General features: G+C 48.8%; 34 protein-coding genes, 1 tRNA gene, 1 rRNA gene and 1 other RNA gene. 20 read left to right on the forward strand and 17 right to left on the reverse strand.

What is annotated here, in order from left to right; translation table 11 throughout:
• The 10 genes from HYT76_10185 to rnr form a co-directional block, all read right to left on the reverse strand.
• Positions 1-797: ribosomal RNA gene (locus HYT76_10185) — 16S ribosomal RNA — on the reverse strand; the annotation flags it as partial.
• A 271-nt stretch (positions 798-1,068) separates the two neighbouring features.
• The gene (locus HYT76_10190; GenBank protein MBI2083916.1) at positions 1,069-2,268 is read right to left on the reverse strand and encodes a tyrosine--tRNA ligase; all 1,200 of its coding nucleotides are present in this window, start codon (positions 2,266-2,268) and stop codon (positions 1,069-1,071) included.
• Between the two features lie 87 nt (positions 2,269-2,355).
• Positions 2,356-4,698, reverse strand: coding sequence for a hypothetical protein (locus tag HYT76_10195; GenBank protein MBI2083917.1), 2,343 nt, complete (start codon positions 4,696-4,698; stop codon positions 2,356-2,358).
• A gap of 79 nt (positions 4,699-4,777) precedes the next feature.
• Positions 4,778-5,386 carry a nucleotidyltransferase gene (locus HYT76_10200; GenBank protein ID MBI2083918.1) on the reverse strand — a complete coding sequence of 203 codons (609 nt, stop codon included), beginning with the start codon at positions 5,384-5,386 and terminating at the stop codon, positions 4,778-4,780.
• Positions 5,379-5,609: a hypothetical protein gene (locus tag HYT76_10205; protein ID MBI2083919.1), complete on the reverse strand. Its 231-nt coding sequence runs from the start codon at positions 5,607-5,609 to the stop codon at positions 5,379-5,381. The genes HYT76_10200 and HYT76_10205 overlap by 8 nt, the downstream gene beginning before the upstream one ends.
• A gap of 43 nt (positions 5,610-5,652) precedes the next feature.
• On the reverse strand, positions 5,653-6,441 hold the full coding sequence (locus tag HYT76_10210; GenBank protein MBI2083920.1) for a TIGR00282 family metallophosphoesterase: 789 nt from the start codon (positions 6,439-6,441) through the stop codon (positions 5,653-5,655).
• Positions 6,442-6,443: 2 nt separating this feature from the next.
• Entirely contained in the window at positions 6,444-8,006 is a 1,563-nt protein-coding gene (rny, locus tag HYT76_10215) for a ribonuclease Y (protein MBI2083921.1), read from the reverse strand.
• Complete coding sequence (locus tag HYT76_10220) at positions 8,003-8,554, reverse strand: 5-formyltetrahydrofolate cyclo-ligase (GenBank protein MBI2083922.1); 552 nt, start codon at positions 8,552-8,554, stop codon at positions 8,003-8,005. Before HYT76_10220 ends, rny begins: the two co-directional genes overlap by 4 nt.
• A 229-nt stretch (positions 8,555-8,783) precedes the next feature.
• Positions 8,784-8,973, reverse strand: a non-coding RNA gene (gene ssrS / locus HYT76_10225) — 6S RNA.
• Between the two features lie 105 nt (positions 8,974-9,078).
• Positions 9,079-10,641, reverse strand: a complete 1,563-nt coding sequence (gene rnr / locus HYT76_10230) for a ribonuclease R (GenBank protein ID MBI2083923.1) — start codon at positions 10,639-10,641, stop codon at positions 9,079-9,081.
• Between the two features lie 75 nt (positions 10,642-10,716).
• Here rnr and HYT76_10235 point away from each other — a divergent pair, with 75 nt between their 5' ends.
• Positions 10,717-10,929, forward strand: a complete 213-nt coding sequence (locus HYT76_10235) for a hypothetical protein (GenBank protein MBI2083924.1) — start codon at positions 10,717-10,719, stop codon at positions 10,927-10,929.
• A 19-nt stretch (positions 10,930-10,948) separates the two neighbouring features.
• On the opposite strand, the gene HYT76_10240 is transcribed toward HYT76_10235, so the two are convergent.
• Positions 10,949-11,032, reverse strand: a tRNA-Leu gene (locus HYT76_10240).
• A gap of 17 nt (positions 11,033-11,049) precedes the next feature.
• Here HYT76_10240 and HYT76_10245 point away from each other — a divergent pair.
• From HYT76_10245 to HYT76_10255, 3 genes are read left to right on the forward strand one after another with little or no spacing between them, the layout of a single operon-like run.
• Positions 11,050-11,604 (forward strand): thioredoxin family protein, encoded by a 555-nt coding sequence (locus HYT76_10245; GenBank protein ID MBI2083925.1) that lies wholly within the window; start codon positions 11,050-11,052, stop codon positions 11,602-11,604.
• A gap of 60 nt (positions 11,605-11,664) precedes the next feature.
• Positions 11,665-11,883, forward strand: a complete 219-nt coding sequence (locus HYT76_10250; GenBank protein MBI2083926.1) for an AbrB/MazE/SpoVT family DNA-binding domain-containing protein — start codon at positions 11,665-11,667, stop codon at positions 11,881-11,883.
• Positions 11,880-12,248, forward strand: coding sequence for a type II toxin-antitoxin system VapC family toxin (locus HYT76_10255; GenBank protein ID MBI2083927.1), 369 nt, complete (start codon positions 11,880-11,882; stop codon positions 12,246-12,248). The genes HYT76_10250 and HYT76_10255 overlap by 4 nt, the downstream gene beginning before the upstream one ends.
• Positions 12,249-12,284: 36 nt before the next feature.
• On the opposite strand, the gene HYT76_10260 is transcribed toward HYT76_10255, so the two are convergent.
• On the reverse strand, positions 12,285-15,542 hold the full coding sequence (locus tag HYT76_10260; GenBank protein MBI2083928.1) for a S8/S53 family peptidase: 3,258 nt from the start codon (positions 15,540-15,542) through the stop codon (positions 12,285-12,287).
• Positions 15,543-15,649: 107 nt separating this feature from the next.
• Between HYT76_10260 and HYT76_10265 the strand changes: the two genes are divergently transcribed.
• Entirely contained in the window at positions 15,650-16,699 is a 1,050-nt protein-coding gene (locus HYT76_10265; GenBank protein MBI2083929.1) for a permease, read from the forward strand.
• Here the strand turns inward: HYT76_10265 and HYT76_10270 are convergent.
• Both HYT76_10270 and HYT76_10275 read right to left on the reverse strand, forming a co-directional pair.
• On the reverse strand, positions 16,696-18,303 hold the full coding sequence (locus HYT76_10270; GenBank protein ID MBI2083930.1) for a UPF0489 family protein: 1,608 nt from the start codon (positions 18,301-18,303) through the stop codon (positions 16,696-16,698). The genes HYT76_10265 and HYT76_10270 overlap by 4 nt on opposite strands.
• A 99-nt stretch (positions 18,304-18,402) precedes the next feature.
• The gene (locus tag HYT76_10275) at positions 18,403-19,482 is read right to left on the reverse strand and encodes a hypothetical protein (protein MBI2083931.1); all 1,080 of its coding nucleotides are present in this window, start codon (positions 19,480-19,482) and stop codon (positions 18,403-18,405) included.
• A 172-nt stretch (positions 19,483-19,654) separates the two neighbouring features.
• On the opposite strand from HYT76_10275, the gene HYT76_10280 reads away from it, so the two are divergent.
• The 4 genes from HYT76_10280 to HYT76_10295 all read left to right on the forward strand — a co-directional run bounded on the left by HYT76_10280 (position 19,655) and on the right by HYT76_10295 (position 27,045).
• Positions 19,655-24,652 (forward strand): sigma 54-interacting transcriptional regulator, encoded by a 4,998-nt coding sequence (locus HYT76_10280; GenBank protein MBI2083932.1) that lies wholly within the window; start codon positions 19,655-19,657, stop codon positions 24,650-24,652.
• Between the two features lie 370 nt (positions 24,653-25,022).
• Positions 25,023-26,264, forward strand: a complete 1,242-nt coding sequence (locus tag HYT76_10285) for a hypothetical protein (protein MBI2083933.1) — start codon at positions 25,023-25,025, stop codon at positions 26,262-26,264.
• Positions 26,265-26,548: 284 nt separating this feature from the next.
• Complete coding sequence (locus tag HYT76_10290) at positions 26,549-26,773, forward strand: hypothetical protein (GenBank protein ID MBI2083934.1); 225 nt, start codon at positions 26,549-26,551, stop codon at positions 26,771-26,773.
• A complete protein-coding gene (locus HYT76_10295) occupies positions 26,773-27,045 on the forward strand; it encodes a type II toxin-antitoxin system RelE/ParE family toxin (GenBank protein ID MBI2083935.1) in 273 nt (90 codons plus the stop codon). The genes HYT76_10290 and HYT76_10295 overlap by 1 nt, the downstream gene beginning before the upstream one ends.
• Positions 27,046-27,104: 59 nt before the next feature.
• Here the strand turns inward: HYT76_10295 and HYT76_10300 are convergent, their stop codons facing one another.
• On the reverse strand, positions 27,105-27,287 hold the full coding sequence (locus tag HYT76_10300; GenBank protein MBI2083936.1) for a hypothetical protein: 183 nt from the start codon (positions 27,285-27,287) through the stop codon (positions 27,105-27,107).
• On the opposite strand from HYT76_10300, the gene HYT76_10305 reads away from it, so the two are divergent.
• A complete protein-coding gene (locus HYT76_10305) occupies positions 27,287-28,513 on the forward strand; it encodes a patatin-like phospholipase family protein (protein ID MBI2083937.1) in 1,227 nt (408 codons plus the stop codon). The two genes, HYT76_10300 and HYT76_10305, sit on opposite strands and share 1 nt — an antisense overlap.
• Positions 28,514-28,535: 22 nt before the next feature.
• On the opposite strand, the gene HYT76_10310 is transcribed toward HYT76_10305, so the two are convergent.
• Positions 28,536-30,443 (reverse strand): SBBP repeat-containing protein, encoded by a 1,908-nt coding sequence (locus HYT76_10310; GenBank protein ID MBI2083938.1) that lies wholly within the window; start codon positions 30,441-30,443, stop codon positions 28,536-28,538.
• 225 nt (positions 30,444-30,668) lie between these two features.
• On the opposite strand from HYT76_10310, the gene HYT76_10315 reads away from it, so the two are divergent.
• The 3 genes from HYT76_10315 to HYT76_10325 all read left to right on the forward strand — a co-directional run bounded on the left by HYT76_10315 (position 30,669) and on the right by HYT76_10325 (position 35,460).
• A complete protein-coding gene (locus HYT76_10315; protein MBI2083939.1) occupies positions 30,669-32,360 on the forward strand; it encodes a CTP synthase in 1,692 nt (563 codons plus the stop codon).
• Between the two features lie 131 nt (positions 32,361-32,491).
• Entirely contained in the window at positions 32,492-34,030 is a 1,539-nt protein-coding gene (locus HYT76_10320) for a hypothetical protein (protein MBI2083940.1), read from the forward strand.
• A complete protein-coding gene (locus HYT76_10325; GenBank protein ID MBI2083941.1) occupies positions 34,027-35,460 on the forward strand; it encodes a hypothetical protein in 1,434 nt (477 codons plus the stop codon). Before HYT76_10320 ends, HYT76_10325 begins: the two co-directional genes overlap by 4 nt.
• A gap of 18 nt (positions 35,461-35,478) precedes the next feature.
• Here HYT76_10325 and HYT76_10330 read toward each other — a convergent pair whose 3' ends face one another.
• Positions 35,479-35,910, reverse strand: a complete 432-nt coding sequence (locus HYT76_10330) for a hypothetical protein (protein MBI2083942.1) — start codon at positions 35,908-35,910, stop codon at positions 35,479-35,481.
• A gap of 214 nt (positions 35,911-36,124) precedes the next feature.
• On the opposite strand from HYT76_10330, the gene rpoN reads away from it, so the two are divergent.
• From rpoN to HYT76_10365, 7 genes are read left to right on the forward strand one after another with little or no spacing between them, the layout of a single operon-like run.
• Positions 36,125-37,597, forward strand: a complete 1,473-nt coding sequence (rpoN, locus tag HYT76_10335) for an RNA polymerase factor sigma-54 (GenBank protein ID MBI2083943.1) — start codon at positions 36,125-36,127, stop codon at positions 37,595-37,597.
• Positions 37,598-37,615: 18 nt separating this feature from the next.
• Positions 37,616-37,909: a ribosome-associated translation inhibitor RaiA gene (gene raiA, locus HYT76_10340; protein ID MBI2083944.1), complete on the forward strand. Its 294-nt coding sequence runs from the start codon at positions 37,616-37,618 to the stop codon at positions 37,907-37,909.
• Between the two features lie 43 nt (positions 37,910-37,952).
• Entirely contained in the window at positions 37,953-38,414 is a 462-nt protein-coding gene (locus tag HYT76_10345; protein MBI2083945.1) for a PTS sugar transporter subunit IIA, read from the forward strand.
• Positions 38,415-38,427: 13 nt separating this feature from the next.
• Entirely contained in the window at positions 38,428-39,402 is a 975-nt protein-coding gene (hprK, locus tag HYT76_10350; protein ID MBI2083946.1) for an HPr(Ser) kinase/phosphatase, read from the forward strand.
• Complete coding sequence (gene rapZ, locus HYT76_10355) at positions 39,399-40,295, forward strand: RNase adapter RapZ (GenBank protein MBI2083947.1); 897 nt, start codon at positions 39,399-39,401, stop codon at positions 40,293-40,295. The genes hprK and rapZ overlap by 4 nt, the downstream gene beginning before the upstream one ends.
• Positions 40,296-40,706 (forward strand): PTS sugar transporter subunit IIA, encoded by a 411-nt coding sequence (locus HYT76_10360; protein ID MBI2083948.1) that lies wholly within the window; start codon positions 40,296-40,298, stop codon positions 40,704-40,706.
• Positions 40,648-40,974, forward strand: a complete 327-nt coding sequence (locus HYT76_10365) for an HPr family phosphocarrier protein (GenBank protein ID MBI2083949.1) — start codon at positions 40,648-40,650, stop codon at positions 40,972-40,974. Before HYT76_10360 ends, HYT76_10365 begins: the two co-directional genes overlap by 59 nt.
• The last annotated feature ends 226 nt before the right edge of the window (positions 40,975-41,200 follow it).

Consider the following 41,200-nt stretch of genomic DNA (forward strand, 5'->3'; position numbering starts at 1 on the left):
CTTCGCGTTGCGTCGAATTGAACCACATGCTCCACCGCTTGTGCGGGCCCCCGTCAATTCCTTTGAGTTTTAGTCTTGCGACCGTACTCCCCAGGCGGGATGCTTAATGCGTTAGCGACGGCACTCAGGGGGTCAACTCCCCGAACACCTAGCATCCATCGTTTACGGCGTGGACTACCAGGGTATCTAATCCTGTTTGCTCCCCACGCTCTCGCGTATGAGTGTCAGTACCGTTCTAGAGAGCCGCTTTCGCCACCGGTGTTCTTCCCAATATCTACGAATTTCACCTCTACACTGAGAATTCCGCTCTCTCCTCCCGGACTCAAAGTCTTCCAGTTTCCTGCGCAATTCCTCGGTTAAGCCGAGGGCTTTCACACAAGACTTAAAAAACCACCTGCACGCGCTTTACGCCCAGTAACTCCGAACAACGCTCGCACCCTCCGTTTTACCGCGGCTGCTGGCACGGAGTTAGCCGGTGCTTCCTCCGAGACCAGCTACCCGTCAAAGCCTTGGTAGGCCATTACCCTACCAACTAGCTGATGGGCCGCGGGCCCCTCCTGAAGTGATAGCTTACATGTAGAGGCCATCTTTAACCTCTAAATCCAACGATCTTGTGGTCTCATCTGGTATTAGCCCGCCTTTCGGCAGGTTGTCCCGGTCTTCAGGGCAGGTTTCCCACGTGTTACTCACCCGTGCGCCACTTTACACAGCGTATTGCTACGCCTATCTCGTGCGACTTGCATGTGTTAGGCACGCCGCCAGCGTTCGTTCTGAGCCAGAATCAAACTCTCCAGTTAAATTTTTAACTGTTGCCCCTCACCGCCTCCTGGCAACGCGTTCCTTTTTGAGGTTCGCTTCAGGATTTGATTGAGAGGCTGGAGTTTGCAAAAAAATTTCTGGGTCCCAATTGGTCTATCTATCTAGTTTTCAAAGAGCGAAGAAAAAGGCGTCATCGTGTAGCAAGAAAAATGCTGAAATGTCAAATAGTTCTCTCTTTATAGCCACATTATTTGCTTTTCAAGAGACCCCCCGAGCAAGCTAGCGATATTACGGCGTTTTTTTTTTAAGTCAAGGAGTGTTCTTGAGAATGATCTTATTAAACCAGCGTGCGCCAGCCTGAACCAGATATTCACCGGGAAGTTCAAGGCGATAATGGATGTCGGTCACCTTTTGATTATTAACGCGAACCGCTCCCTGACCGATGAGTTGCCGGATATGGCTCTTGCTCTTGAAACCACCACACTGAGACAAAATGTTTACGAGTGAGTCGCCTGTTTCTATTTTAGTTTGTGAGATGTTCGAGGGGAGTTCTTTTTTTGAAAATATTTTCTCAAATTCCTGAGCAGCGTTTTCGGCGACACTTGAATTATGAAAACGAGCGACAATTTCCACGGCCAAATTCTTCTTGGCCTCCTTGGGATGAAATGTTCCGGCCCGCACCTCCTCTCTTAATTTTTGAATCTCTGAAAGTGGCTTCTGAGAAAGCAACTCGTAGTAATTCCACATCAGATTATCGGAAACGGACATGATCTTCCCAAACATTTCCTCCGGCGACTCCGCAATCCCGATCGCATTTCCATAAGACTTACTCATTTTCTGTACACCATCCGTACCGACCAGGAGCGGAAGTGTCATCACGACTTGGGGTTCTTGTTTGGCGTCTCTTTGGAGGTCTCGTCCCACGAGAAGATTAAACTTTTGGTCCGTTCCACCCAATTCAACATCAGCCTTCACTTCAACAGAATCTTGCCCTTGCAATAAGGGATAAAGAAATTCATGCAAACTAATCGGCAGGTCACTTTTGTATCTCTTCTCAAAATCATCCCGTTCAAGCATTCTGGAAACTGTTTTTTTGGCGGCAAGACGGATGAGGTCGGTCGCAACCATTTTTCCCAACCATTCAGAGTTGTAAACAGCCTTCGTCTTCGCTTGATCCAAAATTTTGAAAACCTGATCTTCGTAAGTTTTTACATTGTGGCGGATTTGTTCGGTGCTAAGTGGCGGACGCGTTTCATTCCTCCCCGATGGATCACCGATCATCGCGGTATAATCGCCGATGATAAAAATAACTTCGTGGCCCAGATCCTGAAACTGTTTCATCTTCTGCAAGAGAACGGTATGTCCCAAATGAAGATCAGGCGAGGTTGGATCAAAGCCCGCCTTGACCCGAAGCGGTTTGCCTTTTTTTAATTTGGCCAAAAGCTCTTCTTCGGAAATGATCTCGACGATACCGCGTTTCAGGATACTTAACTCCTCTTGTGGAGTCATGCCCGGCATTTAACCCACCACATATATTTCGCAACCTATTTTGCCAAGACTCCCATCGAGTCATGGGGTCAATGATTGGAAATTTCACTATAAAGAAGGGGTTTCAGGCGTGTCCGGATCTCCTCCTGCCCCGCCGCCAGGGACAGTTGGTGTGCTACAACGGCACAATGGAGGTTCCCGAAATCCGCAAACCAGTTCCTGAGGGGGTGGACAAGGGGTGGCATGTATCCCTTCAATATCATCGGGACAGGCGCGTCCCCCTCTGCTGCAGTAAAGTTGCATCGGTGACTCAGCGCCGGATGCCGATTCTCTATAAATGGCACAGTTACAAGCCGGATGGGGAGTGCCATTCAGGCAAAAGTCGGGGGGGTCTTCCCGATTTCCGCGGCAAAATTCCTCGGCCTGTTGAAATTGATCCTTTGGAATCCCCCCGTTCCAATTCATACATTGTATCAAGGGGCTGGACTTATACAAAACGTCTCCCACGGCCCCACCCCCCTCATCGTTCGGATAAATTTGGGGCCCTACCGGGTTTGGTGGGGAAGGCGGAGGATGAAGTCTGGATAAAACCGGACCGCTAGTACAGCCGACCAGATCGGCAAAGCGCTGGGCCGCGGCGCTACAGTTTTCACCACTGCCGGCACCGGGGCCATCGGGTGCAGTATCATTATGGAGACTAGCTGCCCGATCACAGTCCAGGCCGTGTTCATGACAATTGCGTAAATAAGTTTCTGGCCTACAATCTGCATCTCCACTCAATCCCGAAATACGGCATTGTTCTGCGTAAATATCTGCATGAGTTCCCATTGTTTCTTTGCGGCCAAGGATCTCGTCAGCCCGATGATCAACTTCGTGTACAACGTACCCAGTAAAAAATTGTGCGTCATTTGAAGTGGTATTTGGACTCGATAGATTATCAACATTGACATAAATATCATCTCTGCCATCTTTGGAGGTCCCGCGAACATTGCAAGCACCAACGCCAGGACATGGTGATTCTCTCGCGCTGACAAGATTGATTCTCGCCTCTCTCGCGGCTCGGTTTTGAGCAGCCCTGACTCTACCGGCACAAGTCAGATCACCTGGCCGGCAAATGTCACTTATTCTCTGATTGACATGATCTTCTCTTAGCGACTCGCAGGCACGGCTGTTAATATCATTTCCATGAGCTCGTCTACACTCTCGGCGATCCCCGGTGCAATGCGCCCAGCCACTGCTATCCACCGGTCTGCACGGAAGAGGATCATCTCTAATTACTTCAGTGGATGAGCCATCGGTCAACGAACATTCCGGATCGGTAATGCCGGGGATCTGGGAATCGATCAATCGTTGGTCCCGCGCCTGCTGGACGCATATCTCAACCGTATTGACAAGGGCCCTCGCCGGTTGTTGGCTCGCCATCTGGCGTGCCGCACTCATGAAGCAGGACCGTGCACTGGGAATTGAAGCGGAGAGGCTGTTCATCAGACCTTTCCCTAATCTTCCGCTACACCCCATCTGCCTCGCCGTCTGTTCATCCACTTGGGCCAACTGACCCGAGAGTGTGTCTGTATTGAGTCTCTGCTCCGGGTTCGCTGACGAGTCCTGCTGATTTTGTTGAGGAGGCTCCGTTTGTGCCGTTCCCGCCACGGGGGGTTGTCGCTGGTTGAAACAGATCTCTTCCATATCGGGATTGCAAAGAAAGGCTGAAGTTCCCCCCATGGACTGGGCAAGATCGCAGACGGAACTCGGGGTATCGCCAAACCTCATCCGCTCCGGATAGATCAGGGAAAGGGTGGCCAGGTAAATAGATCGGACTGTGGTCCGCCGGCCACTTAGCAGAATGGTATTTTCATCATGCCTTTCAAGGGTGTTTCTCCAGACATTATAGATCCAAAAACCGTTGTCGCCCGGCCAGCTCGCTGCTGCCTTGAGTACGGCTGCCTTATGTTTTTTGGCCCTTTCCTGCAGGATCGATTCGAAGCTCAACAGGTCGGCGACGTGAAGGGCCGGATTGAGCAGGGACTGAACGCACTCATTTTGTTTCTGTTTGATACAATAGTCCAGTTGCCGGGATAGAGCGGCATCAAGAAATCGAATGGTATTTTTATCAACGTATCGGGACCACTCGACGAATTGATAAAATTTTTCAAAGGTCTTCACCGTGTTCCCTTCACGGAAATATCGGAAGTAGTCATGAAGGATCTTGTCTTCCGTCAATGAAAAGTCAGGAACTCCTCTTTGCTTGGCAAATTTGGGCATGATCGAAAAAATCTCCGATCCGAAGATCGACTGAAGTTCCACGACGTTTTTTTGGAAATTGCTCTCCCAAGTAGTTGCCAAGGGGGGCTTCTTTTTTGAGCGAGCCAACTTAAAGTGATTTTTGGAGAAAACCCCTTGGGGGAGGAGGAGCAGGAATGTAATCGCCAGAGCTAAAAGAATCCGAGGCACTACGCTGAATGATATAGCTTGAGGGTGAGCAAAACAAGTGGAATATTCGTGAGTGGCTAAGAAATTCTCTCATAAATTCTCAATATCTTTTTCGCCTTCCCCTTTTGGACCTTGCCTTGAGCAGCTTTTCCAAATCCTTGTAAATCTCCGGCATCTCCAAAACCCTGGCAAATTCCCTCACCCAGTATTGGACTCTTTTTAAATCCATGTCGGGATTAAGGGGTAGAATTCCCTCGATATCCGCAATGTCTCGCGGCCGATGGGCGACCGCTTTCATGATCACGAGATCCTCGGGCGAAGGAGTCGGAATTTTAAGATCGTCAATGCTCACATCTGTCTTCCGTTCCAAGGCTTCTTCCTGAAATGGAAGATCCGCAAAAGATATGTCAATCTTGATCCGACTCTCTTTATGTTCCAGAAGCAAAACGCGCCGCCGTCTTGCAAACTCAAAGGCACCCGAGAGGCGAGGTAAAAAATCAGAATTGAGGATTTTTTTGAAGAATTCTTCCTGCTGGTCACCCTTCAAGAGAACAAGGCCGTCGATGTCCTGCGTCGCCCTGGGCTTTCCGACGAGCGATACGGCTATTCCCCCAATGATCATATGGGGAAATCGAGCATTTCGAAAAAACGAGAGAAGATCGCGCAATGTCTCCCAAAAGGGTTTTAACCACTCTTCAGTTTTAACCAACCGTTCTCTCCCGAAGTTTCAGCCACCGATCTCTCACCAAAGAGGTCTCATCTGCCCGACCCTCTCGAGAAACAAGCCTTAGGGCAAAACCCATCATCCGGACACATTGAATCAATTTTTCCCGTAATGGAGTTCTTCTCATCTCATCAATCTCAAACTGATTGACCTCTTCAAATCGCGCTAAAAAGGCCTTTGCTTCCTTCGGAGTCATTTTTCTTTTCATGAACCTACATTACCACACTAACTTGGGAAAAGCTACGGTCACCTTATAGGGAAACTCTTTCCTGAATCCTCAATATCTTTTTCGCCTTGCCGGTTCGTTCATCAACGTCAATCAGGACGGCGGAAAGTCGCGCATCGCCCGTTCCGACAACAAATTTCTCCGGAAGACGGGTCGTAAATTTTCGAATCGCCACATCCTTATCAAGACCGATCACTGAGCGATAAGGACCGGACATCCCGACATCTGTGATGTAAGCGGTTCCATTTGGCAGAATCTCCTCATCAGCGGTCGGGACATGTGTATGCGTCCCTACAACAGCAGCAACACGCCCATCCAGATACCATCCCATTGCCCGCTTCTCGCTGGTCGCCTCAGCGTGCATATCCACAACAAAGATCTCGGCCCTCCCCTTCCATTTCTCTAACTCTCGATCCACCGCCTCAAACGGCGAACCGATCGCATTCCCCATCAAGACCTGTCCTTCCAAACTGATCACAACGACTCGAATCCCTGCATAAACCTCAAAGATCAAAGAGCCCTCGCCGGGTGCTTTCGTTGGATAATTCGCAGGCCGCATCAGTATCTTGGAATTAGCAATGTAAGAAACAATTTCCCTCTGATCCCAGATATGATTTCCGGCGGTGCAGGCATTGACTCCCCATTGCTGAAACTCTTCGATCATTTTTGGAGTGACCCCCTTGCCGTGGGCCGCATTTTCGACATTAGCGACAACAAAATCGATTCCATGTTGCTGACGCAATAGAGGAAGCTTTTCCTTCACTGCCTGTCTTCCCGGTTCTCCGAAAACATCACCAATAAAGAGGATTTTCATATTTATTTTGCGTAAGTAACGGCTCGTGTTTCCCGAATCACAGTCACCTTGATCTGGCCGGGATAAGTCAGTTCCTTTTCAATCTGTTTCGCAATGTCACGACAAATAAGATTCGCCATGTCATCATTCACCTTTCCAGGTTGGACCATGACGCGTAGCTCACGTCCTGCCTGAATCGCATACGCCTTCTCGATATTGTCAAATGACGTTGCAATCCGTTCCAGATCTTCAAGTCGTTTTACATACGCCTCTGCTTGTTCCATGCGGGCCCCTGGCCTGGCGCCTGAAAGGGCATCCGCCGCCTCCACCAAATGATCCAGAACAGACTCCTGAGGAATATCCTCATGGTGGGCCCAGATCCCATGAACCACCTCGGCAGGTTCGCCATATTTTTTCGCAACTTCACCTCCGATGACCGCATGAGAGCCCTCAATTTCGTGGGTGAGTGCCTTGCCAATGTCATGGAGAAGGCCTGCCCGGCGTGCAATCTTCTGGTTGAGTCCAAGCTCTGCCCCCATCATCCCACAGAGAAAACCAACCTCAATAGAATGTCTCAAGACATTTTGGGCATAACTGTAACGGAACTTGAGACTCCCCAAAAGTTTCACGATTTCAGGATGAACCCCATGGATATCCAGTTCAAACAACGCCGCCTGGCCCGCTTCCCGAATTCCCTTTTCAACTTCCTGTGTTACCTTTGTTAACGTCTCTTCAATCCTCGCGGGATGGATGCGCCCATCCTGCAGGAGACGTTCAAGGGCAACCCTCGCAATCTCTCGTCGAACCGGATTGTGTGAAGAAAGGACAACCGCTCCCGGTGTCTCATCAATAATCAAATCAACTCCGGTCAGCGCTTCCAGTGTCCGAATATTCCTCCCCTCTCGACCGATAATTCTCCCCTTCATATCATCGCTCGGCAATTTTACAGTGCTGACGGTAGACTCTTGAACCCACTCCCCTGCCAAACGTTCGACCGCCAAACTGATTATTTTTTTTGCTTTTTGTTCCGAAGAGTCCTTGATTTCGTCTTCTATCTGCTTCGCTTTTTTTGCCGCATCATGACGAACCTCAGACAAAAATTCATCCATAAGCATTTTTTTTGCCTGTTCCGAGCTAATGCCTGAAACTTTTTCGAGGGTCTTTCGGGTTTGATCCACCAAGGTCCCATATTCCTGCTCCTTCTGTTCTAGGACTTTTTTTCTCTCCCCCAAGCTCTGTTCCAGCCTCCGACTCTCCTGTTCTGTCCTATCCAGATCCGAGTGGCGCCGCTCCAGCCTTATTTCCAGACCTCTCAAATCTCTCTCCTGAATCTGGAGCTCCTGCATCTTGAGTTTATAATTCTCCTCAGTCTCCAACCTTCCTTTTAAAATCAGCTCCTTGGCAGAAGACTCGGCCTCTTTCTGAATACTTTTTGCCTTGACCTCTGCCTCTGCAATCAGATTGCGAATTCTCCCCGTCTGAGATCCGTCATCAAGAACTCCGGACCTTCTCCGACTCTTCAGGAAAAGAACCGTCCCAATAATAGAAACAAGAACCACAGCACCCAAAACAATAGCACTATTCATAGACTCCTCCTCATGATTCGCTTCTCACTCACGACAAAATCACAGGGGACATCATGTCCCCTCGATTCGAGATGGGGAATAATCTGGTGATCGTAAGCAAGACCGATTTTTAACCCCATGTATTTTTTTAAGGCACGATCATAGTAGCCCTTCCCAAAACCAACCCGAAAACCATCATGATCAAAGGCAATCCCAGGCACCAAGACACAATCAATCCCCTGAAGAGCGGAAGTTCCCACTTCTGGTTGGAAAACTCCCAAAGAACTCATCTCAAAGGAAGTCGTTTCAGAAAAGGGAACAAAAAACAGTTTGTTTCCGGAAACGCGTGGAAAAAAGATCTTTTTGCCTTGCCGTCTTGCCTCGAGGAAAATATCCCAAGGCCAAACCTCACCTTTTAAAGGGAAATAAAGCGCGAGAGACCGTGCCTTTTGAAAATAGGGCAAAGCACGAGAGCAAATCTTCTGGCTCCATTTTGAATAAAAAACATTTCCAAACGAAGCCCTCTTCTTTAGATTTTTATGACGGATTTCAGTTTTTGAATAAAACAATCACTCACAGCAAGAAAGCAAGGGTGGAGATGGATCTCTCATGAGTTCTTGGAAAAAGCTCTTGTTGATAACAGAAAAAATCTTCATCTTCCTTGACTTAAAAGTAAACCCAACCCCTTAAAAATTAAAATTCCTTTCTTTCCTCACTGCCTCCATAGATCCTGTCTTTAGTAGTATAAGACAGGATTTAAATCTTGCCCTGCGTTGCTTTAGTGAAGCAGGGCAACATTTATCCCCTATCTTGGCCGTGGAGATTGAGACTTAGAAAAACCCTAGTTCATCTAGGGGGGAACCGTATTACTGCTTTAGACTTCCCATTCTAGAAGCAATGGGCCTGCACACCACAGCAAGGGACAGTCCCCAAAAAGATCGTACGGGTTTTTAAGACATCAACCTCTTCACGCGCCAGAGAGGGGAATGTCAAAGATCCAAGTTTCTGTTGAAAGAATAAAACTCACCACTTGGGGTGTCAAGACGTTTACATGGAAAAATCGCACACCAAAGGGTTTGGACCAAAATGGCCCCTACTTTGCTAGGCTAAAATCAATCCACCTCTTCTCCAGATTTACCCGCTCAAGAATCACTGTAATCGGCTCACCCAAGCGAAAGCGCCTCTTTTTCCTAAGCCCCACGATCTCATGCCCTGTCGATCTCAAGACATAATAGTCATCCTTCAAGCTCCTCAAAGGAACAAGCCCTTGAACATAATAAGGAGAAATCTCGACAAAAAATCCAAACTTCGTCATGCCACTAATGATCGCGGGGAACTTCTCCCCCTCCTTGTCCTTCATAAAAAACGCGGCGGCCAGATCACGACTCGCCCATTCCGCCTTCATCGCAACCCTCTCCCTCTCCGAGCAATGCCGCGCCTCTTCTTCGAGTCGATTCGCTTGCGCCCCGCCTTGGAAACGGCGGGGACGCTCGCTAAAGTTAGGGGGAGATCCTGCTCTCCCCCTAACAACCCCCATCAACTGGCACAAGGCTCGATGCACCATCAGGTCAGGGTAACGGCGAATCGGAGAGGTAAAATGTGTGTAGCATTCAGAGGCCAACCCGAAATGACCGACATTTTTTGTATTATAAATAGCCCGCTCAAGCGTCTTCACCAACATCCCATTGATAATCTTCTCTTCTTTTCCCCCTCTCACAAAATCCAGAATACGCGAAAAATCCCTCGGCTCAAAAGACCTCTTCTTACGAAAAGGGATGCCCAAGTTATGTAAAAGAAGCACGAAGTCCTTTATTTTTTCCGGCGTCGGTGAGGGATGAATTCGATAGACTGCAGGCGCCTTTCTGTCGCGAAGAAAACTCGCGACGGATTCGTTCGCAGCGATCATGAATTCTTCGATCAAGCGGTGGGCCAGGTTTCTTTCGGCCTTAACAATCTTATCAATCCCCCCCTCTTCCAGATCCAGGACAATCTCCGGTTCAGGGAGATCGAAATCCAGGCTTCCTCTGGCAAACCGTCGTTGTCGCATCCGCTCTGCCAGATCCGCCATGAGCTCCAGATCCGCAATGAGAGGCTCATGCCTTTTTCGAAGAGCTGGATCCCGGTCAAGCAAGACTTTTCGCACCTCCGTATAGGTCAGACGGGCAAAACTTCGAATAACACTCCGATAAAAACGGGAGGCAATCTTCTTCCCTTTTGGATCAAATTCCATCTCTGCCGTGACAGTAAGTCGATCTCTTCGAGGCACGAGACTGCAAAGATCATTCGAGAGCCTTTCGGGAAACATCGGCAATACCCGATCAGGGAAATAAACGCTTGTCGCGCGTCGATACGCCTCATGATCCAACGCGGAACCAACCGATACATAGTAACTCACATCCGCAATGGAAACTTTCAGGATAAAATGACCATTTGGCTTTTGTTGGACAGAAACAGCATCATCGAAATCACGCGCCGTCTCCCCGTCGATTGTCACCACCTTCTCTTTTCTCAAATCAACCCGACCGGAAATCACGTGGCCCAAAGAATCCTCCGAGAGAAGCTCTGCCTCTGATAAGACCTTCGGAGGGTAGTGGGTCGAAAGTTCAAATTCTTGAATAATCTGATCGACACCTTGAGCAAAAGATATTGATTTCACCTCTTTTTTCATGCCATACCTTGATAGGTAAAACAACAAAGATGATCCAGAAAAGAAAATTAAGGAGGTACCTTCATGCCAGGGCGCGATGACGATATGATGGATGATTATTGTCCCCATTGTGGAGCCTACACCGGAGGGGACTCCGTCTGTCCCAACTGCGGAAAAGATATTTTTGACGACTCAGGTCTTGAAGAAATCGATGAGGACGAGGGGGAACCGGAACAGCCTGGCGATACTGAAGATGATGAGGATAAAGGAGGGGGAGGAGGCCGTTACAAACATTAATAGTCCGGGACAGGACTTGTGCCCGGGACAGGACTTGAACCTGCACGACCTTGCGGCCACTAGCTCCTGAAGCTAGCGCGTCTGCCAATTCCGCCACCCGGGCAAGAGAGGAGAAACGAGATGGTTCTCATCACACAAAACGCCCCAAAGCTCAAGTTCGGAGATAAGGCGCCGGATTTTTCACTTCCGGGCGTCGATGGAAAAACCTGCTCCCTCGCTTCATTTAAAGACAAAAAAATCCTCGTCGTCATATTCTCCTGCAATCACTGCCCTTATGTGCAGGCCTATGAAGACCGCATGATCGCCGTGCAGAAAGATTACGCAGAGAAAGGGGTTCAATTCGTCGCGATCTGTGCAAACGATGCAAACGAATATCCTGAAGACAATCTGGAAAATATGAAGATTCGGGCCCGGGAGAAACATTACAATTTTCCCTACCTTCGAGACGAATCACAAAAGGTCGCCAAGGCGTATGACGCTGCCTGCACTCCGGAGTTTTTCGCCTTTGATGCCGAGCGACGTCTCCGATTCCATGGACGCGTGGATGACAATCACGAAAATCCGAAAAAGGTGACCAGACAGTACCTTCGAGATGCATTGGACGATCTCGTCGCAGGAAAACCGGTCCGCAATCCAGAATCCCACCCGATCGGCTGTTCGATTAAATGGGTTTAATCACCTCTCTCGTGCTACGCCTTGACTATCGATCGATAGTGTGTCATACATTATCTCATTATGACGTACACCTCGGTTTCTCCCAAATACCAGGTTGTGATCCCCAAGGAGGTTCGGGAGAGGGTCTCGCTCCGGCCGGGGCAGAAGATGATCGTTTATGAGCGTGGTGGCATTATCCATCTGGTGCCACGCGTTCCCATCCGGAAGCTTCGTGGTACACTCAAGGGAACAGGGATCACACTGGAAGGATTGAGAGACAAGTCGGATCGTCCCTTATGATCTTGATAGATTCTTCTGCCTGGATCGCCTATTTTCTGGAATCACCCTCCGCCTCTGCCATCGATCAGTATCTTAAAAAAGAGGAACAGTTTGTTCTTCCAACGATCGTCCTTTACGAGGTCTACCGGCATCTCACAGCCAAACTCGGATCTGAAAAGGCCCTTTTCTATGTTGACCAAATGCAGCATGGGGATGTCCGCCCTCTTGATGCGGAATTGGCCCTCAATGCGGCCGAACTCAGCCATCAATACAAGCTGGGAACCGCCGATGCGATTGTTTACGCAACAGCCCTCTCTCAACAGGCCAAAATCATCACCCTCGATAACGATTTTAGGAACTTACCAGGATGCACAGTGATCCAGTAAGCCCGATCGGGTGTTCGATTAAGTGGGTGTAACGAATCATTTCTGAAGCCCCATCGAGAGCGAATAGTTGCATGGGGTTTTACCATCAACCTCAACAAGGTAACGTCCCTGATTTAGGCTGACACTCCCCAGTCGACTGACCTTCTGATCTGAAGTGGCCGAATCAAAATTCTCTCCCTCTCTCATGAGTCGCTTCCCGCTATCGAGGAGTCGGACGGTCATCTGACAGGCGGGGCTTGAGGAGATCTGAACCATAAAATCAGTCACCTGCTGTCCGATATCGAAGAGATAATATTCAGGATCGGGATCATCCGGACAGGCGGTTGATCGACAGAGACCGCTCTTCGGGAAAAAACCCTGGCGAGGCTTTGTCAAATCAATCTTTCCCAAGTCGATATCGGTTAAAAAACCGAGGAGAGTTGCCTCATCCACGAGATGTTCCAAGGAAGGGAGCAAATCTCTCGAAACTCTTATCTGAAACGACCAAGGGACATACTTTAGATTTAGGTTGTAATAGTTTCTGCGTTCAAATTGGTCATCACTTGACCGAATCCTGATTCCTATGACACCTGAAGAAACGATCGAATGCGGACATTCGATTCGAAGCCCCCGACCAGCACTCACTGATCCTATTAAAGAACTGGCAGGGATCGGCGACCAAGTGGTTCCATCAAAAAGTTCGACATGGATACTGTCAGGATAATGATGTGAGAGGGGGCTGCCGATAAGAGAGATCGCAAAGTAACCTGCGCGATATTCATACTGAACAGTACCACCCATTGTATCCGAAGACTCAAACTCCCTGATTTCTTCGGGTGACAGACACCTCTCGGCAGGAAGCTGCAACTGAAAATAATCGTTATCCGATCCTCTATCAAAATTAAACCCCGTCAGATCAACTCCAAAGGGTGAGCTCAGTTCCACCTCCTGTACCTCTCCAAGCTCGCTTGATGATCCGCCCCCTCCTAAGGCAATTCTCCTCAACCAGGTAGCGGTCTCCTGGGTCTCATTTCGCAACTCACCGGAAGGGCTTTGATCGTCATAGCGATCGGGAGGCAGGACGACATCGCGCTGTTGGAGCGTCAATCGGTAATTGCCAAAGGTGTCGGCATCCCCATAAATCTTCAGATAATTCGCCAACCCGTTTGGCGGGAGAGGATTGATCATGATCGGAGTCAGGTGATCGACCGTCGTCTCAGCATGCTGGAGGAAATAGGGGCCGTTTAACTCCACGACTCTATCCCCAACTGTTCCAGCAACATTGCGAGCACTGAGTCTGATCTCCAATGAGCTGTAGTTAACATTTGAGGAGAATCGATACCAATCCTCATCCCCACCAGGAACTATCGACCCGGCCACCTCAAAAGGGTGAAAAATAGTTGGCCCATCGGTCCCAGATTCAACACCTCCATTCATAGAAATCCCCACGGCATCATCTCTGGTGTTGTTTTCATCCGGTGGAAGCGTAATCCCTTCACGCCTGATCACCTCTTGAATCGCCCTGTAGGGATTTATGTACCCGGGGGGCATGATTCCAGCTGAGGCTGGGTTGGCGTCGGGAGCTCGCATCGTTTCATCTGGGCTGGGTGAGGCGGTGATTTGAAGAATCTCGAGCGCCTCAAGCGGCGTCAGTGTCGGCTTGAGTGCCTTCATCATGGCAATAACCCCGGCGACATAGGGGGATGCCAGTGAGGTACCTGAGTTCATACCGGGCGTTACAGCGGAGCTGGCGAATTCTTCAACCGTTATAGCACAGGGAGCATTTGTGAGGCATTCCCTGGAGAAAAGTCCGAAAAAAGGAGGAGGTGCATAGAGTGCGACATTTGCACTGTAATTAGAACCCCCATCAGGATTCGTATCTGGATCAGGACCATCGGGAATGATCCAGCGGGATTCTCTGCCGGAACCGACACAGATCACACCGGGAAATTCACAGGGGTAGAGACTATTAGTAGTCAAGTTCCAGTTCTGATTTCCAGCCGCTGCAACAATTATCACCTGGCTATCATCGATCGCCTCCCTGACCGCATCACGAAAATAGGAACACTGTGTTATATCTCGACAATCCGAGACGTCGTAGCCAAAACCCCAATAACCGAACGACATATTAATGATATCGGCCCCCCAATAGACCGCCTGACTCACCATTGCGGCTGACTGGTATAAGGATACAAGGCGTTCGCCCTCTCCATAAGCAGCATGGTTCTTGAAAAGCATCGGGTAAATAACCTGGCCGCCGGTCCCTGCTATCCCACTCTGATTGTTTAAAAGGGCTGAGGCAGTACTCTGGACCACCAGACCGTGCCAACAGGTAGGCGTTCCGCTACAAAAAATTGAGGTCGAGGTCGTGGATTGATTGAGATTTATCGGTTCATCCATCACATTAAAATCCCACTCATAGTCAGGAGCGTCGTACCCTCCCCAAGAATTGGCCTCCGGAACATAGGTCGATTCGGCACCGTCGAGCTGCAATGGAGTTGGGAGAAGATCGACTGACGCTTTGAACCCATCATCAATGAAAGCGACCCAGACCGCATCCTCAAAAAACAATCCTCTCGATGAGATCGCCTGTGCGGCAGGCGGATTCAATAGATCAATATACTGCCAAGCTTTTTGGAGACGTACCCCTTCTTCAACAACAGGAACTTTTATGAAAAAATCATCGTAACCCTCACTATCATCCATCCACTCCTCTTCAGAGAAACTGATTATATCCGGTTCGCTCATGAACTCCCCGAGCAGATTCGGTTCCACCCGATCCCCTTTTTGCTGACGCTCAAGCATCGTATTGATAAGTCTCGCCCCCTCCTCATTGAACCGGTAATTCCCCCTTTTGGCCTTAGGTTGAACTCCGATCTTTTGCGCCAGTCGTGAGGGGCTGGCGGTGATCGTGAGATCAACCTGGATCAGGTAGTAACCGGTCTCAGTTTTGACCTTTCGGATCTTCTTTTTGGAAACCCCAGGCGGTGGTGGGGCAAGCCTTCCTGTATGGAGGATCTTTCCTTTCGTCTCCTGAAGAAATTTCCTCAAGTCTCGCCGGCTCTTCGGCTTGAAAATCACCTGGTTCGAGAGAAACTTTGAGATACCGCCTTCGGGAGTCACCATGACACCAACTCCTGATTTTAGTTGCGCGAGGCTCGGGTAGGCCTGTTGAAGATCTTGATTCTTCTGAATTGAAATGCAAACTCCTCTGTGGCATGTCGGTGGCGAGGTCGGTCCGCCCCACGACCACTCAAGGCCTGAGAGGACCAAGAGTGGAACCAGGAATAGCCAATGAAATCGGGATATCACCATTACCAACAGAGCACGCAAGTCCGGTGCCAATCGTGCACGAAATAAAATTCAATGATATTCGCTAATTGACGATTTATGTTCCTTATCATAATGATAATTTTATCAAGATGAGAAAAAAAACTTCCCACGAACCCTGCTGTCACGAACCGGCCAAAAAACTCTGGTATAAAAACAAACTCCTGATCGTCTCGTCACTTGCCTCCCTCCTTTATATAGCGGGATTCTTCTTCCCTCTCCTCAAACCGTTCCAGGAATCCTTCCTCCATTATATGCGGATGATCTGGTGGGCGCTCCTGCTCGGATTTTTGCTGGCCGGTGTCATTGAACACTATGTCCCTTCCGAATATATCTCTAAAATTCTCGCCCGTCGTTCAAAAAGGACCATCTTTTATTCCACTTTCTTGGGGCTCATCATGAGCGCCTGTAGTCATGGAATCTTGGCGATCGGAATGGAGCTCCATAAAAAAGGGGCATCGGGACCCGCCGTGATCAGTTTCTTGCTCGGAAGTCCCTGGGCCAATCTTCCAGTCACCCTCTTGCTCGTCAGTCTCTTTAAGATCAAGGGGTTCCTGATTATCGCTGCCGCACTTTTCGTGGCGATCTCGACCGGTCTGATCTTTCAAGGACTTGATCGATTGGGTTGGATTGAGAGGAATAAAAATACGCTGGAGGTCAACACGAAATTTTCGATTCTGGCAGATATAAAAAAGCGATGGGCTGATCGTGTATCTCCCCCCCTCTCCGATATAACCGCCATTCTCCACGGTGCCTGGTCACTCGCCGACATGATCCTCTGGTGGATCTTGTTGGGAATCGTTATTGCCGGACTGATCGGGGCCTTTGTCCCCTCTCATTTTTTCCAGACCTACCTTGGACCAAATCTGACCGGCCTTCTGCTGACTCTCGCGGCAGCAACAGTGATTGAAATTTGCTCCGAAGGAAGCGCCCCGCTCGCGTTTGAAATTTACCGACAGACAGGGTCGTTGGGAAATACGTTTGCCTTTCTGATGGGTGGTTTTGTCACCGACTACACCGAGGTCGGTCTCGTCTGGACAAACCTCGGCTGGAGAACAGCGGTCTGGATGGTGTTTGTCACGCTACCTCAGGTTGTCCTGATAGGACTTCTTCTCAATCGGTTTTTCAGTGGTTCCAATTAACGAGTCGGAACTTCCAAGATCGGATCCAACACACCCAGGACGAGGTTATAAGCCCATTCCATCTCATCCTTGGTTGCATCTCCCTGTGCCTGCATCCATTGCAAATGACGAACAACCGCGCTCAGATTGGTTAAACCATATTCATCGCACCGTTGTATAAATTCCCGATAATCCAGACGCTCCACGGTCTTGATGAAGTCATGAAGCCCCATCGGGGAAGGGACCGCACGATTAAATATTCCACGATCTTGTGCAAGAAAAATATCTGAGGGTGTCGAATCATGCCTTGTCTCATCAAAAAAACGGAGATCGATCTGCACGGTCTCATGATTAAAAGAGGCGACTAAGGCCTTTTTCTGACCTGGTTCGAGACGAGGATCCTTCTGCCGGTTGCCTTCGACGAACTTCCTGAGTGACCGAGCCAAGTAATAAATATTTCCGGAGTAACTCGGTTTTCCCTCAATAAATTCCGGTTGGGTAACAATTCTCTGCCTTAAAAGTTCTTCGACGAGGACAACCGTCGTATCATCAACCTGATCCGTATATGTGTATTCCGGCGAGGCGGCGATCGTCACCACCCCCGGGCGAATATTTTTCTCCCTGAGCGTTTTCACAAAACCTCGCGCCACCTCACGGGCCTGATCCAGCGTTAAATGAGGATCCAGATCTCCTACAGTATCGTGACCTGTGTTATTGATCCAATCCTGATCCATATCGACGAAAACGCTTCTTTTTTCCCGGGAAAAATCAGGCAAATCTTCCTTGTAGACCTTATGAACAATGATCTTCCGAACCTCCCCAGCACACTCCCCCTTTCTTGGAGGTAGAGGAGAAAAATAGACCGAATCTGGGGGACCTTTCTTCTTCCCATAATAGACCGTCAGATCTTTTTCCGGCCCCAGCATCGCGATCCAACGCCCGAGTTCTCTTAATCTTCGATCTTCCAGGACAGACCTGTCTTTGATCGATTCGAGCATCTTGAACTCTCGAACAAGATTGTCTGAGTCTTTGAGCCAAAGATGGTTTCCCATCTTGGATCCCCGCGGCGCCCAGTCGGGCAAGACCCAGTAGATCTCGCTAAACAATCCCTCATAGACCGCCGGTGCAATAAAGGTTGGGATTTCTAATTCATCTGCATAGCGGTCAAAAATTTCAAGTCTCTGCTCGGGCGTTCCTGCTTGAGCAATCTCCTCTGATGTCGGTGGAAGAAGATTATTCTCAGACACCTGCATGTCATCGTGGGTATCAAAATGAATCAAGATGCCACCTTTTTTCACATCCCCTTCTTGAAACGCCTTGTGCCAATAGTAGTAGGCTCGATTGTGATCCCCAAATATTGCGATATCGGCTCTCTGCACTGGAAACGATCGCCTGGGGGCAAAGGCTGGGGAAAGATCCCGACGAAAGAGGGTCACGTTTGAAAGTCCCGCCGCACTTTCACGTGCCACTCGAGTCGAGCGGTCATGCGAGTTTGAGAGGCATTCCCTTTCAAATCCATCTTGCGGCAAGGTTTCACATTCTGGCGGAAGCGAAGGCCGATCAACCGGGACAGTGATCGGTTCGGAAGCGGGAGCGGGATCGGCTTTATCAACAAATAGACCCATCGTCCTCTTTATTATCGGATCGCTAGCCTCCTCGAGTTTTGTGGTATTGTCTTTTTTAAAAAACTAACAATTTTAATTAGTTAGATATGGGAAAACCCTCTAAAACGTTGGGCTTTCAGGAAAATCGTCCGGCAGTGCCAGATCATCTTGAACAGGCAGATCGGCAAATTCGAGCCCCTCAACATCGATCCCAAGATCAAGACAGAATGACCTGGCCACCTCATTAGCGGTAGAGATTTGGGCACAGGCATTTGAAAAATTATCCGCGGTTAATCCCTCAACGGCTGTCTGTAAAATTGTCCCGGACCAAAAATCCTGATCCTCCTTCCAGGAGCCGATATAATGAAATTCCGGGTACTGTGTGCCCGAACCTGAAAATTTACTGCTCATCCGAATCGTCTTTTTGGCAGTCTCATCGGGACCTGATTGCGCCAAGCTAATATGTCCCTCAAAGTTTGACGGGAGATCCTCTCCAGAACCTGTCGTCGAACCGATTCCATAGAGATCCGAGACCTTGTCCTCAGCATCGGAGTGGTCATAGATCGCCATCATCAGTAGATCCTGCCCCACAACCTGATCCTTGTCTCCACTCTGTGAAATGCGAAACCGCCCTCTTCCAGCATTTTCCTCGGTCGGGAAATCCTCGAAGAGACCGGCCATAAACCGTTCGTCATTCCACCAGAGTCTGAAACAGATCGGCGTCTTCGCGGTATGCCCGGAGCAGCCTTCCTTCTCTCCATCCCCATCCAGATCATAATCAGCAAAATCGATCTTGATTGTTGCGGTCACCTTCCCTCCACCAAACTCCTCCGGACGTTCTATCTCGTTCGTTGAGGAGAAGTTCACTGTGGTACTCGATACGGGGATCTCCAGACCGCTCAGAAGTGATAAATTATGTTTCAAGATATCATTAATCAGCGAAGCCATATGAGGACCTTCGGCAATCGGTTGAGAAAACCTTCCACCCGATCCGACCAATGCCAATGAAGGGCTGGCAGATGAGCTGACTTTATCCACATTGATACCGACATCCTGAGGAAAGGTCAGCGCCGCCGGCAATTCGGCCGGTGGGGCTGGCGGGGTCGCCGGGTTGGAATCGAGGCAGCCATAAAAAAAGATCAATAGAGTGCAGAGGCACTTGCGGCACCATTGACCTAATATGTTCCTGAGATGTTCCATCTTCTTCTCCGAATTGTATTACATTCAATCCTCATGCCAAGTATCTCTTTTTAAATAATAATAGCAAGTCATTGTAATTGTTATATAATTATTTATTAAAAATAATCATGCCTAAGTAGCTGTAAAAAATATTAACAGACAAGTGATATTTAATGAGTTAGAATTAAACACTGTGGAAAAGTTACTCCGGTCCACGGCAGGAGTTTATCACCTGATCAGAAAGATTGGCGAGGGGGAATTTGGCGCGGTCTGGCTCGCGACGGAGGCCGATTCAAAACGTGATATCGCCCTGAAGTTCCTGAAATTAGAGGGGCTCCGTCATGACCTGATTGAGAGATTCAAACAAGAGTTCAGTATCCTGGCGGCGCTTCGCCACCCACATCTCGCGAAGGTCTTTGACTTCGGTTTCTCTGAAGAGGATCAACAATATTTTTTCACCTCAGAGTACTTCCCGGGGCAGGATCTTTTTCTCGCCACGCCAGAGCCGACAACTCCCATGACAGAAGAGATTCTCGTTCAAATCCTTTCCGCGCTGGATTACATCCATTCTCAAGGGGTCATCCACTTCGATATCAAGACTCAAAATGTCCTGGCCACTTTTCAGAAAGGTCATCCGCTGATCAAGCTGGTCGACTTTGGCCTCGCCAGTCGCCTGAACCATGAATCTCGCAGTCAGGCCGGCACACTCGCCTACATGGCTCCGGAGATCCTTTCCCGATCCTCGAAGATCGATCATCGGGCCGATCTCTACTCCCTCGGCATCCTCCTGCTTCGAGTCCTGAACCGAGACTGGCCTTTCGACATCCATGACAGTCATAAAATTATGCAATGGCATCTCAAAGGGGATCTTTCGCAAATTCACTGGAAGGACCCCCTTCCCCCAAAACACCTTCAGGAGTTGATTCTTAAATTGATTGCAAAAAACCCCTCAGACCGATTCTCCAATGCCAGAGTCGTTTTGAATTTTCTGAATCTCGCTACAGGCAAAAAATATCTCTCCACTGAAAAAACATTAAGCCGTTCGATTCCCAAAGAGGGCCCTCTGATAGAACGAGAAGAGATCATGGGAGAAATCCAGTCCCATTTCAGAAGCTGTTTTTTTTCGGCGACGGCAAAACCGCTTTCTTCCGTAATCCTGATCTCTGGAGAACAGGGGATCGGCAAAAGCCGAATACTGGAAGAAACAAAACTTTTTATTCAACCCCATGAAATCCCTACTTACGAACTTACCTGCGACTGGAACATCCCAACCTGGCCTCGACTCGCCCAACTCCTGAATCTTTCCGAAGAAGAAATACCGGCTGTTGAGGAACCGCTTTCGATCGCCGGAGAGGAATCGACAGAGGGATGGCTTCCTTTGAGACATGCCCATCATCTGATGGAGAGGGCCAGAACCGCCCCTTTCTGTCTCCTGCTGGACGATCTCCACAAGGCCGAACCTGAGATGAAAGAAACGCTTTCGATCGTCATGACAAAATCGAAGCTTGAACGAAAAGAAGGCCGTGGCTCCCCTTTTCTGATTCTGGCAACGAGCCAGGATTCAGGGGGAATCCGCCTCCCTCGTTTGAGTGAACAAGGAATCTCCCAATACTGCTCTCATCTCTTGGGCCAGCAGGAAAAAATCCGAGAGGTCGCCCATCTTTTGAAACAGTACAGTGGAGGTCTCCCGCTCCTCGTGGTGGAAGGACTCCAATTTCTGGCTCCTGACTTCTTCGAAGGGAAAAAATTGGATGAAATACTCCCTCCCCCTCAGTTCTCACTCCTCTACCGTGATCGGTTGGAAATGCTTTCCGGACAAGAGCGAGAGGCGATTCAAATCGCCGCCCTCCTCTTCCGCCCTTCTTCTGAAAAAGAGTTTTCCGAAATTCTTCATCTTTCCGAAAAAGAGACCGGCCCGATTTTCGAAAAAATGGTCCGATCGGGGCTGATCCGGAAGGAGATGGGCCCATCAAAAATCAGTTACGAGCTCTCCTCTCAGGCACTCGCGTTGGAGATGATCAAAACGATCGAACCTGAAAAAAAGAAGGGACTTCACCAAAAAATCGCCTTGGGACTCGAAAAACAGTCAGAAAAAAGTATCGAGGAACTCGCCTATCATTTCGCTTCCGGTGGAGAAAAAGAAAAGGCCCAAAGGCTTTATGAAGAAGCAGCAAGAGAGCTAAAAGAAAAAGGCCTCATTTCCCAAGCAGTGGAATGTCTCAAACGTGCCTCCTCACTCTGTGAGGAAGAATCCTCTCGAGCCGACACCCTGAGATTCCAGTTAGTCCGGCTTCTCGCCCTTTCCGGCTCATTTCGCGAAGCTCAGGAGAAGGCAAAAAAACTCCCGAAGAATAGTTCTGTGGAACAGGAAGAAATTAAGGGATGGCTTGCCTTTAAACTGCGCCGCTTCTCCGAGGCACAGGCCTCCTATGAGAGCGCCTTGAATCTGCTCCCCCCCTCCCCTTCCTTAAAAAAAGTCCTCCTTTATAATGCCTTGGCCAATGTGGATCTCCAGACAGGAGACGTTGATGGGGCGATAAGGCTTTTCAAAAATTCACTAAAACTCGAAAAAGACCTCCCTCACGAAGAACAATCACAGATCCATAACAATAATTTGGGATTGGCCCTTTCGCTTCATGGGCAGACAGACGAGGCGATCCGCTTCGCCGAAGATCGTCTCCTGCGGGTTCAAGGGCGATCGACACCTGAAGCGATCCATCTCTTAAATAATCTTGGTTTTGTCTTGCTCGGCTCTTCTCGCTATGGGGAGGCGATTGAAAAACTTCGGAGGGCACTTGAACTTTCTGAAAAAACAGGGGCGCATCATCTTCTTTTTACCATCTTGGGAAATCTCACAACCGCCTATCTGAAAGAGAACCGTTATCCGGAGAGTCTCTCTATACTGCAAAAGATGGTCTCCTATCAGGAGAGGCTGGGGACAACACGGGACATCGCGTTTAACTGGCTGAGACAAGGAAGCGTCTACCTGACGCTTGGGATGAAAGAGATCTCTGCGGAATGTTTCTCCAAGGGAAAGGAATTGGCCGACGAGAACCAGGACCAGTCGCTTCAAGGATGGATCCTCTTGATGCAAGGATATTGGGAAAGGGAGTTTGGGAGCTCATCATCGGCCGAAAAAGTTTTGAATGAAGCGCGATCCCTGGCTCAAAAATCCGAACTCCCCGATCTCCTGCTCTGGATAGAATATGCGTTGGCTGACCTTGATTACGAAAACGGGGAAATCACCTCCTGCGAGAAAAGGATCAAAACAATTGAGCAGAAAAAACCGCCTTCTCACGATGAAGAATTTCTTGCCCGCATTGAGCTTCTGAAGGCCAAACTCGATCCTTCCCTCTGTGAACCCCTTGAACGTTTCTGCCAGCAACATGGTTTCCGGGAAATTTTGTGGGAACTCTATCACACCTGGGGACTGCACAAAAAAAAGGAAGGTTCTCTGGAACAAGCAGCCAGTTTGATGAAAAAGGGGATCGATATCATTGAGTCTATTGTTCAGCTTCTCCCCGAAGAGTACCGTGATCGCTATCGTCAACAACAATCCAGAAAAAAACTGGAGCAAGATTGGAAGGAGGTTTCCGCTATGGCCCAAGAACAGTTTCTTTCGCGTCTCCTCGAGGTGAACAAAAAGATGGTCTCCGAACATGATCCGCAGAGACTCCTGGAATTTATCATGGACACGGCGATCGAGCTCTCCGGCGCTGAGGAGGGGTTTCTGCTGCTCCCGGACGGTCAGGGAGGATTTGAACCAAAGATCGCAAGGAACATTCAGAAAGAGAATCTTGAGGCGATTCAATTCTCCCAATCAGTTGCCAAAGAGGTCCTTCGAACAGGGCAGGCTCTTTTTTCTCTGAATGCCTTTGAAGACCTGAAGGCCTTCAAAAGTGTGATCAGTCTGGAACTCAAAACAGTCGCCTGTGTTCCTCTGAAGGCCCAGAACAAGGTAATCGGCGTCATCTACCTCGATACAGAGAAAGAGTTGCCCCCTCTCAAGAGAGAAGTCCTTCCTGTCCTGGAGGCCTTCGCCGATCAGGCGGCGATCGCCCTGAAAAACGCCTGGCTCTTTCAGGAGAGGGAAACTTACAGCCAAAAACTTGCCGAAGATCTTTCCGACACGAAACGAGTCGTTGAGGAGCAGTCCCAACAGATCCATGAACTCGCAAGCATGGTCTCTCAAAAACCACGCCGGACACTTTTTCCGTATGAGAGGATCATTGGCAAATCGAAGAAGATCGAAGAGGTCTTGAAGACCCTGGATAAGGTCACGAACACGCAGGTCCCTATCTTCATCTTCGGAGAAACAGGGAGCGGCAAGGAACTCCTCGCCCGTGCCCTGCATGAGAATAGTGTCCGAAAAGCAAAATCGTTCGTCGCGATTAATTGCTCCGCCTTCCCTGAGACAATTCTCGAGAGTGAACTTTTTGGCTACTACAAGGGAGCCTTTACGGGCGCCGATCAGGATCGAAAAGGACTTTTTGAAGAGGCGAATGAAGGAACCCTCTTCCTCGATGAAATCGGGGAGATGAGCCTTGCGATGCAGGCCAAACTGCTGCGGGTCATTCAGGAAAAGGAGATCATGAGGGTCGGAGGACGAACACCGATCAAGATCAATGTCCGGATCGTCTCCGCCTCCAACAAAGACCTCAAGAAGATGGTTCGTGAGGGGAAATTCCGGGAAGACCTCTATTTTCGAATAGCCGGAATGACACTCACACTCCCTCCCCTTCGGGAAAGAAAAGAGGACATCCCACTTCTGGTAAAACATTTCGTTGAGAAGATAAAAAAGGAAAATCGATTGCCAAAGAATCTCAAGTTCTCGCGAGAGGCAATGAATACGCTGATCCTCTATCCATGGCCCGGGAATATTCGGGAGCTTGAGCAATGCCTCACAAACGCCTGTCTGCTAGCTGAAGGAAGCGAGATCAAGGCGGAGCATATCATTCTCCAGAAAGACCTCTATGAAAAGAGCGGGGAAGACAATCTCGCTCGATCCTCTCAGGATGTTTTTCTTCTTAATCCTGAGAAAAAGTGGGAGGACTACGAAAGGGAAATCCTCTTAAAGACTCTCGATCTCTGTGGAGGGAACAAGAGCGAGGCGGCGAGACGACTCGGCCTCTCACGACTGACGCTTCATAAAAAGATCAAGGCATATGAGATCCCGGACTCGTCAAAATAACCGAAAAACCAGAATCATTTTTCCGAAATGGAAAAGACGATTCCGATTTCGCTACTCCAAAACCAAAACAATTCACCTTCATGATCCTGTATTGTAATCGACTGGGGACTGGTACCCCTTTTGATGGGGGGGTTAAAGATCACACATTCAATGTTTGAAAAATAAGGACTAGTATCAGGCTTGAGTTTTATTTCAGCGAATGAGGTTTCTACAGAGGGAGAAGTGAAGGCAATCATAAAATGTCTGTTTTTATTCTGGGTCGCACTCCTACTTTCAAGCACCTCCAAGGCTTGGGCGGTCGATCTTGGTTTTTCACTTGCCCTGGTCGACCCGCCTGACTCCACCCTGTTGGGGACGGAGATTCACTGAGGTGGGTGAAGGAGAGGATCTAGAGACACTTAACCGATGTACCTTTAGACATCCATCGCGTGAATATGCGAACGAAGAATGGTTAGAATTATTAATACCAACTACATTCCCCTTGCCGGAGGAGTCGGAGCCTGTTGCCATAAATTTTTCTGATTGGCTGATCCCAGAGGCATTTGCCCAGGAAGTTGAACGACTCTATTGGAGTTTGGAAGAACGGGAACTTGTCGCAATCCTCATGAGACGGGCAGCGGAAAATATCGAAAATGCTATTGAGAGAAATGACGTAGAAGAGGTAGGTAATGTCGGTTCTGAATTCCGCCTCTATGTAGAATTTGCCCGTCAGGTTGCCTTATGGTTTTCCCATGTCCTTGCACCGAATACCTTTGTTGACTGCCCCCAAGGGCATGAAAGGTTTTGTAACGAAACCATCCCTTTTTGGATTTGGTGGGGGGATGGAGGAATGGGCGGATTAAATTTTGGGGTTAACGCAATTGAAGTCAGCCAAAGGTTTTCGCCTTTAAGTGACACAACTATTTCAATAGTGGCTCATGAGGCAACCCACTCGGTCACTCGATGGCTCTTCCCAAGTTCAACTTTTTCCTCTGAGGAACGAGTCCTTCGTGCCTATATGGATGAGTCAACCGCGTTCATCGTAGAAGCCATAATAATGCACTTCCTTGATTCGGTTGCTTGCCGCAATTCCTGTATGAACGACAGCGCCCCTGCTTTCTGCGACACAATCTGCTCACGAACCTCCGGTCTGTCGTTCTGTCCTCCTCCTGAGACTGAAGGATCAGGCGGAGGCTCCGGCGGAGGAGACTCCGGAGGGACAGGTGATAGCGGCGGGGGATCGGGTGGTTCTTCCGAGGGAGATACATTAACAGATTGTCGTCGGGGTGTTCTGGATCTGGTGAGTGACGGGCTTTGGCCGTTTCTAGGAGAAGTTTGCGTGGACGGATCGGGAAACTATGTAGCTGGAGGGCCGAGAGATGACGATTGGGTCGGATGTCGGGCCGATGGGACTGTCGGAACTGGATGGGGAGTAGCGCCGAACCCGTACGGGGCTCTAATCACCGGTGGGAATGCTTTCTTGTGGGGGATCAGTTATGGTTCTAATGATGGGTATTATTGTTCGTACAACTGTTCGCTGGGAACAGATCTTGGTGGATTTCTGGCCTGTTGGTGTGCTCCAGACCTGGAGGCTGTACTTGGTGGAAGGTGTCGTTATGGTGGCTTTTTATAGAAAGGGATCTCAAAAAGCGGCCTTGGTCTTCGCCTCTACTTTTTTGCATGGTCGAACATCGATGGCTTCACGTGGGTGACGTCAGCCGCCCACGCTTGCACAACGATAACGGATGGTTGGGGCACCTGGTGCTATTACGAGCAGGTCAACTATTGCATCATCGACCGGTCCTAAACCTTCCTCGCGATCAAACCCCTACTTTTTCAATTTCTCCCGTTTTTCCTCTTTGATGATCACCAATTTTTTTCTTGTTTTTTCATTTTTTAAACTTATAATTTCACACTATGAGTCAATTATCCCCTTTATCGACACTGATTGATGCCCAAGTCAAAAAAGCGGCCACCGAGTTTTGCAAGCGTCGGGGGTTGAAGCTCCGTTCGCTGGTGGAGCAGGCATTGGTAGAACAGTTGGAGGACGAAATGGATCTGGAGGCCTATCATCAGCGTCGGTCTGAAGAGACTATTCCGCTCGAAAAAATTCTTGCTGGTCGCAAAAGCCGGAAATCCTGATGGCTTCGTATCGGATCGAATTTGTCAAAAGTGCTCGCCAGGAGTTTGATCGCCTTCCGGCAAAGGTACATGGGAAGATCGTGGAGGCGTTAAGGTTTCTGTCGGAGAACCCCTATTCCGAGCTCCTTCGCATCAAAAAAATGAAAGGAGTTCCATCTCTCTATCGCATCCGTATTGGTGATTATCGGGTTGTTTATGAAGTAAGAAACGAGTCGCTGGTTGTCTTAGTAATCAAGATTGGTCATCGCCGAGAGGTTTATCGAAATTTATAAACCTGAGGCCACGAGACTGCGTTATCGACCGGTCGTAGTCATTTGGGGTTATTTTCTTCTCAGGAAATAATTTCATAATTCTCCTCGATCACCTTGCGAAATTCATCGCTGATCGAGTTCCGTTCCAGCAGATCAACCCGGATCGGCAGGTCCGATTTCTCAACGGTACAGATGCAAAAACGAACTCTTCGCCTTTTTCCTCCTTTGCTGTATACTTTCTGATGTGGGTTCGTCAGTGCCAATGAAAAGAAAAACAGCGATGGTCCTCTCGGGAGGCGGTGCACGTGGCGCCTATGAGGCGGGGATCATCCACTACATCAGGACGGCGCTCCCCTCTTCCGTTCGCAACCGTCATTTCGACATCCATTGTGGTTCCTCCGTCGGGGCGATCAACTCCTGTTTCATGGCAGCGACCGCGGATGACCTCGCCTACCAGGGAAAGATGTCGCGCGAAATCTGGGAAAACCTACGAGCCGACCAGATCTTTCGGCGCGATACGATAGCCCTCTTTGATTTTCTGACCAAGGGGGGCAAGGGAATCTTGCTCAACATGATCCGCGGCAGCTGGCTCAAAAAGGGAACGACCCATTTCGAGGGGTTTCTCAACACCTCCCCCTTCCTCCCGTTTCTTGAAAAGGCGATTCCCTGGGAAAAGATTACCAAAAATATTGACAGTGGTCTGATCCAGGCCCTCTCGGTTTCAGCGACGAATGTCTTCACCGGACGTTTCGAACTGTTTATCCAAAAAAATCCGGAGGTGGAATATACCGGAGAGTACATTACTCATTTTACGAAGATTCAGCCGATCCATGCGAAGGCCTCAGCCGCAATCCCGATTATTTTTCCGACTGTGTTGATTGACGGGATCGCCTATACCGATGGGGGGCTCCGGCTTAACACACCGATGTCCCCTGCCATCCAGCTCGGAGCCGACGCTATTTTTATGATCGGTCTTCATCATCGAGGTACAGGAGAAAAAATCCCTTCCCATGGAATCCATGGTCATCAGCCCTCACTGGGGCAGGTCTTGAGCCGCGTCATGAACTCCATCTTCCTCGATCGAACCCAGTACGACATGGAACAGCTCGAACGGATCAATCGGATCATCGACTGGGGAGAGGAGCTGTATGGGAAAAATTTCATGACCGATCTCAATGCCATGCTTCAGAAAAAAAATATCCGTGGTGACATCGCAAACCGGGGGCTCAAGAGACTCAAGGTGTTTCGGATCCGGCCGAGCGAGGATATCGGAGAACTCTTCAGTCACATCTTTCAGCGCCATCGGGACAAACATTTTACCCTCTTTGAGAAATTCATGCTGCGCTTTCTGGATGTCGATCCGACCGGAGGGATCGACTTTCTCTCGTACATTGGATTCATCCCAGAATACCTAAAAAAACTCCTTGAGTTGGGGTTTGAAGATGCCAAGTCAAATCGCCAGGCAATCATCGAATTTCTGGAAAGTTAAGCTAAAAATTTGTTCGAGTCTGTCAAGGTAAGAGACATGGGGTCTCTCCATCGGACGCAGGCCCTGTACCATCAGGAAGATATTTTTCGATAACAATATCCATATAAAACCCCTCCAGAGGGTCAACAGGAGGATTATGGAGGGATCCGATAAAGTAGACAGCCCCCGTAGGATCAACCGTGACAGCACTAAATCTCTCCACAAAGCCATAAGATCCAGAAACTTGGTTGATACAATGCTCCCAATCGGCAGAATAATCTGTGTTGAACCGTGCCGCCCATCTCCGATCAATATCATCTTCTGAACCAATGCCCCCCATGTACCTCTGATCTCCAGCAATCTGAATCTCCCCTTCTGCATTGACGGCAATCCCATTGATCTCACGCGCTTGGTCGTTAGTCCGTGTCAGGAGACCGATGCGTTCACCATCACTACTGTATTTCGCAACAACAGGCCAACTCCAAGGTGGCCCGATAAGTCCGTGGGTTGCGACATGAATATTTCCCTCGGGGTCTACGGCGAGATCTTTTCCATCACTTGATTGAGAAGAGAGTTCAGGGTCTTCGGACCAGTTCAGTGACCAAAGCTGGCTACCACCGGAGGAATACTTTGCAAGCCAAAGGTGTGAGATGGAGGGGGTAGAGGGCCATGAACCTACCCCAACCGTCCCCGTGACATAAAGATTCCCTACTGAATCAACGGCAACACCGCTGCCATAATCTCTTAAATCAGTCTCCCCTTCAGAGGTTCCATTGACAATGTTTCCCCAGACAAGAGGGGTGATACCGAAGGGGGTGAAATCATATCTCCTCACAAAAATCTCTGATTCCATAAAAGGTCCGGTTGATCCCGTCACATAGAGTCGCTTATTAGGACGGTCGACGGTAATATCTGATGATCTTTCTCCATCCCAGGTATCCTCAGAGATGTTAAATGAAAAGCCGCCTCCAGATTCACCTTCGTGAGTGACCCTTGCAATGAAGAGTCCCTCCGGACCAAAGAAATTTTGACCTGTGATGTAACTATTTCCACACGCATCGATATCAATCCCACTCGCATACTTTCCTGAGAATGGGAGCTCCCAGATCAAATTTCCGCAGGCATCAAATTGTCGAACCACCGTTGTCCATGAGTCTGCATTGGTCACGGTATAGAGGGTTCCGTACATATCAGCGGCGATATCAACACCATGGTCATCTATAGTGCCCGGTTCCCCAAGAATCCTTCTCCAAGGGGTGTCTGGCGATTCACAAAGGGCATAATGGGGATCAATCGGATCATCAGGGGATTTAGGCTTGCCGGCCGGATCACAGGGAGTCGGTGGCCGTCTCACACAACGATCGGTGCAACCAAAACCACCGTCACACGCCTCCCCTGCTTCCACAATCCCATTGCCACAAACGGGCCGGATGCAGTTCTTCGGGCATGCCCCTACGACAGTATCGCTGTTCGCGAGCCCCTCATCACACTCTTCTCCCACTTCCAAGATCCCATTTCCACAGGAGGCTGGACATTCTGGGATGTGAGTCAGAACTCCCTGCGGCAACTCGCATTCGATGACACAATCTTCGCTACAACCATCTCCGGAGACTCGATTCCCATCGTCGCACCTCTCCCCACCATTAAGAACCCCATTTCCACAAAGGTTAAAACGGACAATCACTCGAGGATCAAGATCGAATATCCTATCGAACCGCTTACCAAACTCTTTAAACCCTTTCTTGATTCTCTCGGTCAAAGAAACTTCCTTTTTGGTAAGTTCCAAACTCTCCTTGGCGCGTCTCACCTGGAATGGGTTCTTAGATTTCTTGGGTTGAACGGCTCTTTTGACTTCCTGTCTGGTAAATTTTGTCTGGGCTTGGAGCGGTCTCAAAAAGAGCCCTTCGGATCCGGTCTGAAAAATCAGGAGACTGATAAAAAACGAGGTCATTATGAAGAGGGTCTTGGCCATGAGAGTTTATTGAAGCAAGAAGTGTGCCAGCTCAGAGGCGATGGAAAAAGGAATATAACACATTAAAGTAGCTCATCTTTTTAGTTTATTGATACCCAATGAAGAATTTATCTAAATGATAATTTTATCGTTTTGATAAATTTTTAAACCCATGACTTTTAAGTTGCCAGTTTGATCCACTTGAGAGTAGGAAACAGATCCAGCGTGAAAACCAAATTCATCTTTGTGACCGGTGGTGTTGTGAGTTCCTTAGGAAAAGGGCTCGCCTCCGCATCGATCGGTGCCCTTCTCGAAGCACGCGGACTCAAGATCACACTCCAGAAACTCGATCCTTATATCAATGTTGACCCCGGTACGATGAGCCCCTTCCAGCATGGGGAGGTCTACGTCACCGAAGATGGCGCCGAGACCGACCTCGACCTGGGTCACTATGAACGATTCACCTCAGCCCAGTTAACAAAGGCAAATAATCTGACCACAGGCAAGATCTACGAGTCGGTCATCACGAAGGAACGCCGTGGCGACTATCTGGGACGGACCGTGCAGGTGATCCCACATATCACGGATGAGATTAAGGCACGGATCATGAAGGTCTCTACGGGGGTCGATCTTGTCATTGTCGAGGTCGGTGGGACGGTCGGTGATATCGAGAGCCTCCCCTTCCTCGAGGCGATCCGGCAGTTCCGAGCCGACGTCGGTCGGGAAAATGTGCTTTATATCCACCTCACGCTTGTTCCGTTCATCAAGACGGCCGGTGAGCTCAAAACGAAACCGACCCAACACAGCGTCGGCAAACTCCGCGAGATCGGTATCCAACCCGACATCCTGCTCTGCCGCAGTGATCGAGCGCTCTCAAAGGAATTAAAGGCAAAACTCGCCCTTTATTGTAATGTCCCCGCCGATTGCGTCGTCACCGCCCAGGATGTGGAAACGATTTATGATGTGCCGTTGCATTTCCATGAGGAGGGGCTTGATGACAAGATAGTCGAAATTTTGAACATCTGGACACGATCACCGGAGCTTGGCCAATGGGAATCGCTCTCCCAACAGATCAAAAACTTGAAACAGGAGGTCACAATCGGTGTGGTCGGCAAGTATGTCCATCTGACCGATGCCTACAAGAGCCTCAATGAGGCCTTGAGACATGGCGGATACGCCAATGAGGCGAAGGTCCAGCTCAAATTTATCGATTCAGAAACATTGGAGGGAGACAAAGAGATTGGAGACAATTTTAAGGATGTCGACGGAATCCTCGTCCCCGGCGGTTTTGGAAATCGTGGGATTGAAGGAAAGATCCGCACCGCTCAGTATGCCCGAGAGAATAAAATCCCTTTCTTCGGGATCTGCCTCGGGATGCAGATAGCGACGATCGAATTCGCCCGGAATGTCTGTGGATTGAAAGAGGCGAACTCAACGGAGTTTAATAAGGACACCCCACACCCCGTCATCGATCTCATGGAATCCCAAAAGGCGGTCGTCATGAAGGGGGGCTCGATGCGACTGGGTGCCTATCCTTGTCACCTCGAGAAAAACTCGCTCGCCTCACAGGCGTATGGAGAATCGGAAATTACGGAGAGACATCGGCATCGGTTCGAATTCAATAACGCCTATATCGATCGCCTTGCCGCAAAGGGACTTGTCGTCTCAGGTATCTGCCCCCAAGGATCACTCGTTGAGATCGTCGAGATCAAAAAACATCCCTGGTTTCTTGGCTGTCAATTTCATCCAGAATTCCAATCCCGTCCTCACCATGCCCATCCGCTCTTCACTCAATTCTTGAAAGCCGCTTGTGAGGCAAAGGCACGTAAGTCGTGGGTCAGCCGAAAAGGGGAAGAGGTCACCACGGAAATTCCGAAAACGGCCTCCAAGAAGAAAAAAGCAAAATTCTCAGAATGATAAAATTATCGTTTTGAGAAAAAACTTGCCCCCCCCACCTTGCTAATCACTTGTAATCACACATCTTATTTTTTAGCCCCGGCTTATTAATCTGGCATTGATTATGCACTATCCAGGTTCTCATGAGGAAGATGGTGAAGAAAGCAACCTTTCAACTCCTTGTTCTTCTTGTCTCCTTGGTCCCAGCCCAGAAAATTCTCGCCTGTGGTTATGGTTATCATCTCCTGCATCATCTGATTAATCGTGAGGTCATCACCTATACAGCGCCACAAACTCTTCCCACGACACTTCTCCAAGGAAATAGTGTCTTCAAAGTTAAAATTACCGATGTCTTTAATGGAAACGTGAAAAAAGGCTCAACGATCTTCCTGATTTGCCAGGAGGGGGTGAAACCGGAGTCTTGTAAATTCGATGGGAGAAAATCCCCCTTCCTGTTTTTGATAAAGCTGAGCGAAAAATCCCCCGTTTATAAAAATCTTCGAAAGATCTCCAAGACAGTCTACACCTTTCACCCTAACGATGGGATATCGCTAACTGTAAAAGACGGTCCCGGCTTACGTGAATTTATTAAAAATAAAAACAACCTCCAAAAATCGGCTATCGCGATGAAATCAGTTCAGACCCCTGCCTTAAAGGCGTCTCACTGCGCCCTCATTGCCCAAAAACAAACGGACAATCCAAATCTGCCCGGCTGTGTTGCGGAGGTCTTAAAAACAAAGTCCGTTGCCGATATTAATGCCCTTTTAAAAGTCATTTCGGACAACGTTTCCAAACTGAAGAAAAATATCGGCCCTCTCTGCAATCTCCTCAAGAATGATTTTAATCAGGCGAACAAGAATATCATCAATCAAGGCGAACTGAACCTCCGTTCCTCACTGAAATGTCCTGACAACGCCTCCTGGCTGCTGAGTGAGCTTGAAAAAAGCACGAACGAATTTGTGACGATGCTGATCCCATATCATCTGGGATTAGCCCGTGATGCTGCAGCGGTGAAAAAAGGGATAGGGTATTTCGAAAAACATCCTGAAAAAATAACCACCGTCATCCTTGAACAGTTCGCCTACGCCCTCTTCATGACGAATCAATGCGATCTGATGGATCAGTATGTGGAAAAAATCAGCAATGAACTTAAAAATCTTCCTTCCGATTATCTTGAATCATTTGAAAAAAATCAAACCTGGGATTCGATCGCCCAACACTATACGAGATGCAAGGGGATCCAATCGGGAAAATCAAAGCTCCTCGTCTCACTCCTTACCGATTCACCACAAGGATGGCCGTTTCCCGCCAAAAACGGCAAGGTCAGCTTTCGAATCCAACAAGCGGCGATAACATCACTGGAAATGCAGCTCTCCAAAAAAATAATCACCCCTGCCGAAGAGGGGTTGAAAGGGGCGATGCTTTACCAACTCCAGTCGGGACACCCTCAGGTTGTTCCAGAGGCGATCCGCTTCTTGAAGAGATATTACACGAGCCCCGATATCGATTCGCAAATTCTTCAAGTCGCGATGAGACCAGATGCCGAGAAATACTGGCAGAGCCATGCCATCATGGCGTTCCTTCAGAATAGTCAGACCGACAAGGCGATCCAGATTGCAACAAACAGCCGATTTCGACAGATCAAGACAATGGGACAGATGCTCCAGAAGGGGAAGAAAAACAAGCCATGAAAAGGCGCTCCTTTTTAATAACGTATGCTGCCGCAACAATTCTCCTCCTTTCTCAGGGATGTGATATAGATCGGGCTTGGGTCTTCCGACCCCTCCAGGAGGATCTCCTGATAACGACAGACTCTCTCACCCTCACTGGACTGGTGGGACGCTGGTCTGATGGCGCCCTTGTTGATATCTATGAAGATTGGGGAGGACTCCCCTGTCAATCCAACTTTTACAGAGAAAATTATGGTGATTATATTGCATCGGGAAGAATCAGTTATCCTTACGAAACGACAACTGATGACTATGGATTTTTTGAGTTTAACCTGGGATTCACGGGCGCTTCACAGGGACTCTATCAGTTTGAATGTTTCAGACCTCTCTTGAGACCATCCCGTTATCGGTTGACCACCTATCGAACGGATCTGACAGCTGCCCGGCGACAGTACATCTTTTTCAATTGGGAAGGGACCTATACAACTTACTGGGGTGATTGGGTGGATAGCTCTCTAAAAAATACTCTGAGTAGTACTACATCCATTATTGGGACATTCGATCCGGCAATAGAGTATTGGGTTCGTCTAGCAATTACCGCAGATATGGCAAAGATCGAAACCGAACGAAATTTTCTCGCCCGTTATGCCTGGGCCTATGATCCATTTTGGCCACTGAGAGTGGAAATTTGGGAAGCCCCCTCCTCAATCGAGACGATCATCGATGAATATGAAACAGCTACTTATACCGATATCGATGTCACCTATAACTATTATGAGTTCCCTGATAACGTGCAGGTTGTGCAGATGGTTCCCTGTATATTGTGGGAGCCTACGGTAGAAGAATGTGCAACAATTTTTGGGATTCCGGAGGCAGAGGTTACGGATGATATCTGTTCTCCGATCAACAATGATATCTGTTTGGCCTATGGACGTTATTTAGGTGATTGCGCCTTTGATTGGCTCAATTCGGACCTGTCAGGTGGGGCCTGTAATATTTATGTCCCCTCGATGGCTGCCGCGATCGACGCCGCCTTCGATGGTGGGTTTTTGACCTTGGCTGATGGTAGCGACAATCGGGTTCAGGATATGGCGAGGATACTCGGCAATTCAGCGGCCCATGAAATTGCTCATGCAGCAGGGCTTGTCAGTAATGAGCATCTGTATGGAACATGCCTTGAAGGAATAGAGGTGCTTGATGGTTATGGTAATCCGATCTGCCTCAGTCATGATCCGTTTGAACCGGATTTTGTCGCAGCCCAGAGAAATATCCCACGAACGATCATGAATAGTACCGAAACCCCTTGGGCACCCGGATACTTTTTTGAACGTTGCAGTGGATCGCCCGGTTATACCGGCTATCCGCCTGAAACTGCCGCTCGATGCCCAAACCGTTTCAATGATTTTAACGCTCAATACCTACGTTACATCCAAGGAAGAGATGAGCCTTAATAAACCTTGGTCAAGACGCTAGCGGGAAGGAATAAAACTGCAGGCCTCTGCCTCGGTCCTTTCAAAATCAAGGATATCGAACCCCTGCGGATTATCATCATTGAGCTGATAGGTCACTGTTGAGAAGCATTTCTGGTCCTTATCGATCGGTGATCTCCAAAAAACTGTTCGTGTACACTGCCCGGCGTCAGTCATCTGTTTGAGCCTTGCCAGATCCATCGGGGGATCTTCAATCCACTGATCATCCCACGCGGGAGGGGGGCCTATATCATAGCCGTTGGGCCTGTAACTCCCCGCTATCCGCGCCTGAATCTCTTCACAATTGTCATAATATTGATTGTTTAAACACTCCCGATCCCCTTCAGCACATTGATCCTCAGCCCCTCTGCCACCACAGGCCCAGGCCAATGACGCCCCTACCGCGGCCAAGACTGTTAAAAGTCGACTCATTTGGAACCCCCCTTTTTAATAATTCTTATCAAGAGACACATCTTGGTTATCGATTCTGGACCAGAAAAGTTGTGCACCAAAAACAGCACCAAAAAAGTCACCAAAAAGTCAAGATCATAAAGAGCCGACTGAAAAAGTCTTTCTAAAATCTCGTCATGTTTCTTGACTTGGGATCTCGCGAGACTTATTATTGCACCTTGGAAGGGAAGCTGGAATGGCATTAGAGATCAAGCAGTCCCTGAGATTAGCGCAGCAACTTGTTATCACCCCCCAGTTACAACAAGCGATCAAGCTTCTTCAACTCTCTCGCCTCGAACTGGAAAACCTGATCCAGCACGAATTGACTGAAAATCCGATCCTCGAAGAGCAGCTTGAGCAGGAAGCACGCCCCGAAGAGGAGGTTTCAGTCACGGAACCAGCCAACCTAACCCATGATGTGCACGACAAGGAGCAAAAGACAGCCGAGGTCGGGACACGTGATGGAGAGATGAAAGAACCGACCAACTTCGACTGGGAAAACTATTTGGGCACTTATAATGCCGCTGAATCGGAGCCTCGCCGTGGCAATGGAGAATTTCCGGATGAGATGCCCTCCTATGAGAATAAATCGGCTCCCTCCATGACGCTTCAAGACCATCTGTTATGGCAACTTCACCTCTCGGACATGACCGAGGATGAAACCCTGATTGCCGAGGATATTATTGGGAACATCAATGACGACGGCTACTTTCAGGGGAACCTTCAGGAAATCTCCGATAACAACGATTTCCCTCTGGATCGTGTGGAAGAGGTCTTGGGCATGATCCAGGAATTTGATCCTACCGGCGTCGGCGCTCGGGATCTCAAGGAGTGCCTCAAACTGCAGATTACCCCTTTTGAAAGGGAGACCGCCCTCCTCGAACAACTGATCGATCATCACCTTGAAGATCTGGAAAAAAGAAACTACGGGGCGATCACAAAGGGACTCGGGATCAGTAATGAAAAGCTCCGGGAACTGGCCCATATTATTTCGACGCTCGAACCAAAACCAGGACGCCCTTTTGGTGGAGAAAATCCCCAATACATTATCCCGGATGTCTATATCCACAAGGTCGGCAATGATTATATCGTTTCTTTAAATGACGATGGGCTCCCCAAACTTCAAATCAGCTCTTTTTATCGCAACGCCCTCTTCAAAAATGAGACGACCTCCCAGACCAAGGAATATATCCAGGACAAGCTCCGCTCCGCGATGTGGTTAATACGCAGCATTCATCAGCGACAGCGGACTCTTTATAAGGTGACCCATTCGATCATCAAGTTTCAACGTGGTTTTCTGGAGAACGGTGTCTCCCAATTGAAACCAATGATCCTGCGAGATGTCGCACAGGATATCCAAATGCATGAGTCCACCATTTCTCGCGTCACGACAAACAAATACGTTCAGACGCCACGCGGACTTTTTGAACTGAAATTCTTTTTTAATAACCGTCTTCCGACAAACTCGGGTGATGGAGTGACTTCTGAAAGCATCAAGGCGACTATTCGTCAAATGATAGAAAAAGAAGATGCGCGGCATCCACTGTCCGATCAGCAGATCGCCGAAATGCTCCAGAAACAAGAGGTCAAGATTTCTCGACGGACTATTGCAAAATATCGAGAGCTGCTCGGAATTTCACCCTCTTCTCGAAGAAGACAAGTTCTTTAATTTTTTAGGAGGTTTGTTATGGAAACAACCGTTACTTTTCGGCACAGCGATCCTTCGCCCGCTATAAAACAACATATCGATGAGAAGATAAAAAAGCTGAGCAAGTATTTTATGAAGGCGATACAGGCCCATGTGATTCTCACAGTGGAGAAATCAAGGCATGTCGCTGAGATCACCCTTTCAGAAAATAATCATACCCTTTACGCAAAAGAAGGAAGTCACGATATGTATCGATCTCTGGATATCGTCCTTCATAAGCTCGAGCGACAACTGAGAAAGCTAAAAGAGAAGATCAAGTCACACCATCACTAGACCATTGCTTTTTTATCTCTAATCCGATAGCAAGAGACCTCACATGAAAATAAAACAGATTTTGGCAAAAGATGCGATTATCTCTTCCCTGAAAGCAACCTCTAAGGAAAATGTTCTTGTTGAGATGGCTTCGCTCCTCTGCCGTCAGATTCCCGATATTTCTCCAGAAGGGATTACTCGTATTCTGATTGAAAGAGAAAAACTTGGTAGCACAGGAATTGGTAATGGGGTCGCTATACCACACGGAAAAATTTCACAATTAACCCAAATCACCACCGCTTTTGGACGCAGTCTCCCCGGTATCCCTTTTGACTCTCAGGATTCAAAACCGGCGCATCTTTTCTTTGTTCTACTTGCCCCTGAAAACGCAGCAAGCCTCCACCTGAAAGCCCTGGCCCGCCTCTCCCGTCTTTTAAAAGATGTTCATTTCCGCAATAAGCTGCTAGAGGCCAAGGACGAACAGCAACTCTATCAATACATCATCGAAGAAGACGAAAAATCGTAAAGCTGAATTCTAAATGAATGCCCTTTCCATACGTGATCTGCTGACTGACAAAGACAATCATCTCGGCCTTCGATTAGTCAGAGGTCGAAAAGGCCTCTCGAAAAAGATTACAATTCCCCGCATTCAAAAACCAGGCCTCGCCCTCACAGGACACACCGCTAGCCTCCATCCCGGCCGCATTCAGGTCCTGGGAACTCTCGAAATCAATTATTTAAAAAGCCTCTCAAGGGATCAGTTAAGAAAGGCGGCCCGTCAGCTCGGCAAAGTCGATCTTTCCTGTATTGTGATTACCCACGGCAACAGGACCCCTTCGCTCCTCCTGAATGAAGCGGATCGACGCGGGATCCCTGTTTTGGAAACTGATTTGGCTACCTCTTCCTTCGTCACTCGAGTGACCAATTGCCTGGAGGAAAAATTAACAGAATCGACCTCCCTCCATGCAGGACTTATCGATGTTTTTGGGATCGGCATCCTGCTGATGGGAAAGAGCGGAATTGGGAAGAGCGAATGCGCGCTTGAACTCGTCATGAAGGGACATCGTCTCGTAGCGGACGATATCGTTCATATCCGAAAAAAAGCACCTCATTCCCTCTATGGTTTTGCCAGCGAGCTCACAAAGTATCACATGGAAATCCGTGGTTTGGGGATCATCAATATCAAAGACCTCTTTGGCGTCGCCTCTGTGCGTGATCAAAAACTTGTCGAGCTCGCCATTAAACTGATCGAATGGAAATCAAAGGAAGAGTACGACCGTTTGGGGATTGACGAACAGTCTTATGAATGTTTGGGGATCAAAATTCCCCTGCTCCGTATTCCTGTGAGTCCAGGACGTAGTCTGACATCCGTTATTGAAGTGGCAGCCCGCAACCAACTCCTGAAAGTCAAGGGCGTTCACTCCGCACGCGAGTTTCAGGCAAAGTTGACAAAAAAACTTTTGTTGTCGGATTCTGAGGGGGAGCACGCCACCTTGCGAGATCTTGCTGAATGACCTCCAGTCAACCCAGGAAAGAAATTTTAATTATCTCAGGACTCTCCGGGGCAGGGAAATCAACGACCCTTCATGTCCTGGAAGATAGCGGCTATTTCGCTATTGATAATTTCCCCGGTAAACTCCTTCCAAAATTTCTGGATCTGTTCATAAGTCAAACCGACTACCCGCATGATCAAAAAGTTGCCCTCGTGATGGATGCGAGGGATACCGAATTCCTGAAACACTTTCCAAAATACCATCAACTTCTCAAACGTGAGCAACTCAAAGTTCGTATCCTTTTTCTCGATGCACGCGATGAAATTCTTCTCAGACGATTTTCAGAAACCCGTCGCCGTCATCCCCTCGCCCCTCGAGGACAGGTCCTTGTCGGTGTGCAAAAGGAAAGAAAGCTCCTGCGCCCCATCCGGGATAGGGCAACTCATTTTATCGATACCTCAGCCCTTTCCACTCACATCTTGAAAAAGACCGTGTTGCAATGCCTGAGGCTCCCTGCAATGACTTCCGCACTTTCCATCCAGGTACTCTCTTTCGGATACCACTTCGGACTGCCAACGGAAGCCGACCTCATCTTTGATGTCCGTTTTCTTTCCAATCCCCATTTTGTCCCAAAACTTGGAGCCCTGCCCGGCGAAAACCCGAAGGTGAAAAGGTATGTCCTCGAGAAAAAAGAAACCCGGGATTTTTTGAAGATCCTTCAGAAAACCTTGCGCTTTCTCTTGAAATCCTACTTAAAGGAGGGCAAAGCGCATCTCACAATCGCTTTTGGATGTACTGGCGGACGTCATCGTTCCGTCGTGATTGCCGATCGGGTCGGAAGAGACTTGATACGATGGGGATCTCACGTTACGATTACGCATCGTGATATGACACGATCTTCGGGAGGAGACTAGATGGTCGGGACAGTGGTTGTGACTCATGGGAAAATTGGAGAAGAGATGGTCCGTGCAGTCCTCTCCATTGTTCGGGAAGATCTCCCGCTTTATAGCGTTGCCCTGGAACAAAACGAGGATGTCGAGCAGATGCGCCGAAAAATTGAACAGGCGGTCCAGCGTGCCGATCGTGGACATGGGGTTCTTCTCTTGTCAGATATGTTTGGAGGGACTCCTTCCAACCTTTGCCTTTCCTTTCTGGAAGAGGGTAAAATTGAGGTTGTGACGGGGGTCAACCTCCCGATGATTATTAAACTGGCAACTATCCAGGAGAACAGGTCTTTAATAGAAACTGCTGATTTCATTAAACGATATGGCCAAAAAAACATCGCACGGGCAACAGAAGTCCTCCAACAAGGGAGCAGCGACTAATACCGCCTCCCATGCGTTCAAGGTCAAAAATGAGCTCGGTCTTCACGCTCGGGCAGCGGCCCTCTTTGTTAAAACCGCCTCAAAGTTTAGGGCCAATATTATGGTGAAAAAAGGGGCCCATGAGGTGAATGGGAAAAGCATCATGGGAATCCTGATGCTGGCAGCGGGACGGGGATCCGAAATCCATATCACGGCGGATGGCCACGATGCCCCCCAGGCGCTGGCAGAGCTGGGAACACTAATTCAGAATGGTTTTGGGGAAGAGTAGGCGGTTTTGCCTCTTCTTCATTGATATTTCACCAATTCTCCTCTACGATGGGTATCTAGTGAGCACTGCAAGGGTATCTATTCTTTTTTTAATCCTCTCGTTATCCCTCATGTTTTTCCCCTCCTGCCTCGGTTCAAAAGGCTCCGATCCTTCCTCTGGTGTATCGGCCGACAGTTCGGCTGATTGTTTCGGAGAGTCTGCTGATGACTCGGTTCTCTCCGCCTCC

The sequence above is a fragment of the Deltaproteobacteria bacterium genome, from assembly GCA_016180845.1.
Lineage (GTDB): Bacteria > UBA10199 > UBA10199 > JACPAL01 > JACPAL01 > JACPAK01.

Coding starts and splice junctions, on each gene's coding strand:
- HYT76_10275 (MBI2083931.1), bottom strand. CDS start 19,482: ATGGAACATCTCAGGAACATATTAGGTCAATGGTGCCGCAAGTGCCTC.
- HYT76_10320 (MBI2083940.1), top strand. CDS start 32,492: ATGGTGAAGAAAGCAACCTTTCAACTCCTTGTTCTTCTTGTCTCCTTG.
- HYT76_10270 (MBI2083930.1), bottom strand. CDS start 18,303: ATGGGTCTATTTGTTGATAAAGCCGATCCCGCTCCCGCTTCCGAACCG.
- HYT76_10210 (MBI2083920.1), bottom strand. CDS start 6,441: ATGAAAATCCTCTTTATTGGTGATGTTTTCGGAGAACCGGGAAGACAG.
- HYT76_10245 (MBI2083925.1), top strand. CDS start 11,050: ATGGTTCTCATCACACAAAACGCCCCAAAGCTCAAGTTCGGAGATAAG.
- HYT76_10345 (MBI2083945.1), top strand. CDS start 37,953: ATGAAAATAAAACAGATTTTGGCAAAAGATGCGATTATCTCTTCCCTG.
- HYT76_10330 (MBI2083942.1), bottom strand. CDS start 35,910: ATGAGTCGACTTTTAACAGTCTTGGCCGCGGTAGGGGCGTCATTGGCC.
- hprK (MBI2083946.1), top strand. CDS start 38,428: ATGAATGCCCTTTCCATACGTGATCTGCTGACTGACAAAGACAATCAT.
- rapZ (MBI2083947.1), top strand. CDS start 39,399: ATGACCTCCAGTCAACCCAGGAAAGAAATTTTAATTATCTCAGGACTC.
- HYT76_10235 (MBI2083924.1), top strand. CDS start 10,717: ATGCCAGGGCGCGATGACGATATGATGGATGATTATTGTCCCCATTGT.
- HYT76_10290 (MBI2083934.1), top strand. CDS start 26,549: ATGAGTCAATTATCCCCTTTATCGACACTGATTGATGCCCAAGTCAAA.
- rny (MBI2083921.1), bottom strand. CDS start 8,006: ATGAATAGTGCTATTGTTTTGGGTGCTGTGGTTCTTGTTTCTATTATT.
- HYT76_10190 (MBI2083916.1), bottom strand. CDS start 2,268: ATGACTCCACAAGAGGAGTTAAGTATCCTGAAACGCGGTATCGTCGAG.
- raiA (MBI2083944.1), top strand. CDS start 37,616: ATGGAAACAACCGTTACTTTTCGGCACAGCGATCCTTCGCCCGCTATA.
- HYT76_10310 (MBI2083938.1), bottom strand. CDS start 30,443: ATGACCTCGTTTTTTATCAGTCTCCTGATTTTTCAGACCGGATCCGAA.
- HYT76_10305 (MBI2083937.1), top strand. CDS start 27,287: ATGAAAAGAAAAACAGCGATGGTCCTCTCGGGAGGCGGTGCACGTGGC.
- HYT76_10325 (MBI2083941.1), top strand. CDS start 34,027: ATGAAAAGGCGCTCCTTTTTAATAACGTATGCTGCCGCAACAATTCTC.
- HYT76_10260 (MBI2083928.1), bottom strand. CDS start 15,542: ATGGTGATATCCCGATTTCATTGGCTATTCCTGGTTCCACTCTTGGTC.
- HYT76_10360 (MBI2083948.1), top strand. CDS start 40,296: ATGGTCGGGACAGTGGTTGTGACTCATGGGAAAATTGGAGAAGAGATG.
- HYT76_10295 (MBI2083935.1), top strand. CDS start 26,773: ATGGCTTCGTATCGGATCGAATTTGTCAAAAGTGCTCGCCAGGAGTTT.
- HYT76_10250 (MBI2083926.1), top strand. CDS start 11,665: ATGACGTACACCTCGGTTTCTCCCAAATACCAGGTTGTGATCCCCAAG.
- HYT76_10265 (MBI2083929.1), top strand. CDS start 15,650: ATGAGAAAAAAAACTTCCCACGAACCCTGCTGTCACGAACCGGCCAAA.
- HYT76_10205 (MBI2083919.1), bottom strand. CDS start 5,609: ATGAAAAGAAAAATGACTCCGAAGGAAGCAAAGGCCTTTTTAGCGCGA.
- HYT76_10255 (MBI2083927.1), top strand. CDS start 11,880: ATGATCTTGATAGATTCTTCTGCCTGGATCGCCTATTTTCTGGAATCA.
- rpoN (MBI2083943.1), top strand. CDS start 36,125: ATGGCATTAGAGATCAAGCAGTCCCTGAGATTAGCGCAGCAACTTGTT.
- HYT76_10365 (MBI2083949.1), top strand. CDS start 40,648: ATGGCCAAAAAAACATCGCACGGGCAACAGAAGTCCTCCAACAAGGGA.